Source organism: Pseudonocardia sp. MH-G8, from assembly GCF_002262885.1.
In the GTDB taxonomy this organism is placed as follows: Bacteria; Actinomycetota; Actinomycetes; order Mycobacteriales; family Pseudonocardiaceae; genus Pseudonocardia.
Window position 1 is genome coordinate 1 of the sequence record NZ_NKYF01000001.1, and the last position, 57,671, is coordinate 57,671.

Annotated in this window: 52 protein-coding genes (1 of these 52 running past the window's edge); 28 read left to right on the top strand and 24 right to left on the bottom strand. The window is 72.0% G+C overall.

Going from position 1 to position 57,671, the window contains the following annotated elements:
* Positions 1–67: 67 nt before the first annotated feature.
* The gene (locus CFP66_RS00005; protein WP_094919693.1) at positions 68–1,432 is read right to left on the bottom strand and encodes an MFS transporter; all 1,365 of its coding nucleotides are present in this window, start codon (positions 1,430–1,432) and stop codon (positions 68–70) included.
* Between the two features lie 227 nt (positions 1,433–1,659).
* Positions 1,660–2,631 (bottom strand): amidohydrolase family protein, encoded by a 972-nt coding sequence (locus CFP66_RS00010; RefSeq protein ID WP_094919694.1) that lies wholly within the window; start codon positions 2,629–2,631, stop codon positions 1,660–1,662.
* A gap of 344 nt (positions 2,632–2,975) precedes the next feature.
* Here CFP66_RS00010 and folD point away from each other — a divergent pair, with 344 nt between their 5' ends.
* The 7 genes from folD (at position 2,976) to CFP66_RS00050 (ending at position 13,154) form a co-directional block, all read left to right on the top strand.
* A complete protein-coding gene (gene folD, locus CFP66_RS49825) occupies positions 2,976–5,300 on the top strand; it encodes a bifunctional methylenetetrahydrofolate dehydrogenase/methenyltetrahydrofolate cyclohydrolase FolD (protein WP_198961167.1) in 2,325 nt (774 codons plus the stop codon).
* A gap of 84 nt (positions 5,301–5,384) precedes the next feature.
* Entirely contained in the window at positions 5,385–6,392 is a 1,008-nt protein-coding gene (locus CFP66_RS00025) for an AraC family transcriptional regulator (protein ID WP_094919695.1), read from the top strand.
* 119 nt (positions 6,393–6,511) lie between these two features.
* On the top strand, positions 6,512–7,882 hold the full coding sequence (locus CFP66_RS00030) for an aminomethyltransferase family protein (RefSeq protein ID WP_198961168.1): 1,371 nt from the start codon (positions 6,512–6,514) through the stop codon (positions 7,880–7,882).
* A 37-nt stretch (positions 7,883–7,919) separates the two neighbouring features.
* The gene (locus CFP66_RS00035) at positions 7,920–8,786 is read left to right on the top strand and encodes a fumarylacetoacetate hydrolase family protein (protein ID WP_094919696.1); all 867 of its coding nucleotides are present in this window, start codon (positions 7,920–7,922) and stop codon (positions 8,784–8,786) included.
* Positions 8,787–8,795: 9 nt separating this feature from the next.
* On the top strand, positions 8,796–9,719 hold the full coding sequence (locus CFP66_RS00040) for a VOC family protein (protein ID WP_094919697.1): 924 nt from the start codon (positions 8,796–8,798) through the stop codon (positions 9,717–9,719).
* Positions 9,706–11,709: an acetoacetate--CoA ligase gene (locus tag CFP66_RS00045; protein ID WP_094919698.1), complete on the top strand. Its 2,004-nt coding sequence runs from the start codon at positions 9,706–9,708 to the stop codon at positions 11,707–11,709. Before CFP66_RS00040 ends, CFP66_RS00045 begins: the two co-directional genes overlap by 14 nt.
* A 269-nt stretch (positions 11,710–11,978) precedes the next feature.
* Positions 11,979–13,154 (top strand): macrolide family glycosyltransferase, encoded by a 1,176-nt coding sequence (locus CFP66_RS00050; protein WP_094919699.1) that lies wholly within the window; start codon positions 11,979–11,981, stop codon positions 13,152–13,154.
* A 946-nt stretch (positions 13,155–14,100) separates the two neighbouring features.
* Here CFP66_RS00050 and CFP66_RS00055 read toward each other — a convergent pair.
* From CFP66_RS00055 to CFP66_RS00065, 3 genes are read right to left on the bottom strand one after another with little or no spacing between them, the layout of a single operon-like run.
* Positions 14,101–15,090, bottom strand: a complete 990-nt coding sequence (locus CFP66_RS00055) for an ABC transporter substrate-binding protein (RefSeq protein WP_094919700.1) — start codon at positions 15,088–15,090, stop codon at positions 14,101–14,103.
* Positions 15,091–15,101: 11 nt separating this feature from the next.
* Positions 15,102–16,082: an ABC transporter permease gene (locus CFP66_RS00060; RefSeq protein WP_094921277.1), complete on the bottom strand. Its 981-nt coding sequence runs from the start codon at positions 16,080–16,082 to the stop codon at positions 15,102–15,104.
* Between the two features lie 32 nt (positions 16,083–16,114).
* The gene (locus CFP66_RS00065; protein WP_369804969.1) at positions 16,115–16,798 is read right to left on the bottom strand and encodes an ATP-binding cassette domain-containing protein; all 684 of its coding nucleotides are present in this window, start codon (positions 16,796–16,798) and stop codon (positions 16,115–16,117) included.
* A gap of 502 nt (positions 16,799–17,300) precedes the next feature.
* Between CFP66_RS00065 and CFP66_RS00070 the strand changes: the two genes are divergently transcribed.
* Complete coding sequence (locus tag CFP66_RS00070) at positions 17,301–17,657, top strand: putative quinol monooxygenase (protein ID WP_143517063.1); 357 nt, start codon at positions 17,301–17,303, stop codon at positions 17,655–17,657.
* A gap of 252 nt (positions 17,658–17,909) precedes the next feature.
* On the opposite strand, the gene CFP66_RS00075 is transcribed toward CFP66_RS00070, so the two are convergent.
* A complete protein-coding gene (locus tag CFP66_RS00075; protein ID WP_094919702.1) occupies positions 17,910–18,920 on the bottom strand; it encodes a TerC family protein in 1,011 nt (336 codons plus the stop codon).
* A 68-nt stretch (positions 18,921–18,988) separates the two neighbouring features.
* On the bottom strand, positions 18,989–19,813 hold the full coding sequence (locus CFP66_RS00080) for a hypothetical protein (RefSeq protein WP_094921280.1): 825 nt from the start codon (positions 19,811–19,813) through the stop codon (positions 18,989–18,991).
* Between the two features lie 154 nt (positions 19,814–19,967).
* On the opposite strand from CFP66_RS00080, the gene CFP66_RS00085 reads away from it, so the two are divergent.
* Positions 19,968–20,252 (top strand): hypothetical protein, encoded by a 285-nt coding sequence (locus CFP66_RS00085; RefSeq protein WP_094919703.1) that lies wholly within the window; start codon positions 19,968–19,970, stop codon positions 20,250–20,252.
* Positions 20,242–21,498, top strand: a complete 1,257-nt coding sequence (locus CFP66_RS00090) for a cupin domain-containing protein (protein ID WP_233159016.1) — start codon at positions 20,242–20,244, stop codon at positions 21,496–21,498. Before CFP66_RS00085 ends, CFP66_RS00090 begins: the two co-directional genes overlap by 11 nt.
* Before the next feature lie 40 nt (positions 21,499–21,538).
* On the opposite strand, the gene CFP66_RS00095 is transcribed toward CFP66_RS00090, so the two are convergent.
* The gene (locus CFP66_RS00095; RefSeq protein WP_094919704.1) at positions 21,539–22,462 is read right to left on the bottom strand and encodes an AraC family transcriptional regulator; all 924 of its coding nucleotides are present in this window, start codon (positions 22,460–22,462) and stop codon (positions 21,539–21,541) included.
* Between the two features lie 125 nt (positions 22,463–22,587).
* Between CFP66_RS00095 and CFP66_RS00100 the strand changes: the two genes are divergently transcribed.
* Positions 22,588–23,544 (top strand): MBL fold metallo-hydrolase, encoded by a 957-nt coding sequence (locus CFP66_RS00100; protein WP_369804935.1) that lies wholly within the window; start codon positions 22,588–22,590, stop codon positions 23,542–23,544.
* Between the two features lie 7 nt (positions 23,545–23,551).
* Here the strand turns inward: CFP66_RS00100 and CFP66_RS00105 are convergent, their stop codons facing one another.
* Positions 23,552–24,682, bottom strand: a complete 1,131-nt coding sequence (locus tag CFP66_RS00105; protein ID WP_094919705.1) for an App1 family protein — start codon at positions 24,680–24,682, stop codon at positions 23,552–23,554.
* Positions 24,683–24,761: 79 nt separating this feature from the next.
* Here CFP66_RS00105 and CFP66_RS00110 point away from each other — a divergent pair, with 79 nt between their 5' ends.
* The 5 genes from CFP66_RS00110 (at position 24,762) to CFP66_RS00130 (ending at position 30,700) form a co-directional block, all read left to right on the top strand.
* A complete protein-coding gene (locus CFP66_RS00110; protein WP_233159017.1) occupies positions 24,762–25,439 on the top strand; it encodes an HAD hydrolase-like protein in 678 nt (225 codons plus the stop codon).
* 53 nt (positions 25,440–25,492) lie between these two features.
* Complete coding sequence (locus CFP66_RS00115; RefSeq protein WP_094919707.1) at positions 25,493–26,371, top strand: LysR family transcriptional regulator; 879 nt, start codon at positions 25,493–25,495, stop codon at positions 26,369–26,371.
* 116 nt (positions 26,372–26,487) lie between these two features.
* Positions 26,488–27,882 carry a M20 family metallopeptidase gene (locus CFP66_RS00120; RefSeq protein ID WP_094919708.1) on the top strand — a complete coding sequence of 465 codons (1,395 nt, stop codon included), beginning with the start codon at positions 26,488–26,490 and terminating at the stop codon, positions 27,880–27,882.
* A gap of 23 nt (positions 27,883–27,905) precedes the next feature.
* On the top strand, positions 27,906–29,192 hold the full coding sequence (locus CFP66_RS00125; RefSeq protein ID WP_094919709.1) for an MFS transporter: 1,287 nt from the start codon (positions 27,906–27,908) through the stop codon (positions 29,190–29,192).
* 98 nt (positions 29,193–29,290) lie between these two features.
* On the top strand, positions 29,291–30,700 hold the full coding sequence (locus CFP66_RS00130) for a GntP family permease (RefSeq protein WP_094919710.1): 1,410 nt from the start codon (positions 29,291–29,293) through the stop codon (positions 30,698–30,700).
* Here the strand turns inward: CFP66_RS00130 and CFP66_RS00135 are convergent.
* From CFP66_RS00135 to CFP66_RS00145, 3 genes are all read right to left on the bottom strand, one after another.
* Positions 30,690–31,451 carry a FadR/GntR family transcriptional regulator gene (locus CFP66_RS00135; protein ID WP_094919711.1) on the bottom strand — a complete coding sequence of 254 codons (762 nt, stop codon included), beginning with the start codon at positions 31,449–31,451 and terminating at the stop codon, positions 30,690–30,692. The genes CFP66_RS00130 and CFP66_RS00135 overlap by 11 nt on opposite strands.
* Positions 31,452–31,501: 50 nt before the next feature.
* Positions 31,502–32,998, bottom strand: a complete 1,497-nt coding sequence (gene glpK / locus CFP66_RS00140) for a glycerol kinase GlpK (RefSeq protein WP_094921285.1) — start codon at positions 32,996–32,998, stop codon at positions 31,502–31,504.
* 85 nt (positions 32,999–33,083) lie between these two features.
* The gene (locus CFP66_RS00145) at positions 33,084–33,848 is read right to left on the bottom strand and encodes an IclR family transcriptional regulator (RefSeq protein ID WP_094919712.1); all 765 of its coding nucleotides are present in this window, start codon (positions 33,846–33,848) and stop codon (positions 33,084–33,086) included.
* 139 nt (positions 33,849–33,987) lie between these two features.
* Here CFP66_RS00145 and CFP66_RS00150 point away from each other — a divergent pair, with 139 nt between their 5' ends.
* The 4 genes from CFP66_RS00150 to CFP66_RS00165 all read left to right on the top strand — a co-directional run bounded on the left by CFP66_RS00150 (position 33,988) and on the right by CFP66_RS00165 (position 38,737).
* Positions 33,988–34,800: an MIP/aquaporin family protein gene (locus tag CFP66_RS00150; RefSeq protein ID WP_094919713.1), complete on the top strand. Its 813-nt coding sequence runs from the start codon at positions 33,988–33,990 to the stop codon at positions 34,798–34,800.
* Between the two features lie 23 nt (positions 34,801–34,823).
* On the top strand, positions 34,824–36,341 hold the full coding sequence (gene glpK, locus CFP66_RS00155) for a glycerol kinase GlpK (protein WP_094919714.1): 1,518 nt from the start codon (positions 34,824–34,826) through the stop codon (positions 36,339–36,341).
* A gap of 39 nt (positions 36,342–36,380) precedes the next feature.
* The gene (locus tag CFP66_RS00160; protein ID WP_094919715.1) at positions 36,381–38,090 is read left to right on the top strand and encodes a glycerol-3-phosphate dehydrogenase/oxidase; all 1,710 of its coding nucleotides are present in this window, start codon (positions 36,381–36,383) and stop codon (positions 38,088–38,090) included.
* Positions 38,091–38,218: 128 nt separating this feature from the next.
* Positions 38,219–38,737 (top strand): DUF1772 domain-containing protein, encoded by a 519-nt coding sequence (locus CFP66_RS00165; RefSeq protein ID WP_094921286.1) that lies wholly within the window; start codon positions 38,219–38,221, stop codon positions 38,735–38,737.
* On the opposite strand, the gene CFP66_RS00170 is transcribed toward CFP66_RS00165, so the two are convergent.
* Positions 38,706–39,146, bottom strand: a complete 441-nt coding sequence (locus CFP66_RS00170; protein WP_094919717.1) for a hypothetical protein — start codon at positions 39,144–39,146, stop codon at positions 38,706–38,708. The genes CFP66_RS00165 and CFP66_RS00170 overlap by 32 nt on opposite strands.
* Positions 39,147–39,202: 56 nt before the next feature.
* Here CFP66_RS00170 and CFP66_RS00175 point away from each other — a divergent pair, with 56 nt between their 5' ends.
* The 4 genes from CFP66_RS00175 to CFP66_RS00190 all read left to right on the top strand — a co-directional run bounded on the left by CFP66_RS00175 (position 39,203) and on the right by CFP66_RS00190 (position 43,377).
* Entirely contained in the window at positions 39,203–40,198 is a 996-nt protein-coding gene (locus CFP66_RS00175) for a threonine/serine dehydratase (RefSeq protein WP_233159018.1), read from the top strand.
* 28 nt (positions 40,199–40,226) lie between these two features.
* Positions 40,227–41,294 carry an NAD(P)-binding domain-containing protein gene (locus CFP66_RS00180; RefSeq protein WP_094919718.1) on the top strand — a complete coding sequence of 356 codons (1,068 nt, stop codon included), beginning with the start codon at positions 40,227–40,229 and terminating at the stop codon, positions 41,292–41,294.
* A 91-nt stretch (positions 41,295–41,385) separates the two neighbouring features.
* Positions 41,386–42,873, top strand: a complete 1,488-nt coding sequence (locus tag CFP66_RS00185; RefSeq protein ID WP_233159019.1) for a DHA2 family efflux MFS transporter permease subunit — start codon at positions 41,386–41,388, stop codon at positions 42,871–42,873.
* Between the two features lie 48 nt (positions 42,874–42,921).
* Complete coding sequence (locus CFP66_RS00190) at positions 42,922–43,377, top strand: Uma2 family endonuclease (RefSeq protein WP_094921291.1); 456 nt, start codon at positions 42,922–42,924, stop codon at positions 43,375–43,377.
* Here CFP66_RS00190 and gndA read toward each other — a convergent pair whose 3' ends face one another.
* The 3 genes from gndA to CFP66_RS00205 form a co-directional block, all read right to left on the bottom strand.
* Positions 43,378–44,826: an NADP-dependent phosphogluconate dehydrogenase gene (gene gndA / locus CFP66_RS00195; protein WP_198961267.1), complete on the bottom strand. Its 1,449-nt coding sequence runs from the start codon at positions 44,824–44,826 to the stop codon at positions 43,378–43,380.
* A gap of 85 nt (positions 44,827–44,911) precedes the next feature.
* On the bottom strand, positions 44,912–45,778 hold the full coding sequence (locus CFP66_RS00200) for an LLM class F420-dependent oxidoreductase (protein WP_094919720.1): 867 nt from the start codon (positions 45,776–45,778) through the stop codon (positions 44,912–44,914).
* Positions 45,779–45,878: 100 nt separating this feature from the next.
* Positions 45,879–46,583: a B3/4 domain-containing protein gene (locus tag CFP66_RS00205; protein WP_158227985.1), complete on the bottom strand. Its 705-nt coding sequence runs from the start codon at positions 46,581–46,583 to the stop codon at positions 45,879–45,881.
* Between the two features lie 55 nt (positions 46,584–46,638).
* Between CFP66_RS00205 and CFP66_RS00210 the strand changes: the two genes are divergently transcribed.
* Complete coding sequence (locus CFP66_RS00210) at positions 46,639–48,045, top strand: PLP-dependent aminotransferase family protein (RefSeq protein WP_094919723.1); 1,407 nt, start codon at positions 46,639–46,641, stop codon at positions 48,043–48,045.
* 31 nt (positions 48,046–48,076) lie between these two features.
* Here CFP66_RS00210 and CFP66_RS00215 read toward each other — a convergent pair whose 3' ends face one another.
* Genes CFP66_RS00215 through CFP66_RS00225 form a run of 3 tightly spaced genes read right to left on the bottom strand, consistent with a single transcriptional unit; the run spans position 48,077 to position 51,213 of the window.
* Positions 48,077–48,916 (bottom strand): carbohydrate ABC transporter permease, encoded by an 840-nt coding sequence (locus CFP66_RS00215; protein WP_233159020.1) that lies wholly within the window; start codon positions 48,914–48,916, stop codon positions 48,077–48,079.
* A complete protein-coding gene (locus tag CFP66_RS00220) occupies positions 48,909–49,886 on the bottom strand; it encodes a carbohydrate ABC transporter permease (RefSeq protein ID WP_233159021.1) in 978 nt (325 codons plus the stop codon). Before CFP66_RS00220 ends, CFP66_RS00215 begins: the two co-directional genes overlap by 8 nt.
* A 10-nt stretch (positions 49,887–49,896) precedes the next feature.
* Positions 49,897–51,213, bottom strand: coding sequence for an ABC transporter substrate-binding protein (locus CFP66_RS00225; protein WP_233159022.1), 1,317 nt, complete (start codon positions 51,211–51,213; stop codon positions 49,897–49,899).
* A gap of 242 nt (positions 51,214–51,455) precedes the next feature.
* Here CFP66_RS00225 and CFP66_RS00230 point away from each other — a divergent pair, with 242 nt between their 5' ends.
* On the top strand, positions 51,456–52,571 hold the full coding sequence (locus tag CFP66_RS00230) for an NAD(P)/FAD-dependent oxidoreductase (protein ID WP_094919725.1): 1,116 nt from the start codon (positions 51,456–51,458) through the stop codon (positions 52,569–52,571).
* 24 nt (positions 52,572–52,595) lie between these two features.
* On the opposite strand, the gene CFP66_RS00235 is transcribed toward CFP66_RS00230, so the two are convergent.
* Genes CFP66_RS00235 through CFP66_RS00250 form a run of 4 tightly spaced genes read right to left on the bottom strand, consistent with a single transcriptional unit; the run spans position 52,596 to position 55,133 of the window.
* On the bottom strand, positions 52,596–53,390 hold the full coding sequence (locus CFP66_RS00235; RefSeq protein WP_094921296.1) for an SCO1664 family protein: 795 nt from the start codon (positions 53,388–53,390) through the stop codon (positions 52,596–52,598).
* A gap of 13 nt (positions 53,391–53,403) precedes the next feature.
* A complete protein-coding gene (locus tag CFP66_RS00240) occupies positions 53,404–53,970 on the bottom strand; it encodes a DUF3090 domain-containing protein (RefSeq protein WP_094919726.1) in 567 nt (188 codons plus the stop codon).
* A gap of 49 nt (positions 53,971–54,019) precedes the next feature.
* On the bottom strand, positions 54,020–54,727 hold the full coding sequence (locus CFP66_RS00245; RefSeq protein ID WP_094919727.1) for a histidine phosphatase family protein: 708 nt from the start codon (positions 54,725–54,727) through the stop codon (positions 54,020–54,022).
* A 10-nt stretch (positions 54,728–54,737) separates the two neighbouring features.
* A complete protein-coding gene (locus CFP66_RS00250) occupies positions 54,738–55,133 on the bottom strand; it encodes a helix-turn-helix domain-containing protein (protein ID WP_198961169.1) in 396 nt (131 codons plus the stop codon).
* Between the two features lie 90 nt (positions 55,134–55,223).
* On the opposite strand from CFP66_RS00250, the gene CFP66_RS00255 reads away from it, so the two are divergent.
* A complete protein-coding gene (locus CFP66_RS00255; protein WP_094919728.1) occupies positions 55,224–56,063 on the top strand; it encodes an NAD(P)H-binding protein in 840 nt (279 codons plus the stop codon).
* On the opposite strand, the gene CFP66_RS00260 is transcribed toward CFP66_RS00255, so the two are convergent.
* The gene (locus CFP66_RS00260) at positions 56,064–56,885 is read right to left on the bottom strand and encodes an undecaprenyl-diphosphate phosphatase (protein ID WP_198961170.1); all 822 of its coding nucleotides are present in this window, start codon (positions 56,883–56,885) and stop codon (positions 56,064–56,066) included. It lies immediately after the preceding gene.
* A gap of 88 nt (positions 56,886–56,973) precedes the next feature.
* On the opposite strand from CFP66_RS00260, the gene CFP66_RS00265 reads away from it, so the two are divergent.
* Positions 56,974–57,671 carry the 5' portion of an aldo/keto reductase gene (locus CFP66_RS00265; protein WP_094919729.1) on the top strand. Its footprint extends 247 nt past the window's final position, so 698 of the gene's 945 nt are visible here — the first part of the coding sequence; it begins with the start codon at positions 56,974–56,976; its stop codon lies beyond the right edge, outside the window.

Here is a 57,671-nt window from a genome sequence, read left to right on the forward strand (position 1 = left end):
CCGCATCCAACGACGCGACCCACCCAGCAAGATCCACCACGCGGTGATCATCACCGCCGGACGAGCCTCAGCCTCTCACGACACGCCGAAGTGCCGTTGCAGTACTAGCCTGGCCCGAGACTTTCCGGGTGAAGCGCGACCGCTGCGTGGGTGTGGAGCTTCGGAGGATCAACAGAACTGCGAGTCCTGCGACGATCAGCGGCGGTGCGAAGAGCAGGAACAGCGGGCCGGCCGTCCATCCGGCGCCGACGAGGAGTCCGACGAGGAGTGGCGAGGCGATCGCGCCGATCCGGCCTACGGCCGACGCCCACCCCACCGCGGTCGTGCGCGCTTCGGCCGGATACAGCGTCGGAGCCAGGGCGTACAGCCCAGCTCCGCTGGCGTTCATGGCCATGCCGAGGATGCAGGTGACGATCAGCAGGAGGACGACGTGGTCGGCCAGCAGCCCGATGAGTGCGGACGCGATCCCGGTGGTGATCAGCGTACCGACGGCGAGCCTGCCGCTGGATGCGCGGAGTGCGGCTCCGGCGAACAGCAGACAGGCCACGACACCGCCGACGTTCAGCAGCAATCCGGCGTTTGCTGCCAGGGCCGGATCCGACTGCCCGATCAGCCGCGGCAACCAGCTGGCCGCGAAGTAGAAGCCGGCCATGAGGAGGAACATGGCCAGCCACAACAGGAGCGTCCGCCGCAGGATCGGACGTGAGAGCACCGCTGCGACGCGCCCTACCGGTGTGGCTTCTGTCGGCGGGAAGGCGGTCATCGTCGGCAGGTTCATCTTGCGCAGCGTGCTGTTCGTGCGACGCAGTGCCGCGGGGGTGCGTTGCAGGGCCAGGTAATCGATGGACTCCGGGAGCAGAGCCAGAACCACGAGGAGCATGACCGCGGTGAGCGCGGCGCCGACCAGGAAGGTCCCACGCCAGCCGATGCCGCTGATCGCCGCCGTGGCGACCAGCCCACCGAGTACTCCGCCCAGTGGGAGCCCGGTGGCGTAGACGGCGATGACTGTTCCGCGACGACGCAGTGGTGTGAACTCGGCGACCATGACTGGCAGGCCGGCTACCAAGCCGCCGACGCCGATCCCGGTCACCAGCCGTAGCAGGCCCAACTGCAGGGCGTCGGCAGCGAGCGCGCCGAGCGCCATTCCGGTCGTGGCCAGCACCAAGCTGAGCACGGTGAGTGGACGGCGACCGACCCGATCGGCCAGGGGCGAGAGCAGCCCCGATCCCAATGCCATACCGACGAGGCCGGCGCTGAGGAGCAGGCCCACCACTGACCCGTTGAGGCCCCATTCCTTGGCGACCGGCGTGGCCGCGAACGCCATGACGAGGATGTCGAATCCGTCGATGACGCTCAGCAACAGGCAGATCGCAACAACCCGAACCTGGAAGCGGCTCACCGGCGCGGCATCGATCAGCTCGCGCGCACCCACAGCGGTGCTCATGCCCGCGCTCCCGCGCTGACGCTACGTCGTACCGCAACCAGCCATCGGTCAAGATGGTGTCGCTCCACCAGGGCATCACGAGTCGTCGTTGGCTCGATCATGTTCGGGCAGTCCTTCCGTATCCTGTTGCTCTTCAGGCCGGCGAACAACGTCGGCCGGGTGTCGGAGATCTGGGCCCGTTGTCCGGAGCGCCGGCCGAAGCCCGGGCGGGGATGTCAGCGAGTCGCGCGCAGGCCCGACAGAAGGGCGGCGGCGTTCGCGCCGACCAGGTCCCGCCACGGGCCGTGGGACTCCGCACGCCATCCGTCGTCGAGGGCGGCTACCTGAGCGGCCACCAGGCGTGTGGGCGTCCAGCAGTAGTCGCTGCCGTAGAGCAACCGCCCCGTGCCGACCTGGCTGATGAGGGCCTCCGCCTGTACGGGCAGGGGGGTGCCGGCGAGGTCGAACCAGAGTCGCGCGATCCCGTCATCGATGGCCTCGATGCCGCGCGACACCGAGGGCGCGAACGAGGCGAAGAGCCGCAGCCGGTCCACCAACAGTGGCAGCGACGCGCCGCAGTGCGGCACGATGATCTGCAACCCGGTGCGGCGGGCGACGTCGCCGCTGGTGAGCATCGCCGACAGCACGCGGGTGGTCTCAGCGAAGAACTCGACCATCGGCCGAGGGAAGCCCAGCGCGGTGGATTCCCATCCGGGCGGCGAGGTCGGGTGCACGAACACGATCGCACCTCGCCGGTCCAGCTCGTCGAGGTACGGGGTGACCCGCGGATCGCTGAGGTGGATGCCGCCGGCGTTCGTCATCACCACCGTGCCGACCGCGCCGAGCTCGTCGAGCGCGCGGGCAGCCTCGGCGATGGCCTCCTCGGCGGCCGGGAGCGGGACCGAAGCGAAGAACCGGAACCGATCGGGGTGGTCCTCGACCACGCCGGCCGCGAAGTCGTTCACACGACGGCACAGCGCTACCGACGACTCCACGTCGCCGAACCAGACGCCCGGCGAGGAGATCGAGAGGACCGACTGTTCGATACCGTGCGCATCCATCAGCCGCAGGTGCTCCTCCGGGCTCCAGGACGGCCACGAGGCCATCCCGTCCGGATGGCGGTATCCGCCGGCTACAGCCGCCTCCACGTACCACGGGGTCACGAAGTGCGCGTGCACGTCGACCAGCGGTCCTGCGGTGCTTTCCATCGTCATCTCCTCCGACCGCCCGGCCGGGGCGGCCGCTCAGGGCTGTTTCGCCGCGGCTGCCTCGGGATCAGGTCACCTGCCGCACCGCCATGGTCTCCGACCTCGACGACGCTTCAACTCGCGTACGCCTTTCGGCTGCAGCCGGTTCGCGACCTGGCCACCGGCTCGGCACTGCTGTGGGCCGTCCAGGGGCAAGGTGCGAAGCGGCAATGGTCGATATCCGCACCGCCGTTGACCGCCACTGCTGGGTCGCCAGGATGGAGCAGTGGGGCGTGAGCGCACTGTCTTGCAGCGCCCAGCAGCCCCGACTCGGGCTCTACCGTACCTAGGAAGGCATCAGAGGCATGGCCGCGGACTCCCAGGCACGATCCCTTCAGGAACTCATCGGCGCCCAGTCCGACATCGTCGACTACTTCTACAATGACAGCCCTGGCCTGAACATCCGGACCCGCACCGACCGGATTCCGATTCCGGCGGAGTTCTCGAACTGGCGGGAGGAGCAGCGCGCCTGGCGCGAATCGGCCGTCCTGTTCGACCAGACCCACCACATGCCCGAGCTCTTCGTGACCGGCCCCGATGCGAGGGCGATGCTCAACTGGATCGGGGTCAACAGCTTCGCCAACCTCGGTCCCGGAGTGGCGAAACAGTTCATCGGCTGCACCCCGCAGGGTTACGTGATCGGCGACTGCATTCTGTACGCGCACGGCGAAGAAAGCTACGAGCTGGTCAGCGGAATGCCGCTGCTGAACTGGGTGGAGTACCACGCCGGCACGGGCGACTGGGACGTCAACATCGTGCGCGACAACAACTCTGCGGAGAACCAGACCGGTCGGCGCATCCGATTCCGGTATCAGCTCGACGGTCCGTTCGCCTCGAAGATCTTCGAGAAGGCGGTCGGAGCGCCCTTGCCGGACCCCGGCGCGTCCCGCACGTTCACCACCACCATCGCGGGCGTCGATGTCCTCGTTCTCCGACACGGCATGGCAGGGCGCCACAAGGCCTACGAGATCAGCGGCGAGTACGACGGCGAGGCCGCCGTACTCGATGCTCTCCTGCACGCCGGCGAGGAGTTCGGCATGCGCCGCGGCGGCACGAAGGCCTACTTCAGCACCAACTACGAGTCGGGTTGGATCGCCGGCCCCCTGCCTGCCATCTACACCGCCCAGGACCTGCGGAGCTACCGAGAGTGGCTCCCGGCCGAAGGCTGGGAGGGGACCTGGCAGCTCGCCGGCAGCTTCCGCCCCGACCGCATCGAGGACTACTACACCACGCCCTACGACCTGGGCTGCGGCAAGCTCGTGAAGTTCGACCACGACTTCATCGGTAAGGAGGCACTGGCGCAGTTCGCACAGGAACAACAGCGGCGCCGCGTCACGCTGATGTGGCACAAGGAGGACGTCCTGGCCGTGGTCGGCACGCTCCTCGACGAGGGGACACCGGGCAAGTTCCTCGACTTCCCCATCGCCGACTACGGCTTGCTGGTCCAGCGCGACAGCGTGTTCGCCAACGGCCGGGCCGTGGGCCTCTCGACCTTCTGCGGATACTCGGCGAACGAGCGGCGGTTCCTGTCCCTCGCGATGCTCGACGCCGCGCAGGCCGAACCGGGCACCGAGGTCGTCGTGTTGTGGGGCGAGGCGGGTGGTGGTTCGCGCAAGCCACGGGTGGAGCGGCACCGGCAGATGGAGGTGCGCGCGACCGTTGCCCCTGCGCCGTTCGCCTACTCCCGCAGTCCACCGGCAGCGCGGTCTCGGCGGGGCGATGACGTGGTCGCACGAGTCATCGACGGCAAGGCCATCGCGGGGCAGATCCGCGGGGAACTGACCGCGCGCGTACGGCGGCTGCAGGGGCGTTCGGGCGTAGTGCCCGGACTCGCAGTACTGCTGGCGGGCGACGATCCTGCGTCGCACGTCTACGTCCGCAACAAGCAGCGGGCATGCGCGAAGGTGGGGATCTCCTCGATCCGGTACGACCTGGCGGCCAGTGTCACCACGGCCGAGTTGGTGAACTTGATCCACACGCTCAACGGGCGTGATGACATCCACGGCATCCTCGCTCAGCTCCCGTTGCCTCCGCAGGTGGAGGTGCGGCAGGTGCTGGAGAGCATCGCGGTACCCAAGGACGTCGACGGCTTCCATCTCTACAACGTCGGCGCCCTGGTGGTCGGCGACCCCGTATTCCCACCATGCACGCCGTACGGCGTGCTGGAGCTGCTCGCCCACGAAGGCATCGAGGTCGCGGGACAGAACGTGGTCGTCGTCGGCGCCAGCAACGTCGTCGGCAAGCCGCTCGGCCTGATGCTGATGCACGGCGACGCCACCGTCTCGATCTGCCACGCCAAGACCAGGGACCTCGCGCAGTTCACCCGTCTGGCGGACATCCTCGTCGTCGCCGCGGGCGTGCCCGGCCTCGTCACGGCGGACATGGTGCAGGACGGAGCGGTCGTCATCGACGTCGGCATCAACCGAGTCCCCGGCAGCGCTCGGATCGTCGGCGACGTCGACTTCGAAGGGGTTCGGCAGAAGGCGTCGTACATCACCCCCGTGCCGGGCGGCGTCGGCCCCATGACGGTCACCATGCTCCTGAAGAACACCGTCACCTCCGCGGAGCGGAGCGGTTCCTGGCCGTCCGGGGCGCAGAGTGCCCCACAGGGAATGCCTCGTCCGGCCTGATTCCGGCTAGGATCGACCTCGCGGCCCGCCGTCAACACGTTGCGGGAACGCTGCTTCCCATCGCACCGCTGCGCTGGAGTTCCGATGACGACAACGGGCAGATCCGAGAGCGATCCACTCGCCGACTTCGAGTTGTTCCACACGAGGGACCCTCTGGAGGCCCAAGAGTCGGCCACGCGCGTCACAGCTCCGCACCGGCTCCGGGTGCGCGGCCGAGCAGCGGACTTCTCGGCCGACTTCCGCGCGGTCGAGATCGGGTCGGTGACGGTCGGGGTCATCCGCTACGGGGCAGACATCACGATCGTTCGTCCTGGATGCGATTCCTTCGTCGCGGTCCTGATGCCGCTCGTCGGCAGACTGACGATCGAACAGCATGGGCGGGAGTATGTCGCCACACCGGATCGCTCGATGGTCGTGCTGTCACCCGGCCATGGTGGGACGTATATGCGCTGGACGCCGGGGACCGCGGTGCTGGCCCTGAAGGCGGACTCGGACGAGCTGGCGAGGGCGCTGCGCTGGATCGCTCCGTTGGCTGACAGCAGCCCCTTCAGAGCGACGTCCGCGCTCGTGACCGGTGCTGCGCTGCGTCCCGTCCTGGGAACGGCGCAACAGTTCGCCGAGGTATTCGCGCGGTGCGGCCCGGACCAGCACATACCGCCGCCTCTGGGTAAACACCTGCGCGAGCAGGCGCTGGCCACCATGTGGCTCTCGGTACCCAACAACCACACCGACATCATCTACAGTGCCCCGCCCGCGAAGAAGGCATCCCACGTGCATCGAGTGACCGATCTCCTCGCTACCGAGTCCGGCGCCGAGTACACGGTCATCGATCTCGCCCGCGCGGCCAATGTCGGCGTACGTGCCCTGGAACTGGCGTTCCGCAGGGAACTCGACGAGACCCCACTGCACTACCTGCAGCGGACCCGCCTGGAACGCGCCTACGACGATCTCCGCACCGGTGATCCATCCGAGTGCACGGTCACCGAGATCGCCCAGCGGTGGGGTTTCGCCCACCTCGGACGATTCGCGGCACGCTACCGTGCGCAGTTCGGCGAGCTGCCCTCCGAGACGCTCAACAGCCTGCGTCGGTGACGAGTTCGGAAAGTGCACGTGCCACCGACGCAATGCGGATAGTGGCCCGCTCGGTCTCTTCGTACCGTACCTAGGGCCCAGGACACGGCCGTCCGCCGGCACGAAGGAGGCACCACCACGTGACCCCGCAGAGTCTCGAACAGTCGATCCAGAATGCCGGCGGCAACGCTGCGACGATGCTCCGTCAACTACCCGGTGGCCCGTACCGCTTCCCGATTCCTCAGGAGGAGTACACGAACTGGCGCGACGAGCAGGAGTCGTGGCGCCGGACTGCCGTGCTGTTCGACCAGTCGTTCCACATGAGCGACGTGTACTTCACAGGGCCGGATGTCAAGCGGCTCTTCTCCGACACCGGTGTGAACTCCTTCGCCAACTTCGGCAAGGACAAGGCCAAGCAGTTCGTCGCCGTCAACCCGCAGGGCAAGGTGATCGCTGACGCGATCCTCTTCGCCTTCGCCGACGACGAGTACTCTCTCGTCGGGGGCCCGGCAGCGGCGAACTGGGTCCAGTACCAGAGTGAGATCGGTGACTACGACGTCACTGTCACGCGCGACGAGGCCAGCATGTGGAACCCGGGCGAGCGACTCCTCTTCCGGCTGCAGCTGCAGGGCCCACGAGCTCTGGATATCGCCGCAGCAGCCGCGGGCACGGCCCTCCCGAAGATCAAGTTTTTCAACATCGGCGAATTCGACATCGCCGGCACCACGGTCCGCGCTCTCAACCACACCATGATCGGCACCCCCGGCCATGAGATGACCGGTCTCGAGATGACCGGCCCCTGGCGTGATCACGACAAGGTCTACGACGCCCTTGTCGAGGCCGGCGAGCAGTTCGGCATGCGGATCGGCGGCGCACGCTCCTACCCGACGACGTCGAACGAATCGGGCTGGATCGCGTTGCCCCTTCCCGCGGTCTACACCGGCACCGACATGAAGGCCTACCGCGAGTGGCTCCCGGCGCTGGGGTTCGAAGGACAAGCCTCCCTCGGCGGCAGCTTCCACTCCGACGATGTCGAGGACTACTACGTCACCCCCTACGACCTCGGATACGGCAAGACCGTCAAGTTCGACCACGACTTCATCGGGCGCGAAGCCCTGGAGCAGGTCGCCCAGGGCCCACAGCGCCGCAAAGTGTGGCTGGAGTGGAACGATGACGATGTCGCACGGGTCGTGGCCAGTAGCCTTTTCGGCGGAGTCGAACGGGCGAAGTTCCTGAGCGTGCCGTCAGCCTGGTTCTCCATCATCCACTACGACAAGGTGCTGTCCGGTGACGACACCGTCGGGTTCGGAATGGATCCCGTCTACACCGTCAATCACAAGCATTTCGTGTCCCTGGGCGTGATCGACGAATCCAAGGCCATCGACGGGTCCGAGCTCACCCTGGTCTGGGGCGACGAAGCATCGATCGGCCACAAACTCCAGGTCGAAGCGCACAAGGAGACCACCGTCCGCGTCAGGGTTCGCACCACCCAGCCTGGTGTGACCCGGTGACGGGAGTCCGTGGTCGCCTGGGGATGGACTCCGACGCATGAGGTTCGCGAACTACGCGGGTCGAGCTGCGCTCACCGACGGGACTCGGGTCGTCCACGTCGCCGAGGCGAGCGGCGGGAAATACGATGCCGATCCGGCCGCGATCTTCGAGGTCTGGGACGAGTTCGCCGCCTGGGCGCGCACGGTGAACCTCACCGCCGAGGGCGCGAAGATCGACCGGGCACAGCTCGGCTCGCCCTCGCCCACTCCGCGGCAGGTCTTCGCCATCGGGCTGAACTACCGCGACCACGCGACGGAGAGCGGGCTCGAACCACCGGCCGAGCCACCCGTGTTCACGAAGTTCCCGACCTCGGTCTGCGGCCCCTACACCGATATCGAACTGCCGACGACCACCGTCGATTACGAGGCCGAGCTCGTCGTGGTCATCGGTCGGCGGGGGCACCGGGTGAGCGAGGCGGACGCGTGGGCGCACGTGGCAGGTCTGGCGATCGGCCAGGACATCTCCGAGCGCACCCGGCAGCTCGTCGGACCAGCACCGCAGTTCAGTCTCGGCAAATCCTTCCCCGGCTTCGGGCCGGTCGGTCCGTGGCTCGTGACCGCCGACGACCTCGCGGACCCCGACGACCTCGGGATCGGATGCTCGATCAACGACGAGGTGATGCAGCACGGCCGTACCCGGAACATGATCTTTTCTGTGTCGGGCATCATCGCCCGGCTGTCGGACGTCACGCCCCTGCTCCCCGGCGACGTCATCTTCACGGGGACCCCCGCCGGCGTCGGTGGCGCCCGCAAGCCGCCGGTCTTCCTCAAGCCCGGTGACGTTCTCAGTACGTGGGTCGACGGCATCGGCACGATCACCTCGACCTGCCGCACCGGCACGTCCTATCCGACGCAGCCTGCGTAAGGAGCGAAGATGGCACTACATCGATTGGGATCGGTGACGATCGGGGTTCCTCACGTCGCCGAGACGGCTGCGTACTACGTCGACTTCGGGCTGAGCCCGACCAACGACGGCGGGTACGCCACGACGGAGGGCGGGACGCAACTTCGGCTCGTCCACGCCGCACGTCGCCAGGTCGTCGAGATCACCGTGGGCGCCACGGACGAGGACGACATCCAGCGCATCGCGCGGCAGATCGAGAGCCTCGGCCTCATCGCGACGGTCACCCCGGGACGGGTCGAGGCGGTCGAGCCGATCGCCGGCTTCCGGGCCGTCGTCGAGGTGCTGCCCAAGCTGGAGCAGCCCGCTGTGCCGCCGACCCCGTACAACGGACCGGGACGGGCCGACCGTCCGGACACGCGGGCTCCGGGACTGCACCGCGACGGGGCCGTGCGTCCGCGCAAGCTGGGCCACGTGGTCATCGGATCCACCGACCAGGCCGCGACGCAGCGCTTCTTCACCGACGGGCTCGGCTTCAAGATCAGTGACGTCGTGCCCTCCATCGCGTCGTTCATGCGCTGCTCGACCGACCACCACAACGTGCTCGTCCAGCAGGCGCCGTTGAACTTCCTGCACCACACGTCCTGGCAGGTCGACGACGTCGACGAGATCGGTCGCGGCGCCATGGCGATGCTGGAGAAGGATCCGGCTCGGCACGTATGGGGGCTCGGTCGCCACTACGTCGGCTCGAACTTCTTCTGGTACCTCAAGGATCCGGCGGGGAACTTCTCCGAGTACTACTCCGACATCGACTGCATCGTCGACGACGCGCTCTGGGAGCCGGGCGTGTTCGAGGGGCCGAAGAGCCTCTACAGCTGGGGCCCGCCGCCTCCGCCCTCGTTCGTCATGCCGGAGGACCTCGCCGCCCACATGACGGGTGCCCATGACAGCCGGTGATCCGATCTGGACGCCTTCGGCGGAGTTCGCAGATGGATCCCGGCTCGCCGACTACCAGCGTCACCTGGAGCGCACCGGGCTCCAGTTCGAGGATTACCGCGCGTTGTGGCGGTGGTCGACGACCGAACTCAGCGAGTTCTGGGAGTCGATCACCGACTTCTTCGATCTCGACGTCACGCCCCCGGAGTCCGTTCTCGACGAGAGCCGGGGCATGCCGCACGTGAGGTGGTTCGCCGGCTCGACGACGAACTTCGCGGCCACCGCGCTCGCCGAGGGGAGGGAGGGGACCGCAGTCTCCTCCCTCACCGAGGACGGCGTCCGTTCCGACATGTCGTGGGAGGAACTGCGACTCGCGGTCGGGGCGGTGTCGCACTGGTTGCGCGAACAGGGTGTGGGGGTCGGCGACCGCGTGGTCGCCTACGTGCCCAACGTGCCCGAGGCCGTGGTGTGCCTGCTCGCCACTGCCTCGGTGGGCGCGGTCTGGGCGTCCTGCGCCCAGGAGTACGCCGTCGCCGGCGCGCTGGACCGGTTCGGCCCGCTGGAACCCCGGGTGCTCATCGTGGCGGACGGGTACCGGTACGGCGGCCGCCGGCACGACCGCCGGACGCAGAGCGCGGAGTTGGCTCAGTGCCTGGGCACGCTGCAGCAGGTGCTGTGGCTCGACAACCTCGGACTCGAGCCCGCCGGCGCGGGTGCCCGCTACGCCGACGTCGTCGCCGTCGGGCGTGCGCCGGAGTTCACGCGTGTGCCGTTCGAGCACCCGCTCTGGGTGCTGTTCTCCTCCGGCACCACCGGACGGCCCAAGGGGATCGTGCAGAGCCACGGCGGGATCCTCCTGGAGCACACCAAGTTCCTCGCGTTCCACGCGGACCTGCGTCCAGGTGCGGTGTTCCTCTGGCTCGCGACACCGAGCTGGATGGTGTGGAACCTGCAGGTCTCCGGGCTGCTGGTCGGCGCGACCATCGCCACGTTCGACGGCAGCCCGGTCTGGCCGGACGCCTCGGCGCTGTGGGGACTCGCCGAGGCGCTCGACCTCGACTTCCTGGGGGCGAGCGCGGCAGGTCTGACGGCCGCGCGCCGCGCCGGGGCGCGGCCGCTCGACGTGGCACCGGGCTTGCGGTTGCGGGCGATCGGCAGCACCGGATCGCCACTGCCGCCGGACACCGCCCGGTGGGTCCAGAGCGAGCTGCCGTCGGTCTGGCTGGCCTCCGCGAGCGGAGGAACCGACATATGCTCGGCGTTCGCCGGTGGCATTCCGACGGAGCCGGTCCACGCGGATCGGATCCAGGGCCCGACACTGGGTGTCGCGCTCGAGGCCTGGGACGACGAGGGCCGGCCGGTGGTCGGACGGACCGGAGAGATGGTGGTCGTCCGCCCGTTGCCCTCGATGCCGATCGGGTTGTGGGGCGACGAGGATTCCAGCAGGTACACCGCGGCGTACTTCGACCGCTACCCGGGTGTCTGGCGGCACGGTGACTGGATCACCGTCACCGAGGACGGCGGCGTCGTCGTGCACGGTCGTTCGGACGCCGTCATGAACCGGCAGGGCGTGCGGATCGGCAGCAGCGAGATCTACGCGGTACTGGATCGGCTCGATACTGTGGCCGACTCCCTGGTTGTGGGAGTCGAACTGACTGACGGTGACTACTGGATGCCCTTGTTCGTCGTCCCTGCCGATCAGCCGGACAAGCATGTGGCCGAGTCGTTCGCCGTCGCGGTGAAGGCCGCGATCCGCGCCGAGGCGAGCCCTCGCCACGTGCCCGACGAGGTCATCCTGGTGGAGGCCCTCCCGCACACGCGGACCGGCAAACGACTCGAGGTCCCTGTCAAGCGGGTCCTCCAGGGCGCGGACCCCGGGGCAGTCACCGACGCCGCATCCATTGACGATCCGTCCGCGCTCGCGGCATTCGTCCGGTGGCGTCCAGCTGGGCGAGGGCTCTCGGCAGGACGCCGGTCGGCTACGGAGGACGGCTTGTCGAGGGCAAGGTGAAGCGGTGCCCCCCGGACCGTCGCCGTGGGGGATCGCCTCGGTCCTCGGAGGGCGGTGTCCCGCCGGACGGAGAACTGGCCGGCACCGATCAACGGCTCCGCCGCTCGGCGGTGACGGGACAGGTGGGGAATTCCGATGCGCCCGGGCGAGCCGGCCTGGCATGATCGCCGTCGTGGTTCTCGAACTCCTGTACGCCTGACCCGGCGCATCCCACCGCCGCCACAGTGGCGCGCGGGTTTCCGTGCTGCCCGTTCCAACCAGGAGTTCCGATGAGCCACATCCTCATGTCCACCTCTGCCGCGCACGGCCACGTGCACCCCAACCTGCCGGTGATGGCCGAGCTGGTCGCCCGCGGCCACCGCGTCACGTATCCCGTCCCGGACCGGTTCGCCGTCGCCGCCGCCGCCACCGGCGCGACCCCGCTGCCGATCCGTACCGACCTTCCCGACCCGGCGAAGGGCGAGCAGTGGCCCGAGGGCGGGGTCGAGGCGATGCGATTGTTCTCCGACGAGGCCCGCTCGGCGTACGCGCAGATCACCGCCGCGCTGGCCGGCGACCTGCCCGACATCGTGTGCTACGACGGCAGCGGCTGGGCCGGGCACGCGCTGTCCCGGGTGCACGGGCTGCCGCGGGTGGAGCTGGCCCCGCACATGGTCGCCTGGGACACCTTCGAGGAGGACTTCGCCGAGGCCTACGCGTTCTACGGGACTCCGGAAGGGCTGGCCTGGCAGTCCGAGATGGACGCCTGGCTGGACGAGGTCGGCGTCGGGCTCGGGAACCGGGAGTTCCTCGGCCCGCCGGACCGGTCGGTGGTCCTGATCCCCGAGGCGATGCAGCCGAACATCGACCGCGTCGACCGGGCCCGCTACACGTTCGTCGGGCCGGTGATCGGCGACCGCTCCCACCAGGGATCGTTCGCCGACCTCGAGGCGAGGTCGGACCGCCCGCTGCTGCTGGTCTCGCTCGGCTCGGCCTACAACGACCGGCCGGGGTTCTGGCGGGACTGCATCACCGCCATGCACGGCACCGGCTGGACGACCGTGCTGGCCGTCGGCCCGCACGTCGACGTCACCGCGCTCGGCGACATCCCCGACGACGTCATCGTCCGGGAGTGGGTGCCGCAGCTCGCGGTGCTCGCGCACGCATCGGCGTTCGTCACGCACGCCGGGATGGGCGGCTGCTCGGAGGGCCTCTGGCACGGTGTCCCGATGGTCGCCGTGCCGCAGGCGGCCGACCAGTTCGTCAACGGCCCGCAGCTCGCCGAACTCGGTGTCGGCGAGCACCTGCCGGCCGAGGAGGTCACGCCGGAGCGGCTGCGCACAGCGGTGTTGCGGGTCGCCTCGTCGACGGACGTCGCGGATAGGTGTGCCGAGCAGAAGAAGATCGCCAGGGCCGCCGGCGGCGCAACGGCGGCCGCCGACGTGATCGAGTCGCTGATCGGGTGACCGGGGCGTGCGACCACACGACCCGAGCAGCGCGCTCGACGTCGCGGCGCACGACGTCGGACACCGAGATCCCGCCACCGTGGGCAACGCGATATGGGTGATCACCTCACCAGGAGTGCGGGCACGGAGGTGCAGGTTCGCCGCGATGGATCTCGGCCGGCCGCACTGCCCGCGGATGCCGGTGACGGCGCACCCACGGCCTTCACCGGTCGATGATCGTTCCGAGATCCACGGATCCGCCCCGCCGAGGGCGCTCACCTCGATCTCGGAATGATCGATCGTTCCGAGATCGAGCTGTTGGCCCCAGACAGGGCGATCCGGTGGATCTCGGAACGATCTTGCCGGATGTCCCGATCCCGCCGATCACGACGCTGAACACGCCTCGAGCCGGCCCGATGATCATCGCGAGGCGGTGGATCGGGACCACCGCAAGGCGGGCACGCACCCAGCAGCGAGGGGCTCGTCCCGAACAGGCCTGGGCCCGCGCCGGGGACGGCCGCCCACCCAGCCCCGATGATCGGCAGTTCTGCCAACCCGGCCACCCGTCAACGAGCAAGGAACAGGGGAACCTCGCCGACTGCGCCGAGGACCAGGGCGGGGTGTGAGGCAGTAGCCGCGAGCCGGGGACGGCGCGCCCACAGGAGATTTGATGACGACGTAGACGTGAGCGGGTTGGATCTTTCCTGGACCCCGCTCACGTCTATCTGATCATGAAGAGGGCGGTCATGATCAGTGAAAGTGGTGCCACAGCGACGAATCTGACGCCCTCACACCATTCCTGGCGATCATGACGGCGAGCCGGCGCGCGAGACGTACGTGAGTGCGGTCGCGAAGGCCCTGACGTGCGACTCACCCGATCGAAGCCGGCGAACGCACGTGATCAGTCACCGGGATGCACCGCTGCTGCAATGTACGAGTCCGTCACGGCTCCCCACGCCCGCGATCGTCAGCACTCCGTGCGGTAGAAGTACTGCGAGTTCGCGTCCATGTCGGCCTGGGTGATGGCGACCAGATCGGTCTGGATCTCGCGCTCGACGGGCCTGCCCTCGATCGCGGCCACCACCTGCTGCACGCCCTGGCGGCCGATCGTCGCCGGATCCTGTGCGATCAGCGCGGACACCTCGCCCGTGCGCAGGTCATCGACCTGGTTGGGGCTGGCGTCGAAGCCGACCAGACGGACCTGCTCGGTCTTGCCGGCGTTGCGCAGCCCGGTGGCCGCGCCCTCACCCGAGTTGAGGTTGGTGGCGAAGACGGCGGCGAGGTCCGGGTGCGCCGCCAGCGTCGCCGACACCTTCTGGGCCGCCACCGCGGGCTCGTTCTCGGTGTACTCCTGGCCCAGGTAGGTGATCCCGGGGTGGTTGGCGATCTCCTGCTCGAAGCCCCGGGCCCGCGCGTCGGTGGTGGAGGTCCCGGCCTTCGTGTTGAGGACGAGGACCTCGCCCTGCCCGCCCACGAGCTCCGCCACCGTCTGCGCGGCGAGCACCCCGCCCTGCTCGTTGTTCGAGGACACGGTCGAGAGCGCCACCGACTCGTCCTGCAGGCTGGTGTCGACCTCGACGACCCGGATGCCGGCGTCCTTCAGCTGCGTCATCGGGTTCGCCATCGCGACGTCGTCCGTGGGCGCGATCAGCACGCCCGCCGGCTGCGTGGACAGCACACCGGTGACGATCGGCGTCTGCAACGCGGCCTCGAACCGGTCCGGCGCCTGCGTGGTGAGCTGGTAGCCGAGCTTCGCCGCCTCCGCCTCCGCCCCGCACTGCATGGAGATGTAGAACGGCTCGGCCTTGACCCCCGGCATGAGCACCAGGTTCTTGTTGTCCGGCGGCGCGGCGGGCTCGCCACCGGATCCCTCGCCGATCGTGCCGCTGCCGCAGCCGGCGGCGAGCACCGCCAGTGCCGCGGCCGCCGCCACGCTGCCCACCCGTGTGCGCCTCATCGCGCTCCTCCTCATCGGCGGTCCCGCGACCGCCGCCGGACCTGGTCGAACCACACCGCCGCCACCAGCACCGCGCTGATCGCGACCGGCTGCCAGAACTGTTGCACGCCGACGATCACGAACCCCTTCGTGAGCACCGCCGGGATGAACACCCCGATCATCGAGCCGAACACCGAGCCCACGCCGCCGAAGAGGCTGGTGCCGCCGAGGACGACGGCGGCGATCGCGTTCAGGTTGTCGGTGGAGTGGCCGCTGATCGTGGTGGTGCCGAAGTAGGCGAGCGACATGAAGCCGGCGAGCCCTGCCAGCAACCCCACGCCGGTGTAGACGCGCACGAGGTGCCCACGCACCGGGATCCCCGCGCGGCGCGCGGCCTCCGCGCTCGAGCCGACCGCGTACGTGCGACGCCCGAACCGCGTGGTGTGCAGCAGCCACGCACCGGCCAGCGTGACGACGGCGGCGAGCGCCACCATGTGCGGCACCTGCGCCGTCTGGCCGAAGCCGAGCCCGTCGCGCAGCAGTTGCGGCACCGTCCGCACGTCGACGCCGTCGGTGATCAGTTGGGCGGCCCCGAGCGCGGCGCCGAACGACCCGAGCGTGACGATCAGCGGCGGGATCCGGGCCATGGCCACGAGCAGCCCGTTGAGCAGGCCCCACGCGCCTCCGCCGACAACCGCGCCGAGCAGCCCGGCCAGCACGACGCCCGGCCCGGCGTCGGAGGCGTCGCCACCGGGGCTCAGCGCCTCCATCAGCGTGGCGCCGATGACGCCTGCGAACACCAGCACCGACCCGACCGACAGGTCGATCCCGGCCGTGATGATCACGAAGGTCATCCCGACGGCCAGCACCAGCAGCACGGACGCCTCGATCAACAGCGTCTGCAGCGTGAACAGCGTGGGGAACGCGTCCGGGCGCAGCACGCTGAACAGCACGCACAGGGCCACCAGCACCAGCGCGATCCAGACCGTGGACGCGCCGAGCAACCGTGCCATCGTGCGGCGCCGCGGGCGCGCCTCGACCTCGGTCACCGGTCCTCCTCGGGAGTCAGGGCACCCGTCATCGCGCCGACGAGCTGCTCGAGCGTGGCGTCCGCGGCGCTGAGGCGGGCGACCCGCGTACCGAGGCGCAGCACCTCGATCCGGTCCGCGACGGCGAGCACCTCGGGCATGTTGTGGCTGATCAGCACGACGGCGACGCCGGTGTCGCGGACGCGCCGGACGACGTCGAGCACGCGTTCGCGCTGGACGACGCCGAGCGCGGCGGTCGGCTCGTCGAGGAACACCACCCGGCTGGCCCACACCACCGACCGGGCCACCGCGACGCTCTGGCGCTGCCCACCCGACAGCGACCCGATCGGCACGTCCAGGTCCTGCAGCGTGACGCCGAGCCGGGCGAACTGCTCGGCGGCCTGCCGGCGCATCCCGGCCTTGTCGAGCATGCCGAGCGCGCCGAGCAGGCCGGGCCTGCGCAGCTCGCGGCCGAGGAACAGGTTGGCGGCCGGGTCGAGGTCGGGGGCGACCGCGAGGTCCTGGTAGGCGGTCTCGATGCCGTGTGCGCGGGCGGCGGTCGGCGTGTCGAGCACGACCGGCCTGCCCTCGATGATGATCTCGCCCGAGTCCGGGCGCTCCACCCCGCTGAGGCACTTCACCAGCGTGGACTTGCCCGCTCCGTTGTCGCCGATCAGCGCGACGACCTCACCGGCCGCCAGGTCGAACGACGCCCCGCGCAGCGCCTCGACGGAGCCGTAGCTCTTGCGCAGCTCCCGGGCCTGCAGCAACGGCTGCCCGGCACTCGATCCGTCCACGCCCCTCCTCGCGCGTTGGCGGCTGGCGCCCAGCTTGGACCTCCGAACGGGATCTGTCGATCACGGGTTGCGAGAGACGTCCCCGCCCTGCCGATTCTCGAGCGCCACCCGAGCGAACGTCCGGAAGTCACGAGGCGAGGATGCGGGTGTCGACGCTGCTCGCGCGACGGGGCGCTCAGGAAGATCCACTGCGTCGCGCCCCCGAGAACACGACCCGTACACCAGAGCGCGTACGCGACGTCGGCGTACGGCTCGCCACGATCACGGCGCGGCCCGCCCACCGGAGATCCGACGACGAGCTCCGGACGAGAAGCACCTCAGCGTGGCAGCAAGGGCCGTGACGTACTGCTCCCACCGATCACACGGGCGCCGGCATCGCGAACCGACGCCGCACTAGGGTCGCACGATGAGCATCGACGGAGCGGCCCGCGATCAGCCGGGCGCCGAGGAGGAGCGCGTCGGCCGCTACGTACGAATGGCCGCCCACCCGGGCGAGGGCGCAGCGCTGGCGGACGCGCTCCTGAACGTCGCCGGCAACATGCGACAGGCACCCGGCTGCGAGATGTACGTGGTGAACCTGTCCGCCGACGAACCGGACATCGTCTGGGTCACCGAGCTGTGGTCCGACGCGCTCTCGTCGGACCGCGCGCTGGGCGGCGAGCTGGGCCAGGTCGGCCTCGAGGACGTGGTGACCCACCTCGCCGCGCCGCCGGAGCTGATCGCGGTGCGCCCGCTCGGCGGGGTGGGCCTGCCGACCGGGTGACGCGGGCACCCTGCCGGGACGCGTGATCGCCGGTTCGGTGCACGGGCGGCGGTATGTCGCCGTTCGTGCACCGAACCGCTGATCATGCGAGCTGGACGCTCGCTCGGCCGTTCCGAGTCGCACAGCAGCGGGGCGACGCCAGCAGGGACGTGCGACTCGCAAGGATCACAGCTTGGTGATCGCGCCCAACCGCGCGTCAGGGCTGTGGTGATGCGCTGGTGTGCGGCTCGGATCGATCACCGCCGCCTTCCGTCAGCCGCGCTCCTGATCCGCGGGCCTGGTCTTGTGGGCCTTCAGCGAGCCCGCGTGCGCGGTGGCCGTGGGGTCGTTGCGGGTCTTCACGAGGCTCGCGACGGTGACGATCACCAGGATGCCGATGATCACGCCGAGGCTCACGGGCGTGGAGATCTCGGGCACCGCGGTCGAGATGTCCTCGTGCGCCCAGTGCAGGATCAGCTTGACCCCGATGAACGCGAGGATGATCGCCAGCCCGGTGGAGAGGTAGACGAGCCGGTCCAGCAGGCCCTTCACCAGGAAGTACAGCGCCCGCAGGCCGAGCAGGGCGAACGCGTTGGCCACGAAGACGATGTAGGCCTCGGACGTGACGCCGAAGACCGCGGGGATCGAGTCGAGCGCGAACAGCAGGTCGATGCTGCCGATCGCGATCAGCACGATGAGCATCGGGGTGACCATGCGCCGGCCGTCGACGCGGGTGACGAGCTTGCCGTCCACGTAGTCGTCGGTGATCGGCAGGAGCCGCCGGGCGGTCCGCACGACCGGGTTGTCCTCGACGTCGGGATCCTCGTCGCGGTGCCGGAACAGCTGCACGGCGGTGTAGATCAACAGCAGCCCGAACACCAGGAACATGAACGAGAACAGCGACAGCAGCGTGGCGCCGAGCGCGATGAAGATCGCACGCATGATCAGCGCCAGGATGATGCCGAACGTCAGCACCTTGTGCTGGTGCTCCTCCGGCACGGCGAACGTCGTCATGATGATCACGAAGACGAACAGGTTGTCGACCGAGAGGCTCTTCTCGACGATGTAGCCGGCGAAGTACTGGGTGCCGAAGTCACCGCCGTAGGCCATCGCGAACCAGACGCCGAACGCGACCGCCACCAGGACGTAGAACACCGACCACGCCGTGGCTTCCTTGAAGCCGACGCGGTGCGGGCGCGCCGCCGCGAGGATCAGGTCGAGCGCAAGGAGCGCGACGATCACCCCGATCGTCATCAACCAGGTGAGCGTGCTGATCTCGAGCACTCGTTCCTCCGCATCGACCGACCTGCACCGGGGCCAAGCCCCATTACTCGCCCTTTACCCGGACGAGCTTAGCGGCGCGCGGTCGCGCTCCCACCCCGGGCGGCGAACACGTTGTCGGGGAAGCAGCCGGCCGCCAGGAGAGCGCGCACCAGCCGGGCGCCGATCTCACCCAGGCGGGCGGCGCCGTCGGCCCCCAGCACAGACCAGGGGCCGGCGGCGAGCCGGTCGGTGTCGGCCTCGATCTGCTCGCGCAGCGCCACGCCGTCCGGGGTGAGCGCGCCGTCGTCGTCCAGTAGGCCGCGCCGGGCGAGCTCTCGTTCGGCGTCGGCCCACTCCAGCGCCGAGAAGCCCCGGCTCGCCTGGGCGAACTCCCGCACGAACCCACGACCGGTGGCGGTGTAGCTCACCAGCGCCTGCACCCCCGGCAGCTCGGCGGCCAGCAACAGCGCGACGTGGCCGTCGCCGCGGTGCTCGCGCAGGACCGTCACGGCGTGCCAGAGCACGAGGTGCGGCGCGGCGGGCCACTCCAGGCCCAGGTGAGCGGCGGCGAGTGCCCTGCCGGCACCGGAGCAGGCCTCGGCGGCCCGGCGCGCGAGCCCGGCGGCCTCGGCGACCTCCGGCGAGGTCACGACGTCGTCGCCCAGCATCCGCCGCAGCGCGGCGTCCACGGAGGCGAACCGGGCGTCGAGGACAGCGGCCGGCGCCGCGAGCGACCAGGCCTGCGGGACGTGTCGGGCCACCAGCGCGGGGTTGAAGTTGTAGAACGTCGCCGCGACGGCGGGCGCGCCGACCGCCCCCATCGCGGCCGACCGGCCGGCGAAGTAGCACATCCGCCCCGGGCGCAGGCCCGCGGCGGTGAGCTGCTGCTCGGTCTCGGGGGCGAAGTAGGTCATCGCGTGCAGCGGTTCGAGCCGGCGTGCGAGCCGGCCGCTCTCGTGCGGATCCACGAGCCGGACGCTACCGGGGGAACCACGTTCCGTCCGCGCTTGGCGACCTCGAATCCGGGTAGGCCCGAGGGGCGATCGACGACGGAACGAGGAGGAGACCATGGCGCTCGACGACGACGACATGACCACGACACCGGGTGGCGGGACATCGGGTGGCGGGACCGACGGACCGGCCGACTCGGGCGCGGAGGGTGGCACCCCGGGTGTCGAGGACGGCGGGGCGGACGGCGGCGCCGAAGGACCGGCCGACGCCGGCGCAGGCGGGGGGACCCCGGGCGCGGAGGACGGCGGGGCCGACGGCGGCGCCGAAGGACCGGCCGACTCGGGCGCAGGAGGTGGCAGCCCCGGTACCGAGGACGGCGGAGCCGACAGCGGTGCCCGCTGAGGCCGGCATCGCGGAGGTGGCCGGGCGGGCCGCCCGCCCGGCCACCGCGCTCGCCCGGGTCACCGGGCCCGCCGCGGACGAGTTCGGCGAACGGCACTGGGGCCGGGCCCCGCTGCTGGTCCGGGGCTGCGACCCCGACGGCTTCCGCGACCTGCTCGACCTCGACGGCGTCGACGAACTGCTCTCCCGGCGCGGGTTGCGCACGCCGTTCCTGCGGCTCGCGCGCAACGGGGCGGTGGTGGACTCCCGCGCGTTCACCGGCCCGGGCGGGGTCGGCGCGGAGATCGCCGACCAGGTGCGCGACGACGCCGTGGCCGCGCTGTTCGCCGACGGCACCACGGTGGTGCTGCAGGCACTGCACCGCACCTGGCCCGCCGTCGCGGACCTCGCCACCGCTCTGAGCGCGGAGCTCGGGCATCCCGTTCAGGCCAACGCCTACGTGACGCCGCCGTCGTCGCGAGGGTTCTCGGCCCACTACGACGTGCACGACGTGTTCGTGCTGCAGCTCGCCGGCGCCAAGCACTGGACCGTGCACGCCCCCGTGCACGACGACCCGCTGCGCGACCAGCCGTGGAACGACCACGCGGACGAGGTCGCCGCACGCGCCCGCGACGACGAGCCGACCCTGGACACGGTGCTCGAGCCCGGCGACGCGCTCTACCTGCCCCGCGGCTGGCTGCACGCGGCCACGGCACTGGGTGGGGTGTCCGCGCACCTGACGGTCGGGGTGCACGTCGTCACCCGGTTCGCGCTGGTCGAGGCGCTCACCGCGCTCGTCGCGCAGGATCCGCGACTGCGGGCGTCGCTGCCGCTGGGCATCGACGTGGCCGACCCCGCCCAGCTCGCGCCGCACCTGGACGCCGTGCGCGGGGCCCTCGTCGACGCGCTCGGCGACGTCGACGCCGAGGACGTCGCCCGGCGGCTGCGCGGCCGGGTCTGGCGGGGCGCGCGACCCGAACCGGTCGGGCCGCTGGCGGCGGCCGCGTTCGCCGACGGGCTCGCCGTGGGCGACTCCGTGCGGCTGCGCGCCGGGCTGCGCCACCGCCTCGTGTCCCGCGGGGACCGGGTCTTGTTGGAGCTCCCCGACCGGGAGGTCGGCCTGCCGTGCGCGTGCGCGCCGCCGCTGCGGGCGCTGCTCGCGGGCGAGCCGTGCCGCGTGGGGGACCTGCCCGGCATGGACGGACCCGACCAGGTGGTGCTGGTGCGCCGCCTCCTGCGGGAAGGCGTGCTCGTGCCTGCGTCGTGACACGGGCGGGAACGTCGCGGGCGCCGGTCCGCGGGAAAGGTCAGCCGACGTCGTGGTCCGCCGGCGCACGGCGGAACCGGCCGGGCGCGATGCCGAACTCTCGGCGGAAGGCATTGGAGAACGCGAACTCCGAGGAATAGCCGACCTGCCGGGCGATCCGGGCGAGCGGGAGGTCGGTCTCGCGCAGGAGCCCGGCGCCGGTGCTGAGCCGCCACCAGGTGAGGTAGGTCAGCGGCGGTTGCCCGACGAGGGCCGTGAACCGGCGGGCGAAGGCGGTCCTGGACATCCCGACGGTGGTGGCGAGGTCCTGCACCGTCCAGGGGCGGGCAGGGTCCCGGTGCATGTGGTGCAGGGCCTTGCCCAGCAGCGGGTCCGTCAGAGCTGCGGGCCAACCGCTGTCGGCGCGTTGCGCGCTCTCCTCGGCCAGCCGTGCCCGCAGCAGGTACACCAGCAACAGGTCCAGGAGGGCGGGCAGGGCGGCCTCGGCTCCGGGCCGGGGATCGGTGAGGTCGGCGCCGAGCAGGTCGACCGCGGTGCGCAGGTCGTGATGCCGGGAGGTGGCGGCGATGTGCACGACATCGGGGAGCGAGCGCAGGAACGGGTGCGCCAGGCCCTTCTCGAGCCGGTAGGCCCCGCAGAGCAGGTGAGCGCGGACGGTGGCCGGGTCGACGCAGTGCGCCTCGGACCCGGCAGGAGGTGCAGGAGGCAGGTCGGCGATGCGCCGGTCGGGACGATCGGACAGTCCGTGCAGCGAGCCGTGCGGCAGGAAGACCACGTCCCCCGCATGCAGCAGTACCGGCCCTTCCCCAGCGGTGATCAGCCAGCACGAGCCGTCCAGCAGCACGTGGAAGCCCGCGCCCGGGTACGGGCCGTACCGGTTGCCCCAGGCTCCGGCGCGTCGGCTGCGGGTGAACTTTGCCCTGCCCACGCGCATCGTGGCGACGACGTCGCTGAACACGTCCACCCTCGGATCCTAACCGGGCGGACCACCCAGCGGGCGCCTCGCGTATGAATTCGGCGGTTCTACGCATGGGAACGACCATCCCGGTCGCTATAGCGTGATCTTTCCGAACCAGGAGGAGACCCGCTGTGAGTGGTACGGCCTGCGAGCCCGAGCGCTTCGTCGACACGATCGAAATGGGGGAAGTGACGATCACCAGAGTGGTCGAGTGGCAAGGCGCCATCGCCCCGGCCGAGGAGGTGTTCCTGGGCACGACCGCGCAGACGTGGCAGCGCAACCGGAACTGGCTCGAGCCGCACTTCTGGGACGCGCGGAGCACGTCCTTCAAGGCGTACATGCAGACCTGGGTGCTGCGCAGCGAGGGCCGCACGATCCTGGTCGACACCGGGGTGGGCAACGGGAAGGAACGCCCCTCCATGCCCCCGTGGTCACACCTCGAGACCGACTTCCTCGACCGGCTCGCGGCCGCGGGCGTGGCACCGGAAGAGGTCGACGTGGTGGTCAACACGCACGTCCACGCCGACCACGTCGGGTGGAACACCCAGCTGGTCGACGGCCGGTGGGTGCCCACGTTCCCGAACGCCCGGTACCTCATCCCCCGCGCGGACTTCGAGTACTGGAACCCGCTCAACGGACACGCCAAGCACGGCTCACTGGGCGGGATCAACGCCGCGGTGGGGAACCAGTACATGTTCGAGGACAGCCTCCTGCCGGTTCACGAACACGGCCGAGCGGTGCTCTGGGAGGATTCCCACCCCATCGACCGCAACCTCGTCCTGGAATCGGCGCCGGGACACACCCCGGGGTCCGCCGTGCTCGCCCTCGACTCGGGCGGCGAGCGCGCCCTGTTCGTCGGCGACCTGCTCCACACCCCGGTGCAGCTCCTCGAACCGGATGCCGAGGCATGCCTGAGCGAGGACGTTCCCGCTGCCATCCGTCAGCGGCGCCGCATGCTGGAGCGCGCAGCCGACACGTCCGCCCTGGTGCTGCCCGCGCACCTGCCGGGACCGGGTGCCGCCGAGGTCCGCCGCAACGGCGGTGCATTCGCCATCCAGCGGTGGGCACCGTTCAGCCCGGTCGGGTGAGCCCGCGCTAGTCGGCCCGCACCTCGGCCAGCGCCGCCGCGTCGAGCAGCCCCAGGTCCGCGGCGTGTGTGGCGATCTGCAGGCTGTCGTCGACGGCGAGCATCGGCACGCCGCCGGCCGTGATCTCGGCGGCCAACGCGTCCACCGCCGCGATCCGGCCGGGCAGGGCGTGGCGCGTGCGGCGGATGTAGACCGCGCGGATCCGCTCGGGGTGCGCGCGGGCCAGCGTCGCGTAGATCTCCGGGTCGTGCTGCCCGCTGTCGCCGACCAGCACGAGCCCCAGCTGCGGGTGTTCCTGGAGCATCCGCTCGACCAGCCCGACCTTGTGCTCCTGCGCGCCGATGCGGAACAGGCCGCTGCGCGAGGGGCCCCAGTCGGTGAGCAGCAGCGGCCCGAGCGGGAAGCGCCGGATCGCGATGAACTCCAGCAGCATCTCGTGCAGGTTCCACGGGCTCGTCGAGACGTAGAAGACCGGGCGTGCCGCGCCGTCCACCGGCCCGGTGAACGCCCGGTAGAGCGCCGCCGCCCCGGACAGCGGCGTGCGGTCCCGCACCGGTGTGAGCAGCGTGGCGCGCAGGAACTCGATGCCCCGGGTCAGCCCGGTCTCCAGGATCGTGTCGTCCACGTCGCTGACCACACCGATCTGCGTCTCCGGGTGGACCACAAGCACCTGTGCGGACGCCGCGGCCCCGTCGTCCAGCCGCATCGTGAACTCGTGCCAGCCCGGCGCCAATGCGTCACCCGACACGTCGAGGACCGCGTCGAGGTAGCCGTCCCGGTCGGCGTGCACCTGCGCGTCCACGCCGGGCCCGCTGACCTGCACCGCCGCGCCCGGCACCTCCACGGTGAGGAAGCGCGCGATGGTGGCCCGCAGCACGGCCCGCCGCGAGCGCAGCGTCGGTTCCGGCGCCTCCGGCACCCCGACGGCGGGCGCCGCCGCCTCCGGCCGACCGAGCACGACCCGACCGCCCACCCGCACGCGCCGCGTGCTGCCGTGCCCGATGAACGGCACGATCATCGGCAGGTGCCGTCCGCGGACCCGCAGCACGAGCAGCACCCCCGCCTGCAGGAGGCTCTCGACGGCCATCGCCGCTCGGACGACCAGCGTGCGCACGACCGCGCGGACAGACTCCAGCACGCGGAAGGCCTACCGCACGGCGGGCGTCGGGGCCACCGCGGGGCCCCGCCGCCAGGACGGCGACCCTAGGATGGCAGCAGTGCGCACCGTCCTGCTCGACGTCGACGGCACCCTCGTCGACTCCGCCCCCACCATCGTCGAACACCTCGCGGCCGCCATCGCCGAGGTCGGCTTCCCGGTACCCGATGCCGCGCGCCTGCGCCGCCTCGTCGGCCCACCGTTCGAGACGGCCCTGCCCGAGCTCGGCCTGACGCAGGAGCAGACGGCCGCGGTCATCGTCGCCTACCGCGAGTCCTACGACGCGGTCGCGGCCACCGTCACCCCGGTCTACCCGGGCGTTCCCGCCCTGCTGGAGCGGCTGCGCGAGGACGGCCTGCGGCTGGCCACCGCCACGTCGAAGCCCGAGGACCTGGCCCGCAAGATCGTGGCCGGGGTCGGTCTCGCGGGGCACCTCGACCTCGTCGGTGGCGCCGACCACGTAGCCGGGCGGGTGGGCAAGGCCGCCGTCGTACGGTCGGTGCTGGACCGGCTGCACCTCGACCCGGCGCGCGATCCGGTGGTGCTGGTCGGGGACCGGCACCACGACGTCGACGGCGCTGCCGCCCACGGCGTCCCCACGATCGGGGTCGGTTGGGGCTACGCCGAGCCCGGCGAGCTGGCCGGCGCCCGCCTCGTCGTGGCCGACCTCGACGAGCTGGCCGCGGCACTGCGCGGTGACGACGTCTGGTCCACGGCGCCGCCGCGGAGCGCCGCCTGACCCGCGAGGACGACGACCAGGGCCGGGCCACGAGCCCGTTCCTCGACGCGGGGTTGCGCTACTTCCTCGCCGTCGCGCAGGCCGGCTCCATCGCCGAGGCCTCCTCCGAGCTGCACGTGGCGGCGTCGGCGATCAGCCGCCAGATCGCCCGCCTCGAGCACGGGATCGGCGTGCCGCTGTTCGAGCGCCACCCCCGCGGCATGGTGCTCTCCGACGCCGGGGTGCGGCTGGCCGCGTTCGTGCGGCGCAACGTCGCCGACGTCGAGCAGGTGGTCGGCGAGATCCGCCGCTCCGGCGGCGGGCACCGCACCCGGATCCGGGTGGCCAGCGCCGAGGGCTTCGCGTGGGACCTGCTGCCGGAGGCGATCGCCTCGTTCCACCGCGCGCACCCGGACGTCGGGTTCGGCCTGCACGTGACGTCGTCGGCCGCGGCCACCGAGGCGGTGCGCGACGCCGCCGCCGATCTCGCCGTCACGTTCAGCCTCACCCCCGCCCGGGACGTGCGGGTGGAGTACTCCCAGCGCGAGTACGTGCACGCCGTCGTGAACGCCACGCACCCCGTCGCCGCCCGTCCGGCCGTGTCGCTCGCCGAGCTGCGCCCGTACGCGCTCGCGATCGTGGACGACTCCACGACCGTCCGGCAGCTGTTCGACATCTGCTGCAGCGCGGGCGGGCTCACTTTCGACCCGGTCCTGGAGACCGACTACTCAGGGGCGCTCTACACCTTCGCGAAGCTCGCCGACGCCGTCACGCTCACCGGGCGGCTGCCCGCTCGGCGGCGCCTCGCGGCCGACGGGCTCGTCGCGGTGCCCGTCACCGACCGCGAGATGCACCGGCGCTACCTGCAGATCCAGTCGACGGCCGGGCGCACGCTCCCGCCCGTCGTGCAGGAATTCCTGGCCCACCTCGTCGAGCGCGTGCGGTCCCCCTGACCCGCTGCCGTGCCGACGCGGCAAGGGTCGTTGCCGAATCGGTGATGGTCGCGCCCGCACCCGCCCCATACGCTTCCGCGCAATCGTCGCCGAGCAGCAGAGGGGCAGCTTCGAGTATGTCGCGCACCGACGCCATCGCGCGGGCCGCCGGGTACGTCGACTCGGGCGCGTTCCGCACCGAGCTGAGCCGCCGGGTCGCGCTGCGCACCGAGAGCCAGGACCCGGCGTCGCTCCCCGAGCTGCACCGCTACCTGACCGACGAGATCGGCCCGTCGCTGGACCGCATCGGTGCGCAGTGGCGCGTCGTCGAGAACCCGCTCCCCGGCGGCGGGCCGTTCCTCGTCGGGCACCGGGACGAGGACCCGGCGCGCCCCACCGTGCTCGTGTACGGGCACGGCGACGTCGTGCTGGGCCAGCCCGAGCGGTGGCGCGACGGGCTGTCTCCGTGGACCGTCACGGTGGAGGGCGAGCGCTGGTACGGGCGCGGCACGGCCGACAACAAGGGCCAGCACACCCTCAACCTCGCGGCGCTGGAGCAGGTGCTCGCAGCGCGGGGCGGGCGGCTGGGCTTCAACCTCAAGGTCCTCGTCGAGACGGGCGAGGAGGCCGGGTCGGCCGGGCTGCGCGAGATGGCCGCCGCCCACGCCGACGAGCTCGCCGCCGACGTGCTGATCGCCTCCGACGGCCCCCGGCTCGCGGCGGACCGCCCGACGGTGTTCCTGGGCTCGCGCGGGGCCGTGGGGTTCACGCTGGGCCTCGACCTGCGCGAGGGCACCTACCACTCCGGCAACTGGGGCGGGCTGCTGCGCAACCCGGGCACCGTGCTGGCCAACGCGATCGCCTCGCTCGTGGACGAGCGGGGTGTGATCCGCGTGCCCGAGCTGCGGGCTCCCGCGATGCCGGAGCCGGTGCGGCGCGCGCTGGCCGACATCTCCCCCGGCGGCGGCCCGGACGACCCCGCGATCGACGACGGCTGGGGCGAGCCGGGCCTGAGCCCTGCCGAGCGCCTGCTGGGCGCCAACGCGCTCGAGGTGCTCGCGTTCACCACCGGCACGCCGGACGCCCCCGTGAACGCCATCCCGGCCACCGCGCGGGCGCACTGCCAGCTGCGTTTCGTCGTCGGCACCCCCGCGCAGGACCTGCCGCGGATCGTGCGCGAGCACCTCGACGCCCACGGTTTCGGCATGGTCGAGGTCGACGTCGACTTCGCCATGGCGGCCACGCGCGTCGACCCGGACCACCCGTGGGTGCGCTGGTCGGTGGCGTCGATCGCGACGACCACCGGGGCGCCGCCCGCCGTGCTGCCCAACCTCGGTGGCTCGCTGCCCAATGACGTGTTCACCGACGTCATCGGGGTGCCGACGGTCTGGGTGCCGCACTCCTACCCGGCGTGCGCGCAGCACGGACCCGACGAGCACCTGCTCGCCCCCATCGCGCGCGAGGGCGCGCAGATCATGGCCGGGCTGTTCTGGGACCTCGGCGAGGCCGGGCCCGACGGCCCGCCCGCCTGACGAACTGCGGAAGGGACGCCCGGATGTCGGATGCTCCAGAGTCGGTGCAGAAGACGCGGCAGCCCAGCGCTGCCCGGATCATCACGGCCGCCTGCGTGGGCAACGCCCTCGAGTGGTACGACATCGCGGTCTACAGCTACTTCGCCGTGTACGTCGCGAAGGTGTTCTTCCCCTCCGGGGACCCGACCAGCGCGCTGCTGCTCGCGCTCGGCACGTTCGCCGTGTCGTTCCTGATCCGGCCGCTCGGCGCGGTCGTCCTCGGCTCCTACGCAGACCGGGCGGGCCGCAAGCCCGCGCTCGCCCTGTCGATCATGCTGATGGTGCTCGGCACGCTGCTCATCGTCGTGATGCCCTCCTACGAGACGGTCGGGCTGCTCGCGCCGCTCGGGATCCTCGTCGCGCGGCTCATCCAGGGGTTCTCCGCGGGCGGCGAGTTCGGCAGCGCCACCGCGCTGATGGTCGAGCACCTGCCCGGCAGGCGCGGCTACGCGGCCAGCTGGCAGTTCGCCAGCCAGGCCGCGGCCACGCTGCTGGCCGCCACGCTCGGCACCGTGCTGACGTCCACGCTGACCGAGGACCAGCTGCTGTCGTGGGGCTTCCGGATCCCGTTCGCGATCGGCCTCCTGGTGGGGCCGGTCGGCTGGTACATCCGGCGGCACGTGCCGGAGGCGCCCGAGTTCGCCGCGTCCCGCGCGGCGGACCCCGACCACTCCCCCGGCCGCGTCGTCCTGCGTGAGCAGAAGGGACGCGTGCTGCTCACGATCGGCGTGCTCGCGGCGACGACCTGCCTCAACTACCTCATCAGCTACATGCCGACATTCGCCATCAACAACCTCGGCCTGCCGGCGTCGACCGGGTTCGCGGGCGTGCTGGTCGGCGGGGTCGTGCTGCTGTTCGCGACGCCGCTGGCCGGGCACATCTCGGACCGGTACGGGCAGATCACGCTCATGGTGCCGGCCGCGGCGCTGATCCTGGTGTCGATCTACCCGCTGTTCACGCTGCTCGTCGCCGCCCCCGGTCTGGGCGTACTGCTCGGCATGCTGGCCCTGCTCTGCCTGTTCAAGGCCTTCTACTACGGCCCGATGGGCGCGCTCATGGCGAACCTGTTCCCGCCCGAGACCCGCGCCACCGGCATGGCGGTGGGCTACAACATCGGCGTCGCGGTGTTCGGCGGCTTCACCCCGTTCATCGCCACCTGGCTGATCGCCACCACCGGCAGCGACCTCGCCCCCAGCTTCTGGGTGATGACCACGGCCGTCCTGAGCCTGATCGCCCTCGTGACCATCCGGCGCCGCACGGACCTGCGCTGATCCCGTCCCCGCGGAGCGAGCGACCCGCTCGTCATTGATATCACCATTGAACGTAAGGTCGGCGCACCCTCATCCGAGCCGACCTCAGGAGTACCGCCGTGGACGACGTGGTTCCCGCACTCGGGACCGTGCCACTGCTACTGATCGCCGTGGCGGCAGTGGCCCTTCTGCTGCTGCTGATCATCGTGCTTCGCCTGCACGCGTTCGTCGCCCTGGTGCTGGTCAGCGCGCTCACCGCGATCGCGACCGGCATCCCGGTGAACGAGGTGGTCGACACCTTGCTGGACGGGTTCGGCTCGACGCTCGCCAGCGTCGCGCTGCTCGTCGGGCTCGGTGCGATGATCGGGAAACTGCTGGAGGTCACCGGCGGCGCCGGCGTCCTCGCCGAGACCCTGATCGGCCGGTTCGGCGAGAAGCGGGCCCCGCTCGCGCTGGGCATCGCCTCGCTCCTGTTCGGCTTCCCGATCTTCTTCGACGCCGGGTTCGTGGTGTTCCTGCCGATCATCCTGAGCGTCGCGAAGCGGTTCGGCGGTTCCGTCCTGCTCTACGCCCTGCCCTCGGCCGGCGCGTTCGCCACCATGCACGCGTTCGTCCCGCCGCACCCCGGCCCGGTCGGCGCCGCGGGCATCCTCGAGGCCAACACCGGGCTCGTGCTCATCATGGGCCTGCTCATCGGTGTGCCGACGTGGTTCGTCGCGTCCTACCTGTTCGGGCTGTGGGCCGGGCGCCGCATCGACCTGCCCGTGCCGGACGCGTTCGGCGCCGAGGAGGACCGCGGCGAGGACACCGGTGGCACCGGCGGCGTCGTCGCCCGGACGACCACCGCGCCGCGGTTCAGCACCGTGCTGATCCTGCTGCTGCTGCCCCTGGTGTTGATCCTGCTCAACACCGGGCTCAACACCCTGGCCGTCGAAGGCCTCGTGGACGCCGACACCTCCACCGTCGGCGCGCTGCGGCTGGTCGGCGAGACCTCGATCGCGTTGCTCATCACCGCGATCGTCGCGATGTTCGTGCTCGGCCGCGAGCGGTTCAGCCGGTCCCAGGTCGAGTCGATCGTCAACTCCTCCCTCGGCCCGGTCTGCGCGATCATCCTCGTCACCGGGGCGGGCGGCATGTTCGGCGGCGTGCTCCGGGCCAGCGGGATCGGCAGCGCGCTCGCCGACAGCCTGAGCGCCATCGGGCTGCCGGTGATCGTCGCCGCGTTCATCATCGCGCTGTGCCTGCGGGTCGCGCAGGGCTCGGCCACGGTCGCCCTGACCACCACCGCCGGGCTCATCGCCCCGGTCGTCGCGCAGAGCGGGATGTCCTCGATCGACCTCGCGCTCGTCGTGATCGCGATCGCGTCCGGGTCCACCGCGCTGTCCCACGTCAACGACTCGGGGTTCTGGCTCGTCGGCCGCTTCCTCGGGATGGACGAGAAGACGACGCTCAAGACCTGGACGGTCATGGCCACGCTCATCGGCCTGATCGGGTTCGCGCTCTCGTCCGTCCTCAGCCTCATCCTCTGACGTCCACCCCGGGCGGGGGCTCCCGGTCGGGGAGCCCCCGCCGGGCCAGCACCTCGGCCACGATCTCCTGCATCGCGTCCCGGGCGGCGTCGGCCTCGCCCGCGACGACGGCCGCGGCCACCGCCCGGTGCCCCTCCAGCGCCTCCGGGCGAGGCCGCGCCGGCATGAGGCGGTTCACGGTGCGCCCGGTGAGCACCTCGGCGACGACGTCGGCGAGGGCGGCGAACATCTCGTTGCCCGAGCCGCGCAGCACCAGCCCGTGGAACGCGATGTCCTGCTCGAGGAACGTGTCGAGGTCACCTGCCTCGCCGGAGACCGTCATCGCGGCGGCCAGGTCGGCGAGTTGCTCGCGCTGCTCGGCCGTGGCGTGGTGGGCGGCCGCCGCCGACGCGGGCGGCTCCACCGCGGCGCGCAGCGCGGTGAGCGAGCGCAGCTGCTCCTGCCGGCCGCGACCGGCCAGCCGCCAGCGGACCACCCGCCGGTCGAACACGTTCCACCGCTCGCGGGGCTGGACGCTGATGCCGACCCGGCGCCTGCCGGTGGCGAGCCCCATCGACTCCAGCACCCGCACCGCCTCCCGCGCCACCGTGCGCGACACCTCGAACCGGGTCTCGATCCGGTCCAGGGTGAGCACGGCGCCCGGCGGGAGGTCGCCTGCGGCGATGGCCGGGCCCAGCACGTCGAGGACGCGGTCGTGCAGCGTGGTCGGCCGCTCGGCCGCCACCGCGGGATCGACGCCGAGGGCACTCATCCAGGCAGGGTAATGGGCGAGGTGACCGACCCGACCGGCTGCGACCGGGGTCAGTCGGCGGACGGCTCCTGCACCCAGCCGTAGCTGCGGTCGACGGCCCGGCTCCAGTTCTCGTGCTCGCGGCGGCGCAGGGCGTCGTCCATCGTCGGCTCCCAGGCGGCCGCGCGGTGCCAGTTGGCGCGCAACACCTCCAGGTCCGGCCAGTGCCCCACCGCGAGGCCCGCGGCGTAGGCCGCCCCCAGCGACACCGCCTCGGAGCCGAGGGGCCGCTCGACGGGCACGTCGAGGACGTCGGCGACGAACTGCATGAGCAGGTGGTTGGCGGTCATGCCGCCGTCGACCTTGAGCCGGGCGACCGGGACGCCGGAGTCGGCGTTCATCGCGTCGACGACCTCGCGGGTCTGCCAGCCGGTGGCCTCCAGCACGGCGCGGGCGAGGTGCCCGCGGTTGATGAACGAGGTGAGCCCGACCATCACGCCACGTGCATCGGGGTGCCAGCGCGGCGAGTACAGCCCCGAGAAGGCCGGCACGATGTAGCAGCCGCCGTTGTCGGCGACGGTGCTGGCGAGCGTCTCGATCTGCGCGGCCGTGGCGATCATGGCGAGCGAGTCGCGGAACCACTGCACGAGCGATCCCGTCACCGCGATCGCACCCTCGAGCGCGTACACCGGGGAGTCGCCGAGCACGTAGCCGACGGTCGGGATCAGCCCGTGCGTCGACTCGGCGAGCTGGCTGCCGGTGTTCATCAGCAGGAACGCGCCGGTGCCGTAGGTGCACTTGATCTCGCCGGGCGAGAAGCACGCCTGCCCGACGAGGGCGGCCTGCTGGTCCCCGAGCGCGCCCGCGACCGGCACGCCCGGGAGCACGGTCGTGCAGGTGCCGTAGACCTCGGCGTTGGGGCGGATCTCGGGCAGCATCCGGCGCGGGACCGCCAGCACGTCGAGCAGCGCGTCGGACCACTCGAGGGTGCGGATGTCCATCAGCATCGTGCGGCTGGCGTTGGTGACGTCGGTGACGTGGCGACCGGTCAGCCGCCAGATCAGCCAGCTCTCCATCGTGCCGAACAGGACGTCGCCCGCCTCCGCGCCCTCGCGCGCGCCGGGCACGTGGTCGAGCAGCCAGCGCAGCCGCGGCCCGGCGAAGTAGGTGGCCGGCGCCAGCCCGCACACGTCCTTGATGAGCGGCGCGTGCCCGTCCTCGACCAGGCGGGCGACGATGCCGTCGGTACGGGTGTCCTGCCAGGTGATCGCGCGCGCGAGCGGCACCCCGGTGTGCCGGTTCCAGATGACGGTGGTCTCGCGCTGGTTGGCGATGCCGAGCGCGACGAGGTGCTCGGGCCCCAGGCCCGCGCTGCGCAGCGCGGCCGGCACCACGCGCGTGACGTTGCGCCAGATCTCCGCGGCGTCGTGCTCGACGAGCCCCGGGCGCGGGTAGTGCTGGCGGTGCTCCCGCTGGGCGACGGCGAGCATCCGCCCGGACCGGTTGAACAGCAGGCACCGGGTCGACGTGGTGCCTTGGTCGATGGCGGCCACGACGCGCTCACTCACGATGCCCCCGCCCACCGGATTGCAGCAGAGCCACTTCCATGCCACCGCGTTGCGTGGAAGTGGCTCTGCTGCGACAAGTCGGCCCTCACCGGCTCGCCACCAGCGCTGCCGAGATCTCTCGCGCCGCTCCCACCAGATGCTCGGCCAGCGAGGGGCGGAGCTCGCCGCCGATGCCGTAGAGCTCCTCCACCGGCCCGACGATGCCGATCGCCCCGACCGCGATCCCCCCGCTGGCCCGCAGCGGCGCGGCCGCGCCCCCCGTACCGGGCTCGTACTCCCCCGTCTCGCTCGCCCAGCCCCTCCTTCGGGCCAGGGCGAGCTGCGCCTCCAGCGCGGCCACGGTGGTGCAGGTGCGGCCGGTCCAGCGCTGCAGATCCAGATCGCGAGCGGGAGGCGTGGCGACCGGCGCGAACGCGAGCAGGCACTTGCCGAGCGCGGTGGCGTGCAGCGGCTGCTCCTCGCCGGTGCGGATCCGCTGGTGCGAGCCGTCGGGACGGAAGACGTGGTGCACCAGGCGGACCGCGCCCGTTGCGGCGACGCCGAGGTGCACGGCCAGTCCGCTGCTGCCCGCGAGCGAGTCGGCCCAGTTCATGGCACGGCCACGCAGGTCGTGCCGGTCCCAGCCGCCGCTGCCCAGCTCCTGCAACGCGGAGCCGAGCCGGTAGCGGGCCGAGGCGAGTTCCTGGTCGACGAACCCGACGTCGCGCAGCGTGCGGACGATCCCGTGCGCCGTGGGACGCGGGAGGTCCAGCGCGGCGGCGATCTCGTTGAGCCCGAGCGGCCGGTCGATGCTGCCCAGCAGACGCAGCATCGCCGCGGCCCGTTCGATCGACTGGATGGAACCCGGCATGCCCGCACTCTACGACGCTGTGAGGTGCGTCCGATCGACGGTTCGACAATGCCGAACGTTGGGCGTTGACCTCGGCGCTCCTGCTTCCTAGCGTCCGCAGCACCCGCTGAGCGGCGGGCCTCATCCAGGGAGGACTTCGATGTCGAAGAACTCGTACGTCGGGGAGTTGAGTGCCGAGTTCTTCGGCACCATGATCCTCATCTTGTTCGGCGTCGGCGTGGTGGCGCAGGTGGTGACGGCACCCGACGGCAGCATGGGAGACCACGACTCGATCGCGTGGGCCTGGGGCATCGGCGTCATCCTCGGCGTCTACGTCTCCGGCCGCCTCAGCGGCGGCCACATCAACCCGGCCGTGACGATCGCCTTCGCCGTGTTCTCGGGCTTCCCGTGGCGCAAGGTCGGCCCCTACATCCTCGCCCAGACGCTCGGCGCGTTCGTCGCGGCGCTGATCGTGCGGGTCGTCTACGCGGACCTCATCGCGAAGGTCGACCCGGAGCACACGATCGACTCCCAGCTGATCTTCTCCACGCTGCCGGGCAACGGCGTGGAAGGCGTGAGCATCGGCACCGCCTTCTTCGACCAGATCGTCGGCACCGCGATCCTGCTCTTCCTGGTCTGCGCGGTGGTCAACGCGCGCAACAACCCGCCCCTGTCGAACCTGGCCCCGGTGGTGATCGGCCTGATCGTGGTCGGAATCGGCATGGCGTGGGGCGGGAACGCGGGGTACGCGATCAACCCGGCCCGTGACTTCGGTCCCCGGCTGGCCTCGTTCATCACCGGGTACGAGACGGCCTGGCTGGACCAGACCGGCACGCTCTACTTCTGGGTACCGATCATCGGCCCGATCATCGGCGGGCTCATCGGTGCGGGGCTGTTCCAGTTCCTGGTCGCCCGCTACCTCCCGACCGACGACGCGACGCCCACGCCGGTGGGCCGCGACATCCCCCAGTAAGCGCAGAAGGAGCGGAGACACTCATGGCCGAGTTCGTCGGTGCCATCGACCAGGGCACGACCAGCAGCCGATTCATGATCTTCGACCACTCCGGCAACGAGGTGGGCCGCCACCAGCTGGAGCACGAGCAGATCCTCCCGCAGGCGGGCTGGGTGGAGCACAACCCGACCGAGATCCTGGAGCGGACCTCGTCGGTGATCCAGAGCGCGCTGAACGGCGCGAAGCTCAACGCGTCCGACCTCGCCGCGGTCGGCATCACCAACCAGCGCGAGACCACGGTGGTGTGGGACAAGCGCACCGGGCGCCCGCTCTACAACGCGATCGTCTGGCAGGACACCCGCACCGACCGCATCGCCTCCGCGCTGGAGCGCGACGGCCGCGGCGACGTCATCCGCCGGAAAGCCGGCCTGCCCCCGGCCACGTACTTCTCCGGCGGCAAGATCCAGTGGATCCTCGAGAACGTCGACGGGGCACGTGAGGCGGCCGAGCGCGGTGATGCGATCTTCGGCAACACCGACTCGTGGCTGCTGTGGAACCTCACCGGCGGCCGGGACGGTGGCGTGCACGTCACCGACCCGACCAACGCCAGCCGCACGATGCTGATGGACCTCGAGACCCTCGACTGGGACGACGAGCTGCTCGGCTTCTTCGGCATCCCGCGCTCGATGCTGCCGCAGATCCAGCCCAGCTCGAACCCGGCCGGTTACGGCACCACGCGGGCGACCGGGCCGTTCGGCGACGAGCTGCTGATCACCGGTGACCTCGGCGACCAGCAGGCCGCCACCGTCGGGCAGGTGTGCTTCGCGCCCGGCGAGGCGAAGAACACCTACGGCACGGGCAACTTCATGTTGCTCAACACGGGCACCGAGCTGGTGCGCTCGAACTCGGGCCTGCTCACGACCGTCTGCTACCAGTTCGGCGACGAGCCGGTCGTCTACGCGCTGGAGGGCTCGATCGCGGTCACGGGATCCGCGGTGCAGTGGCTGCGCGACCAGCTGGGCATCATCTCCGGCGCGGCGCAGAGCGAGGCGCTGGCCCGGCAGGTCGAGGACAACGGCGGCGTGTACTTCGTGCCGGCGTTCTCCGGCCTCTTCGCGCCCTACTGGCGCTCGGACGCCCGCGGCGCGATCGTCGGGCTCTCGCGGTACAACACCAACGCGCACCTGGCGCGGGCCACGCTCGAGGCGATCTGCTACCAGAGCCGCGACGTCGCCGAGGCCATGGAGAAGGACTCGGGGGTCGCGCTGGACGTGCTCCGGGTCGACGGCGGCGTCACCGCCAACGAGCTGTGCATGCAGATCCAGGCCGACGTGCTCGGCGTGCCGGTGAGCCGGCCCGTTGTCGCGGAGACCACTGCGCTGGGCGCGGCGTACGCGGCGGGGCTCGCCGTCGGGTTCTGGAAGAACACCGACGAGCTGCGCTCCAACTGGAACGAGTCGAAGCGCTGGGAGCCGCAGTGGAGTGACGAGCAGCGCACGACCGGGTACGAGCGCTGGAAGAAGGCCGTGACCAGGACGTTGGACTGGGTAGACGTCGACTGAGGCCCGAACACCGGCGTCGCTTCGAAGGAAGGAACCACCATGAGATCGGTCGCGCTCTCCCCGCAGGCCCGTGAGGCCGCGCTAGACGCGATGAGCTCGACCGAACTCGACGTGCTGGTCGTCGGGGGCGGTGTCGTGGGCAGCGGAGCCGCCCTCGACGCCGCCACCCGCGGCCTCACCGTCGGGCTCGTCGAGGCCCGCGACTTCGCCTCCGGCACCTCGAGCCGGTCCAGCAAGCTCATCCACGGCGGCCTGCGCTACCTGGAGATGCTGGACTTCCGGCTCGTCGCCGAGGCGCTGCAGGAGCGCGGGCTGCTCATCCAGACGCTCGCGCCGCACCTGGTGAAGCCGGTGCCGTTCCTGTACCCGCTCACCCACCGCTGGTGGGAGCGGCTCTACGCGGGTACGGGCCTGGCGCTCTACGACACGCTGGGCCTGCTGTCCGGCCGCTCCCGCGGCGTGCCGGCACACCGGCACCTCACGCGGCGCGGCGCGCGCAAGGTCGTGCCGTCACTGCGCAAGGACGCCCTGGTGGGCGCCCTGCTCTACTTCGACGCGCAGGTCGACGACGCCCGGCACACGATGTTCCTCGCCCGCACGGCGGCCTCCTACGGCGCGCACGTCGCGTCCCGGGCCCGCGTGGTCGGGCTGCTGCGCGAGGGCGAGCGGGTCACCGGCGCCGAGGTGCACGACCTCGAGTCCGGCCGCACCATCCAGGTGCGGGCCCGGCAGGTGATCAACGCCACCGGCGTGTGGACCGACGAGACGCAAGGCCTGGTCGGTGAGCGCGGGCAGTTCCACGTGCGGGCGAGCAAGGGCATCCACCTCGTCGTGCCGCGCGACCGCATCCGCGGCGACTCGGGGCTGATCCTGCGCACCGAGAAGTCCGTGCTGTTCGTCATCCCCTGGGGCCGGCACTGGATCATCGGCACCACCGACACCGACTGGGAGCTCGGGCTCGCCCACCCGGCGGCCAGCGCGGCGGACATCTCCTACCTGCTCGATCACGTGAACGAGGTGCTGGAGCAACCGCTCACGCACGAGGACGTCGAGGGCGTCTACGCCGGGCTGCGGCCGCTGCTGTCGGGCGAGTCGGAGTCGACCTCGAAGCTCTCGCGCGAGCACGCCGTGGCGCACACCGTTCCGGGGCTGGTGGTCGTGGCGGGCGGCAAGTACACGACCTACCGCGTGATGGCCAAGGACGCCGTGGACGCCGCGGTGCACGGCCTGCACATCAAGGTGCCGCCGTCGGTCACGGAGAACGTCCCGCTGCTGGGGGCGGAGGGCTTCGAGGCGCTGAAGAACTCCGCACCGGTGCTCGCCGACAAGTACGGGCTGCACGAGGCGCGGATCCTGCACCTGCTGGGCCGCTACGGCTCGCTGATCCACGAGGTGCTCGAGCTCGTGGTGGCCGACCCGACCCTCGGCGAGCCGCTCGCCGGGGCGCCCGACCACCTGCGCGCCGAGGTCGTCTACGCGGCCTCGCACGAGGGTGCCCGGCACCTCGACGACATCCTCGCCCGCCGTACCCGCGTCTCGATCGAGACGTTCGACCGGGGCACGGGCGCGGTCGAGGAGGTCGCGCGGCTGGTCGCGCCGGTGCTCGGCTGGAGCGACGCGCAGGTCGAGCGGGAGGTGGAGCACTACCGCAAGCGCGTGGAGGCCGAGCGGGAGAGCCAGAAGATGCCCGACGACGAGACGGCCGACTCCGCCCGGATGGGCGCCCCGGAGGTCGTGCCCGTGGTGTGAGCCCCGTCCGAGCAGGGCGGACACGCCAAGAGACGTATCCGGACGCCGCTCGCGTACGTCGAGACGCGTCGTCGAACCGCGCGTGCGGGCGGACGACCCGCCCGCACGCCGGACATAGCGTGCTGCTCATGTCCAGGCAGCGGTTCGCCCTCACGGTGTCGACGGTCTACGCGTGGATCGCGGCCGTCGCGTTCGGCGGCATCCTCGTCGAGACCGTCGTCATCTACCCCAACGTGTTCCACGACGCCCCGGCGTCGCTCGCGGAGTCGATGGAGTTCTTCGTCGTCACCGGCCCGGCCGACCTGTTCCCGCCCCTGGGCGCGCTCACGGTGGTGGCCGCGGCGACCACCCTGGTCCTGTTGCGCCGATACCCGGCTGCGCGGTGGTGGATCGCGGCGAGCCTCACGTCCCTGCTGCTCGGCGAGTTCCTGTACTCCGCGCTCTACTTCTGGCCGCGCAACGACATCATGTTCACCGAAGGCCTCGCCGTGCACTCGGTCGAGTTCCTCCGGCGGACGGCCGTCGAGTTCGAGGCCGGCCACCGGCTACGCCTGGCGATGAGCGGTGTGACGGCCGCCCTCGCGTTCACCGGGCTCCTGCGGTTCCACCGGCAGGTCAGTCCTCGTCCCACACCGCCAGCAAGCTGACCAGCACGAAAACCTGCACCTCACACGGGAGGCCGGGCAGGTCGGCCTCCGCCTCGCCGAACCAGGCGCTGGTGCGCCGCACCGCGCCGACGGGCTCGCCGTCGCGCACCAGCACCTGGTCGCGGCGGAACGCCGAGGGGCGCTCGAACGTGTGCGTCACCCCGCCGGTCTCGAGCGTCCAGGTCAGCCTGCCCACACCGTCGGCGAGCGCGACGAGGGCGCCCGCGTCGTCACGCAGGCGGTAGCGCCGTCCCGTCCAGCCGCCGCGGGCCACGTCGTAGGTCCGGCCGCCCAGCTCGAAGGTGCCCCCGCCGATGAACGCCGACGGCTTCCACGTGCACACCGCAGCGCCGTCGCACGTGATGTCGTACCGGGTGCTCAGCAGCCCGGTACGCGACGCCCTCAGCACGCAGCCAGTGTTCCCCACCGGGAGTCCCGTGCGTACATCCGGCGTAGCGTGGCGCGGTGCCGGATCTGATCTCTCTCGACCACATCGCCGCGGCGGCCGACCGCATCGCCGGGCACGTGCTGCACACCCCGACCGTCCCCAGCCCCGGCCTCAGCGCCCACCTCGGCGTGCCGGTGACCTGCAAGCTGGAGCTGCTGCAACGCACCGGCTCGTTCAAGCCGCGGGGCGCGGTGCACAAGCTGCTCGGCCTCACCGAGGCCGAGAGCGCTGCGGGCGTGGTGGCCGTCAGCGGCGGCAACCACGGCGTCGCGGTCGCCGACGCCGCGGGCACGCTGGGCATCGCCGCCACGGTCGTGATGCCCGAGGCCGCCCCGCAGCGTTCGGTCGCGGCCGCCCGCGCGGCCGGCACCGAGGTCCGCCTCACCCCGGACATGGCCGGCGCCTTCGCGCTCCTCGACGAGCTGGTGGCCGAGGGCCGCACCCTCGTGCACCCCTTCGACGACCCGGTCGTGATCGCCGGGCAGGGCACGGTCGGGCTGGAGCTCGCCGCCGACGCGCCCGAGGTCACCGACGTGCTGGTGAGCATCGGCGGTGGCGGGCTGATCGCGGGGGTCGCCGCGGCCGTGCGCGCCTGCCGTCCCGACGTGCGCGTGTGGGGTGTGGAGACCGAGGGCGCCGACGCGATGTCACGGGCGCTGGCCGCAGGCGCGCCGGTGCCCACCACGCCGAGCTCGATCGTCACCACGCTCAGCGCACCGCGGGTCTCGGAGCTGACGCTCGCGCACGTCAGCGCACTGGTGGAAGACGTCATCGTCGTCCCCGACGCCGACGCCGTGCGCGGCAGCCTCACCGTCGCCGAGGAGGCGAAGGTGTGGGCCGAGCCCGCCGCAGGCTGCCTCGTTCCCGCCGCCCACCAGGTCCTCGAGCGCGTCGGGTCCGGTGCGCGGCTCGGGTTCGTGCTCTGCGGCGGGAACGTGACCAGCACCGACGTCGCGGACTGGGTCGAGCGGTTCGGCGCCACGCCGTTCCCCGCGCGCGTGCCCGTGGGCTGACGGGACTGCCGGGGGCGCCGCGCGCGTTGTGCGAGGCGTGGACACGCAGGTCGTGGTGATCGGGGCGGGGCAGGCGGGACTGTCGGCCGGGTACGGGCTGCGCAGGGCCGGGCTCGTGCCGGGCCCCGGGTTCCTCGTGCTCGACGGCGAGGACGGCCCCGGCGGGGCGTGGCGGCACCGCTGGCGGACGCTGCGCGTCGACCGCGCCCACCGCATCGCGAGCCTTCCCGGCCTGCCGTTCGAGCCCGCGGACACCACGCGGCCTGCCGCGGAGATCGTCCCGGCGTACTTCGACGCCTACGAGCGGGTGTTCGACCTGCAGGTGCGCCGGCCCGTGCGGGTCGGCGCCGTCCGGTCGGACGGGCCCGACCTGCTGGTCGACACGGACGCCGGCACCTGGCGCACCCGCGCCCTGATCAACGCCACCGGCACCTGGACCCACCCGTTCCGCCCCCGCTACCCCGGCGCGGACTCCTTCCGGGGTAGGCAGCTGCACCCGGCCGACTACACCGGTCCGGACGAGTTCGCCGGGAAGCGGGTGGTGGTCGTCGGCGGCGGGACGTCCGCGGTGCAGCTGCTGATGGAGATCGCCCCGGTCGCGTCCGGGACCACCTGGGTCACCCGCCGCCCGCCGGTGTTCCACGAGGAGCCCTTCGACGACGAGTGGGGCCGCGCGGTCGTCGCCCGCGTCGAGGAGCGGGTGCGGGCCGGGCTGCCACCGGAGAGCGTGGTGAGCGCCACGGGACTGGCGCTCACCCCCGAGGTGCGGGCGGCGCAGGCCGCGGGCGTGCTGCACCGGCTGCCGATGTTCGCGCGGATCACACCGGACGGCGTGGAGTGGGCCGACGGCAGCTCCGCCCCCGCCGACGTGATCCTCTGGGCCACCGGCTGGCGTCCGGCGCTCGGTCACCTCACCCCGCTGCGGCTGCGCGGCCCGGGCGGCGGCGTGGCGCTGGAGGGCACCCGAGTGAGCTCCGACCCGCGCATCCACCTGGTCGGCTACGGCCCGAGCGCCAGCACGATAGGCGCCAACCGAGCGGGACGGTCAGCGGCAAGGGAAGTGCTGACGCAACTGAGGGAGCCGGCGGTGGCATGACGCCCGGCTGTACGAGCGGCACCTTCGTACCGCTCCATCGGACGGGGGTGCCGCTCGTACAGCCGGATCCGGTACGGGCGAGGATTTGCTCGTGAGCATCGGGGCACGAGCTTCGTCCCTCAGCGCTTGGCCTGCGCTGTGGGCGCTCGTCCTGGGCTTCTTCATGATCTTGGTGGACGCCACGATCGTGCAGGTCGCCACCCCCGCGCTGATGCGGGAGCTGGGCGCCGACGTCAACGCGGTCGTCTGGGTCACGAGCGCGTACCTGCTCGCCTACGCCGTGCCGCTGCTGATCACCGGGCGGCTGGGCGACCGGTTCGGGCCCAAGCACGTCTACCTCGCCGGGCTGGCCGTGTTCACCCTCGCGTCGCTGTGGTGCGGGCTCACCGGCACCGTCACGCAGCTGGTCGTGGCGCGCGTGTTCCAGGGCCTGGGCGCGGCGCTGATGACACCGCAGACGATGGCCGTGATCACCCGGACGTTCCCGGCCGACCAGCGGGGCCGGGCGATGAGCCTCTGGGGCGCGGTCGCGGGCGTGGCCACTCTGGTCGGCCCGATCCTGGGCGGCGTGCTCATCGACGCGCTGGGCTGGGAGTGGATCTTCTTCATCAACGTGCCCGTCGGGGTGGTCGGGTTCGTGCTGGCCCTGCGGCTGGTCCCCGCGCTGCCCACGCACGTGCACCGGTTCGACCTGCTCGGCGTGCTCCTGTCGGCCGTGGGCATGTTCCTGCTGGTGTTCGGCATCCAGGAGGGGCAGACGTTCGAGTGGGGCCCGATCGTCGGGCCCGTCCCGGTGTGGGCGCTCATCGTCATCGGTGTCGTCGTACTCGCGCTGTTCGTGCTGTGGCAGGCGCGCAACCAGGCCGAACCGCTCGTCCCGCTCACGCTGTTCCGGGAGCGCAACTTCACGCTGGCCACCGTCGCGATCGCCACCGTCGGCCTGTCGGTCACCGCGCTCGGGTTCCCGTTGATGCTCTACGCCCAGAACGTGCGCGGGCTCGGTCCCACCGGGGCTGCGCTGCTGCTGGCCCCGTCGGCCGTCCTGTCCGGAGTGCTCGCGCCCTACGTCGGGCGCCTGGCCGACCGCGCCGACCCGCGCTGGATCGCGGGCACCGGGATGGTGCTCATGCCGGTCTCCCTGCTGTGGCTGGCCGCGGTGCTGCGGCCCGACACGTCGGTGTGGTGGCTGCTGCTGCCGATCGCGCTCAACGGCGTGGCCAACCCGTTCCTGTGGGCGCCGATCGGCAGCACCGCCACCCGCCACCTGCCGATGGCCCAGGCCGGAGCGGGCAGCGGCGTCTACAACACCACGCGCCAGGTCGGCGCGGTGCTCGGCAGCTCCGGCATCGCCGCGATCATGCAGATGCGGCTCACCGCGCTCGCGCCCGGCGCCGCCGGGCACACCGACGCCGGCGCCGGCCCGCTGCCGCCGCAGCTGCACGCGGGCTACAGCGCCGCGATGGCCCAGTCCCTGCTGCTGCCCGCCGCGGCGCTGCTGATCGGGCTGGTCGCCGTGCTCTGCTTCGCCCCACCCTCCCGCCTGCGCACGCCGTCACCACCGGCGGTGGGCGGCGACTGACCCGGCCCGGCCTGCTCCGCCCTGCCCGTGCCGCCTGCGCCGCTGCCGATGTCGGCCGCCGAATTCGCTGCGCTGCCCGAGGACGCCGAGGCCCGGTTCGAGCTGCAGGAAGGCGCGCTGGTGATGCCCCCGAGACCCGTTCCCGTCCGCCAGGACTGTCTGTTCGAGCTCGGGTCGCAGTTGCGGCCACAGGTTCCCGCGCACCTCAAGATGCTGCTGGAGGTCGACGTCGACCTGCAGCTGGTCCCGCCAGGCCGGCCGGGCACGGTGCGGGTACCGGATCTCGTGGTCATCACCCGGGCGTCGTTCGACCGGGTGCGCAACGAGGGCGGCTTGCTGCGCGCCGCCGAGGTCGTGCTCGCCGTCGAGATCCTTTCCACCGGATCACGGCGCACCGACGGCGTGGTCGAGCACGGCGAGTACGCCGACGCCGGACCGGTCACGGGCTCCTTCGCGAGCGAGGTCCCGTTCCCGGTCCGGGTCGATCTCACGGCCCTGGGCTGATCACCCGTCCGTGCGCACCTCGGTGCCGTCCTGGGACCACCGGGTGTGGAAGGAGCCCTCGCCGTCGGTGCGGCGGTAGGTGTGCGCACCGAAGAAGTCGCGCAGGCCCTGGATCAGGTTCGCCGGGCCGCGCTCGCGCCGGTAGCCGTCGTAGTACGAGAGCGAGCTGGCGAACGCCGGGATCGCCACGCCCTGCTCGGTGGCGGTCACCACGACCCGCCTCCACGCGTCCTGCGCGTTGGCCACGGCCTCGGTGAAGTACGGCACCATCAGCAGGTTCTCGATGTCACCGTGCTCGGTGTAGGCGTCCCGGATCCGGTTGAGGAACTGCGCGCGGATGATGCAGCCGCCGCGCCAGATCGTGGCCATCGCGCCGAGGTCGAGGTCCCAGTCGTTCGCCTTCGACGCCGCGCGCATCTGCGCGAACCCCTGCGCGTACGCCACGACCTTGCTCGCGTAGAGGGCCTGGCGGATGTCCTCGACGAGGTCGCCCCGGTCCTCCCCCGCACCGGGTGTCGGCCCGGCGAGGGTGGTGGACGCGGCCTTCCGCTCGTCGCGCAGGGCCGACAGCCCGCGAGCGAAGACCGCCTCGGTGATGCCGGTGAGCGGGACGCCGAGGCCGAGCGCGTCGACGGCCGTCCAGGTTCCGGTGCCCTTCTGCTGGGCCTCGTCGACGATCACGTCGATCAGCGGCCCACCGGTCTTCTCGTCGGTCTTCTGCAGCACAGTGGCGGTGATCTCGATGAGGAAGCTCTCCAGGTCGCCGGAGTTCCACTCCTCGAAGATCTTGCCGATGGCCGGCGCGTCCAGCCCGGCCACGTGCGTGAGCAGGTCGTAGGCCTCGGCGATGAGCTGGATGTCGGCGTACTCGATGCCGTTGTGGACCATCTTGACGTAGTGGCCGGCACCGTCCGGGCCCACGTGCACGCAGCACGGGGTGCCGTCGACGTTCGCCGCGATGCCGGTGAAGATCTCCTCGACCTCGGCGTACGCCTCCACGTCGCCGCCGGGCATGATGCTCGGCCCGAGCAGCGCACCCTCCTCGCCGCCGGAGACCCCGACGCCCATGAACCGCAGGCCCCGCGCGGCGCACTCCTGCGTGCGGCGCAACGTGTCGGGGAAGTGCGAGTTGCCGGCGTCGATGATGATGTCGCCCTCGTCGAGCAGGGGCGCGAGCTCCTCGATGACGCCGTCGACGGGCGCACCGGCCTTGACCATCACGATGATCCGCCGCGGGCGTTCCAGCGCCGCCACGAAATCCTCGACGCTCTCCGCGGCGGTGAACGCACCCTCGGAGCCGTAGGCCTGCATGAACTCGCGGGTGCGGGACGCCGTGCGGTTGTGCACGGCGACCGGGGTGCCGCGCCGGGCGATGTTGCGGGCCAGGTTGGCCCCCATCACGGCCAGCCCGGTCACGCCGATACGGCTCTTGCCGTCTGCCACGGTGATCGTTCTCCCTCGTCGGTGGGGCGCTCCGTCGGGCGCACGCTACCGCCAACCCCCACCCCGACCCGCGTGTTCCTGCACCCCGGGGTCAGAAGGCCTTCGCTGCCGGTACGACCTCGCGGCCCAGCAGCTCCAGCGGCGTGATCTCCGAGACCCGCGGCACCCAGCCGTGCGCCTCCTGGACGCCCAGCTTCGCCAGCCCTTGCAGCTGTGTCAGCAGCTCGTCGACCTTCGCTCCCTTCTCGCCGGGGTCGAGCGGCACCATGACGGTCTTCTCGATCTCGTCGTAGTCGCGCCCGACCGCCTCGCAGTGCCCGCGCAGCACGTCCAGCTTGTGCTCCAGATCCGGTCCGGCGAACAGGTTGCATGCCTGCGCGTACTGCGCCACCAGCCGCAGTGTCTTCTTCTCCCCGCCACCACCGATGAGGATCGGCGGGGTGCGCAGCGGCTGGGGCCGGTTGAGCGTGCGCTCGAGCTGGTAGTGGGTGCCCGCGTAGGGCTCCTCGCTCTCGCTCCACATCTGCCGCACGATCTGCAGGGTCTCCTCGAGCCGCTCGAACCGCTCGGCCGTGGGCGGGAAGGACAGTCCGAGACCGCGGGCCTCGTCGCCGTTCCACGCCGCCCCGATCCCGAGCATCGCGCGCCCGCCGGACAGGACGTCGAGCGTGCTCACGAGCTTGGCGAGCATCCCGGGCTCCCGGTAGCTCACCGCGGTGACCCACGCGAGCAGCTCCACCCGCGAGGTGCGGGCGGCGAGGTAGCCCAGCGTCGTGTACGCCTCGAGCATCTCGTGCTCGGGCGGGCCGAGCACGCTGATCTGCCACACGTGGTCCATGACGCTCACGCGCGTGAACCCGGCGTCCTCGGCGGCGACGGCCACGCGCGTCAGGTCGTCGGCAAGCCGGGCCGGGCCCGCCGGGAAGGTGAAGTCGGCGATGTGCAGACCGATGTCCACTGGTGTTCCTCCGTGCCCGCTGGTGCGATCTGGTGGCTCCGACGGTAGCCCCGCCGGAGGGGGCGGTGGGGCCCCCAGCGTGGCCCTGTCGATCCCAGGATCACCCGGTCACGGCCGGTTGACGCGCCGACAACCCGTACGTGGTGACGCGCGACGCGGGCCGGAATCGCGCCAGGAGCGCGACCAGCTCCTCCCGCGCCGCTGCGACGTCCGCCTCCGCGCCCTCGTGCAGCCCTTCGACGATCACGAGCGCCTCGCGCGTGCCGGGTCGCGCCGCGCTCTGCGCGCTCTGGCGCCAGCACCAGCGGCGCGCGCAGGCGACCTCCTCGCGGTCGACGAACACCACCTCGCCGGGTTCGGGCGTCCCGGCCGGAGCACCACCGAGGTCGGTGAACGGCTCGGACCCGGTGGCGAACCGGACGGTGATCGGCGCGGCGACCCCGGCGAGGTCCACCACGGCGACCGGGAGCGCGTAGCGGATCGAGACGAGGTTGCCGATGTCGACGAGAGCGTTCACGGACGGCAGCTCGCCGTGGCGGCTCAGGCGTCGCAGCAGCGCCTCCGCAGCGCAGCGGTACTGCGTGGGCTTCGCCCCGAACCCGGCGAAGGCCCGGCGCCACGCCGCGATCGGGGGCAACGCGGCGATCGGTGTGGTCACGAGGCGCTGCGCGACCTCCGACTGCGCGGCGCGGTAGCGATCGCCGAGCGCCGGCGACGCGGGGGCGTCCGGGATCCCCTCGAGGTGGACGACGCCGGCGTGGATCGTCGGGTACCGCTCGAGGACGGCGCGGTCGTATCGGAACACGTGCGGGGTCTCCTGTCTCCGGTGGTCCCGCCGACCGTAGGAGCAGACTGGTCCCGTGACGGAGTCCACCGCAGCCACGATCGACGGGACCAATTCGGGGTTGCGCCTCGAGCTCGGGGACATCAGGGAGCACGGCGCGCGCGACCTGGCCGGCGGCCTCGCCGAGGCGCTGCGGCGTGCCGTCCGCGGCGGGAGGCTGCCCGCGGGCACCCGGCTGCCGGCGTCCCGGAGCCTGGCCGCGGACCTGGAGGTGTCCCGGGGCGTGGTGGTCCGGGCCTACGAACAGCTGGTGGCCGAGGGGTACCTGCACGCGCACACCGGACGCGGCACGGTGGTCAGCGAGGTCCACACCGCGGCGGGCGGGACGCCACCGCCGGTGCGGCCGTTCGAACCGGGCAACCCGGGAGTCCCCGCGCTCGGCTCGTTCCCGCGCGCGGAGTGGCTGCGGGCGCTGGAGACGGCGATGCGGTCCCTGCCCGACGCCGAACTGGGCTACGGGGACCCGCGCGGCCACCCCCGCCTGCGCCGCGCGCTCGCCGCCTACCTCGGCCGCACCCGCGCCGTCGTGGCGCCGCTGGACCGCATCGTCGTCACCGGCGGGTACGCGCAGGCGGCGCGGCTCGCGGCCGAGGCGCTGGTGCGCCACGGCGTGCCCGGCGTCGGTGTCGAGGACCCCGGTTCGGTCGGGGTGGTCGAGACGCTGCGGGTCGGCGGGCTCACCACCACCCCGATCCCCGTGGACGAGCACGGGATCGACGTCGCCGCGCTCGCCGCAACCGGCCTGCGCGCGGTGTCGGTGACCCCCGCGCACCAGTTCCCGACGGGCGCCGTGCTGGCCCCCGCCCGGCGGACCGCGCTGCTCGAGTGGGCCGCGGAGCGCGACGCGATGGTGATCGAGGACGACTACGACGCCGAGTACCGCTACGACCGCTCCCCCGTCGGGGCGCTGCAGGGCCTCGCCCCGGACCGCGTCCTCTACGGCGGGAGCATCTCCAAGACCCTCGCCCCGGGCCTGCGGCTCGGCTGGCTGGTGGCCCCCGCCCGGCTCGCCACGACCCTCACCGAGCTCAAGCACTCGGCCGACATCGCCGAACCGGTGCTCGACCAGGTGGCGCTCGCGGTGTTCCTCGAGACCGGGGCGCTGGACCGGCACATCCGCCGCATGGCCGCGCGCTACGCCGCCCGTCGCCGCGCGCTGCTCACCGCCGTCGACCGGCACCTGCCCGGCTGGAGCGTCACCGGCGTCGCCGCGGGCCTGCACGCCGTGCTGGTGCCGGCCCGCCCGGTGCCGAGCGACGCGCTGGAGGCGATGGCGCACGCCCCCGGCGGCCTGGCCGCGATCCCGCTGGCCGCCTACGCGCAGGCGGTCCGGCCCCGGCCGGGCCTGGTCGTCGGCTACGGCGCGGTGACCACCGACCGGATCGAGCGCGGCATCGCCGCGATGGCCGCCGCCGCTCCCTGACGGCCACCTCGGTGTGCGAGCGCCTCGGTGGCTACTTCACCGCGCCCGCCGTCAGCCCCTGCACCAGGTACTTCTGCAGGAACAGGAACCCGACCACGATCGGCGCGCTGACCACGAGGGACGCGGCCATGATCTCGTTCCAGAAGACGCCGGTCTGGTTGGAGTACTCGCGCAGCCCGACGGCGAGGGTGCGGGTGGCGTCGGTGGTCATGACCGAGGCGAACAACGTCTCGCCCCACGCCGTGATGAACGCGTAGATCCCCACGGCGACGATGCCCGGCCGCGCCGCCGGGAGCACCACCCGGAACAGGGCGCCCACCGGCGTGGCGCCGTCCACCTGCGCGGCCTCGTCCAGCTCCCGGGGGATCGTCTCGAAGTAGCCGATCAGCATCCAGATCGCGAACGGCAGCGAGAACGTCAGGTAGGTGATGATCAGCGCCTCGCGGCTGCCCGCGAACTCCAGCCCGGTGGCCCGGCCGAGGTTCACGAAGATCAGGAACAGCGGCAGCAGGAACAGGATGCCCGGGAACATCTGCGTGGACAGCACCGTGAGCCGGAAGACCTCACGGCCGGCGAACCGGTACCGGTTCACCGCGTAGGCGGCGAAGATCGCGATGGCCACCGACAGCACGGTGGCGCACACGGCCACCACGATGCTGTTCAGGAAGTAGCGGGCCAGCGGGATCGTCGACCAGATGTCCACGAACGGCCGCAGCGTGACCGTGCTCGGGACCCACCGGAACGGGCCCTGCACGTCGGCGAGCGGCTTGACCGCCGAGGACACCATGACGAACAGCGGCGCGAGCGTGAACAGCAGCAGCAGGGTCAGCCCGACCGCGCGGACCACCCGGAACGCGCGCGACTCAGGCACGGCGTGACCTCCTCGACGTGACGGCCAGGTACACCAGCGTGACGACCAGCAGGAACAGCAGCAGCAAGACCGACATCGCGGCGCCGAGGCCGAAGTTCCAGGTGATGAACGAGCTCTGGTAGATGTGGATCGAGATCAGGTTCGCCGACGCGGGCACCGACTCGGCGAACAGGATGTAGGGCACGTTGAAGTCGTTGAACGTCCAGAGGAACAGCACGAGCACCAGCACCTGGTTCACCGGCGCCAGCATCGGCAGCGTGAGGCGGCGGAACTGGGTCCAGCGGCTCGCGCCGTCCACCGACGCCGCCTCGTAGACGTCGGTGGGGATCGACTGCAGGCCCGCCATGAGCGTCAGCAGCGCGAACGGCCACAGGTGCCACACCGACACCAGCAGGATGCTGACGAAGGCCATGTCGCCCAGCAGCCAGAACGTGCCGCCGTCGGTGATCCCGAGGCCGCCGAGCACGGCGTTGATCATCCCGTTGTCGCGGCCGAACATGAACTTCCAGGTGATCACCGCCGCGTAGACGGGCAGCGCGTACGGGATCAGGAACACGGTGCGCAGCACGGCCCGGCCGCGGAAGCGGCTCTGCAGCATCGTGGCGGCGAAGATCCCGAACAGCCACGAGATCGCGACGCTCAGCACGGCGAAGGCCACCGTCACCGCGAACGACGAGAGCAGCGCCGCGCCCGCCTCGCCGCTGAGGTCCACGGCCACGCGGTAGTTGGTCAGGCCGTTCCACGGCGCGCTGAACCACTCGCGCAGGGAGTACAGGTCCAGCTGCCGGAAGCTGTTCACGGTGCCCGCGATCATCGGGACGACGTGCACCAGCAGCTCGAACACCAGCGCGGGCAGCAGCAACAGGTAGGGCAGGAAGCGCGGCGCGACGGTGCGCCGCCCGCGCGGCGGCGGCGGGACGGGTTCGAGGTCCCGGCTGAGGGTCGGGTTCGGGGTCGGGGTTGCGGTCACCGTGTCCCCCTCAGCTCGTGCTGCCGCGGAGGCTGGTCTCGGCCCCGGCCAGCGCGTCGCGGATGGCCTGCTCGTCGATCTGCTCGCCGGTGGCCGCGCGGCCGAACAGGTCGCGCATGGCGTTGCCGACGGTCGACTCGAACTCGGCCTCGTTCGTGATCAGCGGCATCGGCGCCGCGGTCTCGGCCAGCACGCCGCGGTACAGCTCGGTGGCCGGGTCCGGGGCGGCCGCGCCGGGGTCCTCGCGCAGCACGGGCAGCGAGCCGAACGCCTCGTTGAGGATCTCCTGCTCCTCGGGGCCGGTGAGGAACTCGATCAGCTCCAGCGCCCCGGCGTGGTTGTCGCCGTCCACCATCGCGGCGATGTTGATGCCCGCCACGTGGCTGTTGATCGCCCTCCCGCCGGGCGGCAGCGGGTCGAGGATCGGCATCGGCGCGATGCCGTACTCGTCGGGGGTCATGCCGTTCTTCTCCAGGGTGGCGGCGGCGTTGTTCTGGGCCATGAACATCCCCGCCTTCCCGGCCGCGAACGCCGCGCCCGCCTCCTGCGTGGTGGACTGCTCGGCGTCACTGGGGCTCGCCAGACCCTGCACGGCCAGGAGGTCGAGGTACTGCTTGACGGCGGCCACGATCGTGGGCTGCGTGAACTGCGGCTCCCCTGCGGCGTCGAAGAAGTCGCCGCCGTGCTGCTGGCCGAAGATGAACGCGAAGTGCGCGTTCTCCGTGTAGCTCGCGCCGCTCAGCGTCACGCCCCAGCGGTCCGCGGCCGGGTCGGTCAGGCGCTGCGCCGCGGTGAGGAACTCCGCCCACGTCCGCGGCGGTTGCAGGCCGGCCTCGGCGAACATCTGCTTGTTGTAGAAGAGGCCGTAGGCCAGGCCGTAGAGCGGGACGGACGTCGGCACCTGCCCGGGCGCCCCGGACGCGCTGATGCTGGTCTCGAGGAACTTGTCGAGGCCCCCGATCGCCTCCGCCGCCTCCCCCTCGAACGGGATCAGCCCGCCGGTGGCCTGCAGCGACACCGACCAGGTGTTGCCGATGTTGACCACGTCGGGCCCGGTGCCCGACACGGTGGCCGAGAGCAACCGGTTGAGCAGGTCGCTCCAGCTGATCACCTGCAGGTCCACGGTGATCCCGGTGCGCTGCCGGAACTTCTCCAGCTCCGGCCGGAGGATCTCGTAGTCGGCCTGCACGCTGGTGGCCTGGTTGCTGGCCCAGTAGGTGAGCGTGTTCGGGTCGTCGTCGGGCACGAGCGTGCAGCCGGTCAGCGCGGCCGCGGCGACGACGGCGGCGGTGACCCCGGCGACGGCCCGCCGCCATGACGCCCTCACGGCCCCGCCTCCACGCCAGAAGTGAACCGGTTCATCAGACGGTGCATGCGACCCCCACATCGCGGTCGGGATGACGGTGGCGCCCCCGTCGGCGCCGGCACCCCTTCCTCCCCATGCTGGGCCACGCGACGCCGTACCGCCAGAGGGAGCAGCCGACCCGACGCACGTGGCCCAGGTCATAGCCTCGACTTGTCACGAGCGCGCACGTCCGGCCGTCCTGTGTGCGACGAGAGGAGCACGTCGTGACACCACATCGCATCGTCGTCCTCGGCGCCGGCTACGCGGGGCAGATCGTCGCCAAGCAGGCGGCGCGACGCACCGCAGCGCAGGTGACGCTGGTCAACACGCGGGACTTCTTCGTGGAGCGGGTGCGCCTGCACCAGCTCGCGGCCGGCCAGCCGCTCTGCGAGGTCCCGATCCGGGACCTCCTGCGCGGCACGGGCGTCGAGCTCGTCGTGGACCTGGCCACCGGCATCGACGCGGCGCGGCGCACCGTGCAGCTCGCGCAGGCGGAGCAGCCGCTGCCCTACGACACGCTGGTCTACGCGCTGGGCAGCCAGGCCGACACGGACGGCGTGGCCGGGGCCGCCGTGCACGCGCACACCGTCGCCGGTCCCGCGGAGGCGCTGGCGCTGCGCGACCAGCTGCGCGAGGCGTCGACCGTCGCGGTGGTCGGAGGCGGCCTGACCGGCATCGAGACCGCCGCCGAGCTGGCCGAGAACCGTCCCGAGCTGAAGGTCCGGCTGGTGACCAGCGGGCTCCTCGGCGGCGCCCTGTCCCAGCGCGGCCGGCGGCACCTGCAGCGCGCGTTCACCCGACTCGGCGTCGACGTGCAGGACCACGCCGACGTCACCGCGGTGCGCGACGACGGCGTGCTGCTCGCCGACGGCCGGCACGTCGCCGCCGACACCGTCGTCTGGACGACCGGGTTCCGGGTGCCGCCACTGGCGGCCGAGGCCGGGTTCGCCGTCGACCGCAGCGGGCGGATGCTCGTCGACGCCACCCTGCGCTCGGTCTCCCACCCCGAGGTCTACGGCGTCGGCGACGCGGCGGCCGCGCACCGGCCGGGCGGGCAGGAGCTGCGGATGGCGTGCGCCACCGGGATGCCGGCCGCGAGCCGGGCCGTCGTGGCGATCTCCGACCGGCTGGCCGGGCGGGAGCCACGGTCCCTGCGGTTCCGCTACGTCAACCAGTGCATCAGCCTCGGCCGCCACGACGGGCTCATCCAGTTCGTCGACGCCGACGACGCCCCGCGCGAGGCGGTGCTGACGGGCCTCCTCGCCGCGCTGTACAAGGAGGCGATCGTGCGCGGCGCGCTGCAGGCGCAGCGCACCCCGGCCCTGCTCATGGGCGCGTAGGCGATCAAGATCGGTGTTGGATCGTCAGAAGGCCGGCCACGGGATCGCCGGGCCGTAGCCGGACGGCTCGGGGTAGCAGCCCTCGTCGAGCAGGCGCTCGACGCGGCGGGCCAGCGTGCGCAACTCCCGGCGGGTGATGTGCTCGGCCAGCTCGCTGCCCAGCGCGCCCCCGAGCCCGGTGCGCAGCCGTTCCAGGTTCTCGACCACCGGGCGGGGCAGCGGCTTGCCGACCCACCCCCACAGGACGGTGCGCAGCTTGTCCTCGGTGTGCAGGCACAGGCCGTGGTCCACGCCGTAGACGTTGCCCTCGACGCCGGCGAGGACGTGCCCGCCCTTGCGGTCGGCGTTGTTCGCGACGACGTCGAACGCGGCCATGACCTGCAGCTCCGGGGCGTCGGCGTGCACGAGCACGGCCGGCTCACCGCCCTCGCCACGGGCGCGCAACACGCCGATCCACCCCTGCGGCACGTCCGCGGGGGCGCAGACGTCCACGAGCTCGCGTTCCGCGTCCGTGTCCACCCAGACCTGCACCATGCCGGGACCGAACGGGCCGTCGCGCAGCACCGTGGGCGGCACGACGTGGAACCCGGCCGCCTCGGAGATCAGGTAGGCGCCCACCTCGCGCCCGGCGAGCGTGCCGTCCGGGAAGTCCCAGAGCGGGCGCTCCCCGCGCACCGGCTTGTAGACGCACTCCGCCTCGAGGCCGTCGAGGGTGATGGCGCCGAACAGGGTGGCGTTCGAGGCATCGACGAGCCGCCCCGTGATCTCGATCCGGCCGTGCCGCAGCAATCCCGGCACGGCCGGGTCTCGAGGCTCCAACACCGCCCTCGCGTCAGTCCTCGATGGGGGAACGCTGGTGGTACCCGTTGAGCCGCACGCACACGTGGCCCTCGGGGTCGAGCGGCTCGGCGCACAGCGGGCACGGCGGGCGGCCCGCGGAGACCACGCGCTCGGCGCGGTCGGCGAACGCCTTCGCCTGCACCGGGGAGAGGAAGACGCGCAGCGCGTCAGGGCCCTCCTCGGTGTCGTCGAGCACGATCGACTCGTCGATCTCCTCCTCGGTGACGGCGAGCAGCTCGACGACCACCGAGCTCGAATCGGCGTCCCAACCCAGCCCCATGGTGCCGACCCGGAACTCCTCCTCGAGCGGCACGGCCAGCGGGTCGAGATCGGTGCCCCCGGCCTCGCCGGGTTCCTCGGAACCGAACCGGCGCGCGACCTCCTGGAGCAGCGCGCTGATCCGATCGGCCAGCACCGAGACCTGCTGCTTCTCGAGCAGCACGCTGATGGTGCGCGCCTCCTGGATGGCCTGGAGGTAGAAGGAGCGGTCGCCGGGCTCGCCGACGGTCCCGGCGACGAAGCGCTCGGGCTGACGGAAGACGTGGATGACGCGTGGCATGGCGCTCCCGAGAGTAGTCCGCCGCGGCCGTCTCGGCACGTCCGTGCCCCTAGGCTCCTGTGTCACCGCCCACTACGGCGTCGGAGCTGCGGGGCGCGGCCTTGCGGCGGCGGCGCTTCGGGGGCGGCGGGATCAGCCCCGCGACGTCACCGCCGAGGTCGTTGACCCGGGCCACGAACGGGCGGGTCTCGGTGTAGTGCACGACGCTGATCGAGCCCGGGTCCACGACGATGCGCTGGAAGTTGTCCAGGTGGGTGGCCAGCGCGTCGGCCAGCACCGCCTTGATCACGTCGCCGTGGCTGCAGGCCATCCAGACGGCGGCCGGGCCGTGCTGCTCGGCGATCCGCGCGCTGTGCCTGCGGACCGCTGCCACCGCTCGCGCCTGCATGGCGGCCAACCCCTCGCCGCCCGGGAACACCGCGGCCGAGGGGTGCGCCTGCACCACCTTCCACAGCGGCTCCTTGACCAGCGTCTTGAGCTCGCCGCCCGTCCACGAGCCGTAGTCGACCTCGGCGAGCTCCGGCTCCTCGACCGGGGCGAGCCCGCGATCCACGGCCAGGGGCGCCATGGTCTGCGCGCAACGCAGCATCGGCGAGCAGACCATCTCCGCGATCGGCACCCCCGCCAGCCGCCCGACCAGCTTGTCGGCCTGCGCCCGCCCGGTGTCGTCGAGCTCGACGCCCGGGGTGCGGCCGGCGAGCACACCGGTCGCGTTCGCCGCCGATCGGCCGTGGCGGAGCAGGATCAGGGTCGTCACACCATCGAGCCTACGGACCCCGATGGGCGGCGCCCGACGTCGTGCGTCCCTCGTCGTGAACCCGGCGAGCCGCCTCGACCTCGCCGAGGTGAGCCGCCGACCACACCCCCAGCGACGCGAACACCGGCGCCAGGCTGCGCCCGAGCTCGCTGATCTCGTACTCGACCCGCGGCGGCACCTCCGCGTGGTAGGTGCGCAGGACGAGGCCGTCCCGCTCCAGCTGCCGCAACCGCTGGGTCAGCACCTTCGGCGTGATCGTGGCGATGCGCCGCTGCAGCTCCACGAACCGCTGCCGCCCCGACTCGTGGAGCGTCCAGAGGATGGGCGTGGTCCAGCGGCTGAAGACGATGTCGACCACCGGCGCGATCGGACAGGCCGCCTCGGGGCCCGCAGTGGCATCGATCACTCGCCGCCTCCTCCGCCATTACTTTCCTCTAGGTACCTGCTGTGTTCAGGATAGTAGCTTCCCCGGGTACCGCTCGGAGGGAGAAGGAACATGATCGTGGTGACCGGGGCTACCGGGAACGTCGGACGGCCGCTGGTGGAGGCGCTCGCGGCGGCCGGCGAACAGGTGACGGCCGTGTCGCGGCGGGCGCCGGACGCAGGGCTGCCCGATGGCGTCCGGCACCGCCGGGTCGACCTCACCGACCCCGACGGCCTGCGCGGCGTCCTCGACGGCGCCGAGGCCCTGTTCCTGCACGACGGCGGCGTCAGCCACCTGCCGGTGCACGACCACCTCGACGCCGCGAAGGCCGCGGGCGTCCGGCGGGTCGTGCAGCTGTCCTCGCAAGGCGCGCTCACGCGACCGGAGTCGGAGTCCCACGGGAAGGCGCTCCGCTCCTACGAGGAAGCCGCCCGCGGGTCGGGCATGGCGTGGACGATCCTGCGCCCCGGCGGCTTCGACTCCAACGCGTTCGCCTGGGCCGGGTCCGTGCGCACCGAACGGACCGTCGCAGCCCCGTTCGGCGACGTCGGCCTGCCCACCGTCGACCCGGCCGACGTCGCCGGCGTCGCGGTCGCGGCGCTGACGAGCGACGAGCATCTCGGGCAGACCTACGTGTTGACCGGGCCCGCCCGCTGCACACCCCGTGAACAGGCCGCGGCCATCGGTGACGCGGTCGGTGAGCCCGTCACGTTCGTCGAGCTGACCCGCGACCAGGCACTCACCGGGATGCTGCGGTTCATGCCCGAGCCGGTGGCGCAGACGACCCTCGACATCCTCGGCGCACCCACGCCCGTGGAACAGCAGGTCAGCCCGGACGTCGAGCGCGTGCTCGGCCGGGCGCCGCGCAGCTTCGCCGAGTGGGCGGCGCGCAACGTCGCCGCCTACCGGTGATCAGGTCGCGCTGAGCCAACCCGCACCGAGCGCGACGAACAGCAGCGCGCCCAGGGCCACCCGGTACCAGACGAAGAGGTACACGCTGTGCCGCTCGACGTAGCGCAGCAGCCAGGCGATCGAGGCGAACCCGATGGCGAACGCGATGACCGTCGCCACCACCATCTGGGCCCCGGTCGGCCCGTCACCGGCGAACACGTCGGGGAGCTGGAAGATGCCCGACGCCACCACCGCCGGGATCGCCAGCAGGAACGAGTAGCGCACGGCGGCGGGGCGCGTGAAGCCGAGGAACAGCCCGGCGGTGATCGTGCCGCCGGAGCGGGAGACCCCCGGGATCAGCGCCATCGCCTGTGCGAAACCGAGCAGGATGCCGTCGGCGGGCTTCATCTGCTGCAGCTCGACCCGCTGCCGCCCCATCCGCTCGGCCAGCCCGAGCAACAGGCCGAACAGCACCAGCGTGGTCGCGATCAGCCACAGGTTGCGGGCCGCGGTCTGGATCGTGTCCTCGAACAGCACGCCGAGGACGCCGATCGGGATGGTGCCGATGATCACCAGCCAGGCGATCCGGTAGTCCGGGGTGGATCGCACCGCGGCGGAGCGGAAGCCCCGCACCCAGGTCATGAACAGGTGACCGATGTCGCGCGCGAAGTAGACGATCACTGCCGCTTCGGTGCCCAGCTGCGTCACCGCGGTGAATGCGGCGCCCGCGTCGCGCCCGAAGAACACCTCCGACACGATCCGGAGGTGGGCCGACGAGGAGATCGGCAGGAACTCCGTCAGCCCCTGCACGACACCGAGAACGATCACTTCCAGCCACGTCACGGCGCGGACCGTACCGAGCAGCCCCGGCAGCCCGTTCTCTCGGGGCGGAGCGGGGAGGAGGCGATCGCGCACGGCATAGGCTGCATCCGTGCGCCGGGGACGTGTCGGGAGCAGTGGGCTGGAGGTCTCGCAGATCGGGCTGGGCACGATGACCTGGGGGTCCGGTACCGACGTCGACGGAGCCACCGAACAGCTCATCGCGTTCGTCGACGCCGGCGGCACCCTGGTCGAGACGGCCGACGGCTACAGCGACGGCGCAGCCCAGGAGGTCCTCGGGGAGGTGCTCGCCTCGGCCGTCCCGCGGGAGGACCTCGTGCTCGCCGGCCGGGGCACGCTGCCCGGCGGTCCGCTGGGCGACGGCGCGGCGCGCGGTGCCCTGCTCGCCGGGCTGGACGCCACCCTCGCCCGCATCGGCACCGACCACCTCGACCTCTGGCAGCTGCCCGGCTTCGACGCGAACGTGCCGGTGGAGGAGACCCTGTCCGCCGTGCAGATCGCGGTACTGGCGGGCAAGGCCCGCTACGTGGGGCTCGTCGCACCGGCCGGTTGGCAGCTCGCCACCCTCGCCGAACGGGGTCGCTCGATCGGCAGCATCACGGTGCCGGTGTCGGCGCAGGTCGAGTACTCGCTGCTGTGCCGCGACCCCGAGCACGACCTCCTGCCCGCCGCCAATTACCACGGCATCGGGCTGTTGGCCTGGGCGCCGCTGGGCCGCGGCGTGCTCACCGGCAAGTACGCCGACGGCACGCCCGCCGACTCCCGCGCCGCGTCCGCCGAGCTCGCCTC

Coding starts and splice junctions, on each gene's coding strand:
- CFP66_RS00010 (WP_094919694.1), bottom strand. CDS start 2,631: ATGGAAAGCACCGCAGGACCGCTGGTCGACGTGCACGCGCACTTCGTG.
- folD (WP_198961167.1), top strand. CDS start 2,976: ATGGCCGCGGACTCCCAGGCACGATCCCTTCAGGAACTCATCGGCGCC.
- CFP66_RS00025 (WP_094919695.1), top strand. CDS start 5,385: ATGACGACAACGGGCAGATCCGAGAGCGATCCACTCGCCGACTTCGAG.
- CFP66_RS00035 (WP_094919696.1), top strand. CDS start 7,920: ATGAGGTTCGCGAACTACGCGGGTCGAGCTGCGCTCACCGACGGGACT.
- CFP66_RS00040 (WP_094919697.1), top strand. CDS start 8,796: ATGGCACTACATCGATTGGGATCGGTGACGATCGGGGTTCCTCACGTC.
- CFP66_RS00045 (WP_094919698.1), top strand. CDS start 9,706: ATGACAGCCGGTGATCCGATCTGGACGCCTTCGGCGGAGTTCGCAGAT.
- CFP66_RS00050 (WP_094919699.1), top strand. CDS start 11,979: ATGAGCCACATCCTCATGTCCACCTCTGCCGCGCACGGCCACGTGCAC.
- CFP66_RS00055 (WP_094919700.1), bottom strand. CDS start 15,090: ATGAGGCGCACACGGGTGGGCAGCGTGGCGGCGGCCGCGGCACTGGCG.
- CFP66_RS00060 (WP_094921277.1), bottom strand. CDS start 16,082: ATGGCACGGTTGCTCGGCGCGTCCACGGTCTGGATCGCGCTGGTGCTG.
- CFP66_RS00070 (WP_143517063.1), top strand. CDS start 17,301: ATGAGCATCGACGGAGCGGCCCGCGATCAGCCGGGCGCCGAGGAGGAG.
- CFP66_RS00080 (WP_094921280.1), bottom strand. CDS start 19,813: ATGACCTACTTCGCCCCCGAGACCGAGCAGCAGCTCACCGCCGCGGGC.
- CFP66_RS00085 (WP_094919703.1), top strand. CDS start 19,968: ATGGCGCTCGACGACGACGACATGACCACGACACCGGGTGGCGGGACA.
- CFP66_RS00120 (WP_094919708.1), top strand. CDS start 26,488: ATGTCGCGCACCGACGCCATCGCGCGGGCCGCCGGGTACGTCGACTCG.
- CFP66_RS00125 (WP_094919709.1), top strand. CDS start 27,906: ATGTCGGATGCTCCAGAGTCGGTGCAGAAGACGCGGCAGCCCAGCGCT.
- CFP66_RS00135 (WP_094919711.1), bottom strand. CDS start 31,451: ATGAGTGCCCTCGGCGTCGATCCCGCGGTGGCGGCCGAGCGGCCGACC.
- CFP66_RS00145 (WP_094919712.1), bottom strand. CDS start 33,848: ATGCCGGGTTCCATCCAGTCGATCGAACGGGCCGCGGCGATGCTGCGT.
- CFP66_RS00150 (WP_094919713.1), top strand. CDS start 33,988: ATGTCGAAGAACTCGTACGTCGGGGAGTTGAGTGCCGAGTTCTTCGGC.
- glpK (WP_094919714.1), top strand. CDS start 34,824: ATGGCCGAGTTCGTCGGTGCCATCGACCAGGGCACGACCAGCAGCCGA.
- CFP66_RS00160 (WP_094919715.1), top strand. CDS start 36,381: ATGAGATCGGTCGCGCTCTCCCCGCAGGCCCGTGAGGCCGCGCTAGAC.
- CFP66_RS00165 (WP_094921286.1), top strand. CDS start 38,219: ATGTCCAGGCAGCGGTTCGCCCTCACGGTGTCGACGGTCTACGCGTGG.
- CFP66_RS00190 (WP_094921291.1), top strand. CDS start 42,922: ATGTCGGCCGCCGAATTCGCTGCGCTGCCCGAGGACGCCGAGGCCCGG.
- CFP66_RS00240 (WP_094919726.1), bottom strand. CDS start 53,970: ATGCCACGCGTCATCCACGTCTTCCGTCAGCCCGAGCGCTTCGTCGCC.
- CFP66_RS00255 (WP_094919728.1), top strand. CDS start 55,224: ATGATCGTGGTGACCGGGGCTACCGGGAACGTCGGACGGCCGCTGGTG.